Origin of the sequence: Microbulbifer taiwanensis (genome assembly GCF_014904815.1) — a bacterium.
GTDB classification, from domain to species: domain Bacteria; phylum Pseudomonadota; class Gammaproteobacteria; order Pseudomonadales; family Cellvibrionaceae; genus Microbulbifer; species Microbulbifer taiwanensis.
Map to the genome: position 1 here is coordinate 1 of NZ_JACZFR010000044.1, position 57671 is coordinate 57671.

Consider the following 57671-nt stretch of genomic DNA (forward strand, 5'->3'; position numbering starts at 1 on the left):
AACGAATCTCCCCCGGACAAAGCGCCCCCACCCAGACCTAGCGCGGCCTTGGCCCGCTCCTACGGGCGCTTTGTAGGAGCGGCCCATGGCCGCGATCGCTGTGGGGTACCCGCAATAACGACCAAAACATAAACACTGTCCCTATTTAACCGACACCGGGCCGGCGAATACTGGGTCATACCTTCGACTCCCATTAGACTGCACCGATTAAAAATCCAACAGTAACGGGACTCATCTTGGCCGAATTGGGAGATATTTCCAATCAGACGCTGGCGCTACTGCTGCTTGTGTGTGTTGTCAGTGCTTTCATTTCAGCGGTCACCGGTGGGGCAGGCGGCGTACTGATGTTTGCCGCGCTGAATACCGCGATTCCTCTGCGTATGCTGGTCCCGATTCACGGTGCGGTGCAGCTGATAAACAACCTGGCGCGAATCTACTATGTACGCGAGCATATCCGCTGGGACTTATGCGGCCCATTCTTTATCGGCTGCACCCTCGGAGCTGGGGCAATGACCCTCGGTCTCGCCAGCCTGAGTTGGCAGCAGCTGCCGATGGCGCTGTTGGCCCTGCTGATTTTTTACACCGTATTGAAACCCAAAAAGCTGCCGGAGATTCGCCTGGCACCGCACAACTACTTTTGGGTGGGGCTGGCTACTGGCACCCTGGGTATTCTGGCCGGCGCGGTGGATCCTCTGCTCGCGGCATTCTTCGTACGCAGGGACCTGAGCCCCAAAGAGGTGGTGGCTAACAAGTCGGTAATGCAGGCCTGGTGCCATGCACTGAAGATCCCTGCCTTTATCTTCCTGGGGTTCGCCTTCTCGGATCACCTGGGTCTGATATTGCTGTTAACCATTGCTGCAGTAATCGGCACCCGGATCGGGGTGGCGTTGTTGAACAGGCTGAACAGCGAACTGTTCTTTAATTTGATGCGAGTGGCATTACTGGTAGCCGGTCTCAGGATCGCCTATCAGCTGGTCGCTCTGTAGAAGGTGAGTAAGATGGCTGACTATCAAATCCTGAATCCCTACAGCGGAGCGTTGATCGAGGAGTTCGACTATAGCACCCGGGAGGATGTAGAAAGGGCCATAGCTTTACTGGTCGAAGGGAGGCGGCGACAAGAGGCTACCCCGGCTTTCGAGCGCTCCAATACTCTGCTGCGCCTGGCGCAACTACTGCTCGAACGCAAAGAACAATTGGCGGCACTGATCACCGAAGAGACCGGTAAGACCATCAGTGACAGCCGCGTGGAGATAGACCGCGCCTACAATACAGCGATTGCCAGCGCCATGGAGGCCAGGGCGATCAATGGCGAGGCACTGGATTCCGACGCCTATCCACCGCAGCGGGACAACATCGGCGTGGTATTGTGGAAGCCGCTCGGTACTATCCTCTGCATTACGCCATTCAATTTTCCGATCAATATTGCGTTGCACAAGATAGGCCCTGCTTATGCCGCGGGCAACACAATACTGTTCAAGCCGGGTCCGCAGAACAAGCGCTCCGCAGAACTGCTGGTGGAACTCTGCTATATCGCCGGCATGGACAACTCGGTACTGCAGTTGTTGATTCCGGATATTGAGGCAACCAGTCATGCAGTAGCGCATCCACAGGTGCAGGCCATAAACTTCACCGGTGGCACCGCCGCGGCCAACGCCATAGCGGCACGGGCGGGTTACAAGAAGCTTTTGTTTGAGCTGGGCGGTAATGACCCGCTGATCGTCATGCCGGACGGTGATCTCAATGCGGCGGTCAACGCAGCGATCAACCAGCGCTTTGCCACGGCGGGTCAGCGTTGCACCGCGGCCAAACGCCTGTTTGTACACTGCGATGTCTTTGCGGCATTTTCAGAAAGATTAGTTTCCGCGACGGAGAGGTTGAAGGTCGGCGATCCTTCCGAGGACGACACCTTTGTCGGCCCGCTGATTCACTCCGAAGCGGCAGATGGGGTAGAGCGGCGCATTCACGCGGCGGTATCCGCGGGTGCGCGCGTGCTGTGCGGCAACAAGCGGCAGGGCAATATCCTGTGGCCGACTGTGCTGGCTCATGTCCCCGATAATGTGGAACTGGTGGCGCAGGAGACATTTGGGCCGGTGATACCGCTGCGCGCATTTGAAACCATCGACGAGGTGGTCGCACTGGTCAATAATTCACCCTTCGGTCTGCAGGCGGGGGTGTTCACCCAGAATCTCACGCTGGCGAAGCAGTTGTATAATAGACTCGATGTGGGCCTGCTGGCGGTCAACGATGGTCCCGGTTTCCGTGCCGAACACTTTCCGTTTGGCGGCGTCAAGGAGAGTGGCGTAGGGCGTGAAGGCGTGCGCTATGCGATTCGGGAAATGAGTTATCAGAAAACCCTGGTGTTTTAATCCAGGACTCTCAGCTCCCCTACAGGCCTTGGGCGCCGGGCATCCTGGCGCCAAATTCGGCTCTCCATAAAATTGCTTCTCAATTCTCCACTTTTCTCACCGACAACAGTTGTCGGGCAGTTTTCCTGCTCTTCCCCGACTGCTAGCATGGTCTGCGTTCATTCCACAACAATAATACGCAGCCCATGAACACTCTCAGGATAGTGGTGCGACAAATACTCCGGTGCCTGCTTCTGTTGTGCCTCTGTGCCTGCTCGGATTCCGGCGGTAACAAGGGGGTTCCCCAGCCCGATAGCACGGCGGTCGATTTGGTTGCCCGGATCGGCGACAGGGAGATCACCGCGGCGGAGTTGGATCATAGCCTGCGGCTCCAGTTATACGACCTGGCGCTGGTGGAGTACGAGCTGCGCCTTGACCGGCTCGCCGAGATGATCGGGCAGAGCGGAGGCGCGGAGCAAAGAAAAGCCGAAGTACTGCTGGAAATACCCCGCCCCCCGCGAATCGGTTTGCCGCAAAACACGCGCCGCGCGCGGGGCAACCCGGAAGCGCCCATCACCATTGCTATTTTCTGTTCCTATCAGTCCCCGCACTGCAAATCCATCCAACCGGCGCTGCGCCGCCTGGGAAGAGACTACGCAGGCTGGACCAGGCAGAAGATCTTTGACTTGCCGCTGAAATTTCACCGCGAGGGACAGGCGGCGGCCACGGCGGTTCGGTGTGCCGGCGAACAGGATGCAATGTGGCGCTACCAGGACGGCCTCTACGCGTACAGTCGCAGTCTCGGCGAAAAGATTTATGCCAGACTGGCAGCGCAGCTGGATCTGGATGTCGAAAGTTTTGCGCGGTGCCTGGAGTCGGCACGCTATAGAGAGGCGATAGCGGCCGATATGGCCTTTGCAGCAAACCTGGGCATCGGAAGTGTTCCGGTGGTCTTTATCAATGGGCTCTATATCAAGGGACCGAGAGAGTACGGCCACTATGCGATGTGGGTCGAGAAAGAGCTGCGTCGCATGGGCGTGGTCGAAGGGCAGCGGCATCCATGGGCCCTGAGGCAGTCGCAGGAGCAGCGCAATTTGCCGATGACTCGCCTGCCCCTCGCACTGGTTGGCGTCAGCCTGTCGGAACGGTCAAAAAACTCCAGTGCATTGATCGAAATCGAGTTGCAGCGGGCGCGCAGCTTTGCGGCGGGCAGTGAATTGCTGCCCGGCGTGCACCTGCGAGAAATTTACCAGCAGTTTGTCGTGATCGACAACCATGGTGAATTGCAGAAGTTACCGCTCAGGGGGACGACCGCCGCCAGTGTACCGTTGACAGAATCAACAGAGCGGGAAGCCGAGACGTTACGCCGCATAGAACAGCCGCTGGGGCCTGGCAGCCGCAAGCTGGTGGATCCGTCGGGTGTCCTTCCCCTTGGACGGGATTGGCTGGAGCAGCAATTGGAGAATCGCGCGGCGCTGGAGAAAAAGTTTGCACGGGCGGAAATGGAGGTGGAGGGGCATCACCTGCTACGCCTGGAGGGTATAGTCGACAGCGAGTTCTTCACCGCGCTGGGGTTTGAGGAAAACGACGTGTTGTTGCGGGTCAATGATACCTGGGTACACAGTGGCCAGAACAATCTATGGAGTGCGCTGACCAGTGGTCAAGTGGTGGATGTAGCTTTTATGCGCAAGGGGCTGCCGCAGCGCCTGCAATATATCGTCGAGGAACGAAGCTATTTCGAGGAGGGCGGGACAGAAGCCGAATCCGGAGATGGCGAAGAGGGTGGTGGGGAAAATTGAACTGGGCCCCGATGGTCGAAGCCCAGCGCTCACCGTACCGAAAAGTTTACCGCTATCTATCCGGGTTGCCGCTCCAGAGCAAGTCGGCGACGGCATTCTGCCCCTGGATGCTGGGGTGGAAACAATCTCCTCCGTCGATATCATTCGCCGTGAACTGGAAGGTGCCAGCATTCAGGTTTTCCTCGCCGTTGTATTCGGCTACTACTTCCACACCGTTAATGCCGGTGTAACTATCGGCTTCTTCCGCAAGGATTTCATTGTAGCGCCGTTGGGCTGCGTTGATACCGGCATAGCGGGTGGCGAAATCTTCGCCATTCATGGTTCCTCCATTGGTGGCGATACGGCAGATACTGAAAGAAGACCAGACGTTTTCGCAGTTCACTCCTGAGCTGGATGCCTGCTTGTCCAGCCCTGCGGCGCGCAGGTCCTGCACCCGGGGCACTGAACCCAGCAGTACCGTGGAACCGGCGGGCAGGCCGCCCACCAGCCTCTCCAGTCCCGCCTGGACCGCAGAGCGCCACTCGTTCTCGCTGTAAAGCGGATCGCCACAGTTGGCCGGGTCGACACAGCCGCGGTTGCAGATATCGTTGCCTCCGAGTACCACTTCAATGTGATCCGCCACGGCGGTCTGGGCCAGTATCAGGTCTGCCTGCACGGAAAAATTATTGCTGCCACCGCGCATTTCAGAGCCGGACTCGGCGGCGTCCTTGTTGGCGGCCACGCCGGGGTACGTAGATTTGTATTTATCGTGCACACTGGTTACGGAACCGTCCCAGCCGTCGAACCAGGAGTGCTCAGGCTGGTCTCCGCCCAGCAGGCAGAATAGATCCCAAAAGTAGCGGTTTCGGGTGCAGTCTGCGCCAAAGCCCATGGTGATACTGTCTCCAGCGGCGACGGCTTTGGAGGGCGCTGCCGATACCGGCCCGATTGATATAAGGCACAGGGTCACTGCTGTTACTACACCGTATTTCTTCCACATATTGTTATCTCCCATCCGGCTCTAATTAAGCCGCTTATTGTTGTTGCTGCAATTTGTGCTACTACGGTGAACGCTCGCAGTCTAATGCCGCGCTGCCCTTCGACCTACGTGAACAGATCAGACTGTTTGGTCAGTTGGCTGGATTTTGAATTGGGTTTCAGTTTGGTCGCGCAATACCACCGGCACTGGCGCGAATTTGCTTGTCCCACTGATGGGGTAGTGGCAACTGAGGCTGGGGTTTTGGTCAGAGGTGGGGCGGGCACCTTCCCGCGCGGTGGTATCCCTGTTCAACCTCGGGGGCTTCTACTATACTCCGGCACTGCTTGTCGGAGTGCCTGTGGGCTGAGATCGCTGTTGCGAGATCCGTTGAACCTGATCGGGGTAACCCCCGCGTAGGGAACAAGATCTGAAGTCGCCTGTGGACACCTTTAAAATTGACTGCGTGAGCGCCTGCCGGCGTTTGTTCGTCGCGATTTAAAAGGTACCCACATTTTAAGTAAAATGTGTGGCTTCTCTCTATCTTTCTGCCCCCTGGTACTGCGGCGTTAACCATCCGCAAGCCAAAGGGGTAAGCATGTCCGAGATCACCGATCAGTCCAGTCGCGCCGCCAAGTCCTCCCGCGCAGCCAGCCGCGATTCCGCCAAGACTTTCCTGGATAACCTCACTGCGCAGTCTTTTCCCAATTCCCGCAAGATCTACCTGCAGGGTGAGACCCCGGAAATGCGCGTGGGTGTGAGGGAAATCTGCCTCGGCGACAGCGTCGTTGGTGGCGACGAAAAGAATCCGCAGCTGGAACCGAATGAACCGCTGCGCGTCTACGACACTTCCGGCCCTTACTCCGACCCGGAATACAGACTCAATGTGCGCGAGGGCCTGCCCAAACTGCGCCAGGGCTGGATTGAGGCGCGCGCCGATAGCGAAGTGCTGGATAGTCGCCAGGCCGCATACAGCCAAAAGCGTATGGCGGACCAGGGGTTGGACCACATTCGTTTTGAAAACCTGCCTTCGCCGCGAAAGGCCAGGGCGGGCCAGAATGTTTCGCAGATGCACTATGCACGCCGCGGCATCGTCACCCCGGAAATGGAATTCATTGCCCTGCGAGAAAATATGGGGCGCGCCCAGCTTGCCGATACCCTGAGTGATTCCCACTACCAGAAGGCCCGCGATGGTATCTATATTCCGGAGCAGATTACGCCGGAATTCGTGCGCCGCGAGGTTGCAGAGGGCCGCGCAATTATCCCGGCCAATATCAATCACCCGGAACTGGAGCCGATGATTATCGGCCGCAATTTCCTCTGCAAGGTCAATGCAAATATCGGCAACTCCGCGGTAACCTCTTCCATTGAGGAGGAGGTGGAGAAGCTGGTCTGGTCGACCAAGTGGGGCGCGGACACGGTAATGGACCTGTCCACCGGCCAGAATATTCACGAGACCCGCGAGTGGATACTACGCAATTCGCCGGTTCCCATCGGTACAGTACCCATCTACCAGGCGCTGGAAAAAGTCGACGGCATTGCCGAGGACCTGAACTGGGAGGTGTTTCGCGATACCCTGGTTGAGCAGGCGGAGCAGGGCGTGGACTATTTCACTATCCACGCCGGGGTACTGCTGCGCTATGTACCGCTGACCGCTAAGCGCGTAACCGGTATCGTTTCCCGCGGTGGATCCATCATGGCCAAGTGGTGCCTGGCCCACCACAGGGAGAACTTCCTCTACACCCATTTCGAGGATATCTGCGAGATCATGAAGGCCTACGATGTGAGCTTCAGTCTCGGCGATGGCCTGCGTCCCGGCTCCATCGCCGATGCCAACGACGAGGCCCAGTTCGGCGAACTGCACACCCTCGGCGAGCTGACGGAGATCGCCTGGAAACATGACGTGCAGACCATGATCGAGGGGCCCGGCCACGTGGCGATCCACAAGATCAAGGAGAATATGGACGAGCAGCTGAAGCACTGCCACGGTGCGCCTTTTTATACACTCGGCCCATTGACCACGGATATCGCTCCCGGCTATGACCACATTACCTCCGGTATCGGCGCGGCGCTGATCGGCACCTATGGTTGTGCCATGCTGTGCTATGTGACGCCCAAGGAGCACCTGGGCCTGCCCAACAAGGAGGACGTGAAAGAGGGCCTGATGGCCTACAAGATCGCGGCCCACGCCGCGGACCTGGCCAAGGGGCACCCCCGCGCGCAGCAGCGCGACGATGCGCTGTCCAAGGCACGCTTCGAGTTCCGCTGGGAGGACCAGTTCAACCTGGGCCTGGATCCGGAGCGCGCGCGTACCTATCACGACGAGACACTGCCGAAAGAGTCCGGCAAGGTTGCACACTTCTGCTCCATGTGCGGTCCAAAGTTCTGCTCCATGAAAATCACGCAGGATGTACGGGCCTATTCAGAACAGCTCGAGGCTGCCAAGCAGGAAGCAGAGAAGGGCATGGAGGAGATGGCGATCAAGTTCAAGGATATGGGCAGCGAGCTGTACCACAAGGGCTGATACCTGAATGCGGATTGCATTGAACTTTCTACCGTAGTTCGTAGGGTGCGCCGCGCGCACCGAAAACCCGGAAACCCGCACCAGCTTGGACTGGTGCGAGACCGCCATGGATGGCGGTCATGCAGAAAACGCATGGAGCAGTTACCTGCCACGGCGCACCCTGCGGCACTACACAAAAAAAAGCCGGATAAATGTTGTGACAAATAACAATGTACCCCGAATCGCCATAGCCGGCGGTGGCCTCATGGGCCGCCTGCTGGCCTGGCGGCTGTCCCGGCAGGGGCTGGATATCACCCTGTTCGAGGCGGGCGACCTGTCGACGCCCGGCGGCGCCTGCTGGACTGCCGCCGGTATGATCTCGCCGCTGTCGGAACTGGTGCACAGCGACCGGAAGATCTACCAATTGGGCAGGCGCAGTCTGGCGCTCTGGTTGGACTGGGCGGCAGAGCTCGAGTCGCTGAGCGGGCGCCCGGTGGAATTCCGCAGTGCCGGCAGCCTCCTGGTTGCCCACGGCCAGGATAGAAGCGAACTGTCGCAGTTTCGGCGCGAGTTGGCCGGCAAGTTGAGCGGCGATATTTCCGCGCACCTGCAGACACTCGATGCTGCGGAACTTCAGCAACTGGAACCGGCCCTGGAGAATTTCGAGCATGGCCTGTACTTGCGCGGCGAGGGCGATATCAATAACCGCCGCCTGCTGCCAGTGTTGCTCAGCGTTTTACGACAGCAGGGCGTGTCGCTGAGAGAGCGCACGCCGGTGGCCTGTGACAGTTACCGGGTGGAGCACCAGGAGGGTAAGTCGCAGTTCGACTGCGTGATCGACTGCCGCGGCCTGGGGGCCAGGGATCAGGTCGAGGGTTTGCGCGGTGTGCGCGGCGAAGTGCTGGTGGTGGAGACCCGCGAGGTGGCGCTGCGGCGTCCGGTGCGCCTGTTGCACCCGCGCTATCAGCTGTACGCCGTACCGCGTAGCGACGGCCGCACTGTGATCGGAGCTACCGAAATTGAGAGTGACGATATGTCTCCCATTTCGGTGCGCTCAACGATGGAGCTCTCCACCGCCCTCTATTCCCTGCACCCGGCATTCGCCGAGGCGCGTATCGTCGAGACCCGGGTCAACTGTCGCCCGGCGACCATGGACAATATGCCCTATATCCACAGCGAGCCGGGACTATTGCGAGTTAACGGTCTCTATCGACACGGTTATCTGCTGGCGCCGGCGCTGGCGGAAAAAGTGGAGAAAATAATTACAGAACAGCTGTTACAGGTGGCTTGATGCAGATTTTCGTCAACGGGGAAGGGCACAGTTTCGAGCGGCCCACTGACCTCTCCAACCTGCTGCAACAACTGGGCTACAGCGGTGAGACATTCGCCGTGGCGCTGAATGGCGACTTCGTCCCGCGCGCCAGTTATCTGCAGACTGAAATCAAAGACGGCGACGCACTGGATGTGGTCGCTCCGGTAGTGGGGGGATAAAAGTGACCGAGCAGCTGAATCTCTACGGTAGTGCCTTTGACAGCCGCCTGCTGGTGGGCACCGCACTCTACCCATCGCCGGCGATTATGCGTGAATCGGTAGAGGCTTCCGGATCAGAAATCATCACTCTCTCCCTGCGCCGGCAAAACCCCGAGCAGCAGCAGGGCAAGATGCTGTGGGACTATATTCGCGATTCCGGCTGCCAGTTGCTGCCGAATACTGCCGGCTGCAAAACGCCGCGGGAGGCGATAGCGCTGGCGGAGATGTCACGGGAGATTTTCCAGACCGACTGGCTCAAGCTGGAAGTGATCGGCGACGACTACAACCTGCAGCCGGATCCCTACGGGCTGATAGAGGCCGCGCGGGAGCTGGTCAGGCGCGGATTCAAGGTGTTGCCCTACTGCACCGATGACCTGGTAGTGTGCCGCAAACTGCTCGACGTTGGCTGCGAAGTGCTGATGCCCTGGGGCGCCCCCATAGGTACCGGCCAGGGCTTGCTAAACCGGTACAATCTGCAGACACTGCGCGAACGCTTGCCAAAGGTTCCGTTGATAATCGACGCGGGCATAGGTGCACCCTCCCAGGCAGCCGAGGCTATGGAAATGGGCTTCGATGCCGTGTTACTGAATACGGCCATCGCCAAGGCGCAGAACCCGGTCTTGATGGCCAGGGCATTCAGGCTCGCCGTCGAGGCAGGTCGCAGCGCCTATTCCGCCGGCCTGATGCTGAAGCGCCAGACCGCCAGCCCCAGTACGCCGACGCTGGATATGCCTTTCTGGCAGCAGGCCGACACGGCGTTTCAAGATTAAAGAAGTGTGATGCAAGAGAGCTCAAAACCAATTGTCTGGTCCATCGCCGGCAGCGATTCCGGCGGCGGCGCCGGTATTCAGGCGGACCTGCTGACCTTCGCCGATTTCGGCTGCCACGGCTGTACGGCAATTACCGCCAATACGGCACAGAACACGACGGACGTGGCGGCCATCAATGCGGTGCCGCTGGATGTGCTGATCTCGCAGCTGGCAACGCTACAGCGCGATCTCTTCCCCGCGGCGATCAAGATAGGCCTGCTCGCCAATTCCGGCCAGGTCGCCGCCGTGGCGGAGTTCCTGCGCGCACTGTTGCAGATCAAGAAAATACCCGTCGTCTACGACCCCGTGGCCGTAGCCAGCAGCGGCGCCGCGCTGACCGAGGGCGGTATTGGCGAGACGGTGATCGAAATGCTGTTACCCTTGTGCGACCTGATCACGCCCAACCGGCACGAGCTGGAGTTGCTGGCAGGTGCGCCGGTAGGGAGTGCCGGGCGGATAGTGGCGGCCGCGCAACAGCTGTGTGCTGCGGGCTGCGACGCCCTGTTGGTGACCGGCGGTCACGGTGAGCTGGTCGAGGGCGAAATGGCCGATCTTCTGTGGGATAGCGGCAGGGCCGACTGGTTTATTGGAGAGAAGATCCCCGGCGACAACAATCACGGCACCGGCTGCACCCTGTCTTCCGCAATTGCGGCCTGCCTGGCGCTGGGCTATCCGCTGCGGGATGCCTGCGTAGTAGCCAAGGCCTATGTTCAGCGCGGGCTGCGCCAGGGGAAGGGCGAGAAGATCGGTTCCGGAGCCGGCCCGGTGGGGCACTGCGGATGGCCGTCAGAGCTGCGGGATTTTCCGGATATACTGTTGCCCAGCGAGGACAGGGCCAAAGCCTACGGATTTTCTGACACTGCTGATAAATTCGCCTTTGAACAGGGCTTTGCCCCACCCGACACCTCGCGGCTGGGACTCTACCCGGTGGTGGACTCGGTGGAGTGGCTCGAGAAACTGGCCGAGCGGGGAGTGCGTACCCTGCAGCTGCGGATCAAGAATCCCGGCGGCGATCTGCGCCAGCAGGTGGAAGGCGCGGTGGCCATCGGCAGAGAATACAATCTGCGCCTGTTTATCAACGACTTCTGGCAGCTGGCTATAGAGTGCGGTGCCTATGGCGTGCACCTGGGGCAGGAGGACTTGCAGAGCGCAGACCTGGGTGCGATCCAGCGCGCCGGCCTGAAACTGGGTATCAGTACCCACGGCTTCTACGAACTGCTGCTGGCCTATCGCTATAGACCCAGCTACCTGGCCATAGGGGCAATATTCGTCACCGATACCAAAGATATGAGCGCGCAGCTGCAGGGTACGGAAAAGCTCGCCCGTATGGCCGCACTGCTGCCGGACTACCCGCTGGTCGCCATCGGCGGTATCAGCCTGGCGCGGGCGCCGGCAGTGGCGGCGACCGGTGTGGGCAGTATCGCGGTGGTCAGTGCCGTTACCGGGGCGGAGAATTACCGGCAGGCCGTCGAACAATTTCAAGCGGTTATAGAAAACTGAATCATGCTGAGCCGAAAAGAATTACAGCGTTACAGCCGCCAGATAATGCTGCCCCAGGTGGGCGAGGAGGGGCAGCAGAAACTGTCCGCGGCAAAAGTGATGATTGTCGGCCTGGGTGGCCTCGGCAGCCCGGTGGCTCTCTACCTGGCTGCGGCCGGGGTGGGCGAATTGCACCTTGTCGACGGCGACCGGGTCGATATCTCCAACCTGCAGCGACAGGTTCTCTACAAGACCAATCACCGCGACAAACCCAAGGCGCAGGTGGCGGCCCAGCAGCTGGCCGCGGCCAATCCGGAAATCCGTTTACAGGCCCACCCTCATATGGCGGAGGAATCCTGGCTGCAGGACATGGTGCCGGAAATGGATCTGGTGCTCGACTGCACCGACAACCTGGAGATCCGCCATACGATCAACCGCGTCTGTCGCGACGCGGAGCGGCCGGTGATCATGGCCTCGGTGCGTGGCTTTTCCGGACAGCTGGTCAGTTTCGATTTTTCCTCAGCCCCGTCTCCCTGCTACTCCTGCCTGTTTCCGCCGCGAGACCAACAGGAAGTGCAGAACTGCTCAACCGCCGGCGTTATAGGTCCGGCACTGGGTATTATCGGCAGCATGCAGGCCCTGGAGGCGATCAAGCTTCTACTCGGCCTGCCACTGGCCAGTCTTGGTAAGCTGCAGCTGTTCGAGGCGGAGACCCTGGAGTTGCGGTCATTGCAATTGCAGCGCGATAATGGCTGTCCGGTTTGCGCTTCTTCAGAATAACAATGCAATCAGTGAAATCGAAATTGATGCTGCCGATCGTGCTGGCGGCTATTTGCGCATGTTCCCCCGGGGAATCGAAACACAGTGAATCGGGGGGCGCTTCTACTTCTGTAACGGCCGAGAAACCGGGTCAGGTTGCCGTCCTGGAAATTTATCGGCGCAGCTGCTTCAGTTGTCATGAGAGCGGCGTCAACGGCGCGCCGCGCAGTGGAGATACGGATGCCTGGGCACCGCGGCTGGCCAAGGGCATGGATACCCTGGTCGCCAATGCAATCAATGGTTATCAGGCCATGCCGCCGCGCGGTCTCTGTTTTGACTGCAGCGAGGCTGAATTTGCCGCACTGATCCACTATATGGCCGCTACTCAACCGGGCAGGCAAGCGGAATAAACAGACATCAACGACTGGAGCCAGCCATGCGTGCTTTTTCCCAGCGGTACCGTCTCTCACTCTCTTCCTTTCTCGCCACTATTCCCCTTCTGTTGCTCTGCACAGATTCGCGGGCACAAAATGTCTCCCTGCCGGATAAGCTGGCACTGAGCGAGTGGAAGGTATCCTGGGCCGGGCGCCCGCGGGATCCCTTTGTGGACGCGGAGGGCAGTGTCTGGTTCTGCGGGCAGGCGGGCAACTATATCGGCCGATTTACGCCGGACAGCGGCCAATTCAAGCAGTTTTCCGTACCCGAGGGCAGTCACCCACACAACCTGATCGTCGACGACCAGGATCGCGTCTGGTATGCCGGCAACCGCAATGCACATATCGGCCGCCTGGACCCGGAAAACGGCGAGATCAAGCGTTTCGCCATGCCGGAGGGCGTCGAGGATCCGCATACGCTGGAGTTCAACCGCGACGGCAATATCTGGTTTACCGCCCAGAACAGCAACCGCATCGGCTTGCTGAATGTCACCAGTGGTGATGTAAAGGCGGTGGCGCCCGAAACTCCCAAGTCGCGTCCCTACGGCATCAAGGTGGATGGGAATGACAGGCCCTGGATAGCCCTGTTCGGCACCAACAGGCTGGCCTGGGTGGATCCCCGGACTATGGTTCTGACCGAGATAGAGCTCCCCCGCGCCGACGCCCGCCCGCGCCGACTGGAGATAGATGGCGCTGGCAATATCTGGTATGTGGACTATGCGGAAGGCTATCTGGGGCGCTATGTGCCCGGAACCGGGAAGTTTACCGAGTGGAAGATTCCCGGTGAAACCCCGCGCCCCTATGGCACTGCCCTGGATGACAAAGGGCGTCTCTGGATCGCCGATACCGGTGTGCTCCCTAACCGTCTCCTCGCCTTCGATATCGCGCAGGAAAAATTTATCAGCGAAAGCCGGGTGCCCAGCGGTGGCAATGTGCGGCACATGGTTTTCAACGGCGAGGATGGCAGCTTCTGGTTTGGCGTGGATACCGGATACCTGGTCCAGGGCACGCCGAAAAACTGAGACCGTTGCTTTCGCAACATTCTTTTGTGCTTTGCTATAGTTTCTTTTTATGGTTTCTATTCGATAAATAAATTTTTAATCAATCGTCGGCAGGATATCCTGTAGAGAGTTTTCTGAATCCGAACTTCAAGTGGAGGCGTTTGCATATGAGCAAAATTGATATCGGTATTGGCGAGCAGGATCGCGAAAAGATTGCCGGTGGGTTGAAGCACCTGCTGGCCGACAGCTACACCCTGTACCTGCAGACCCACAACTTTCACTGGAACGTGACAGGTCCCCTGTTTCGCGAACTGCACCTGATGTTCGAGGAGCAATACACGGAGCTGGCCGAGGCAGTGGACGATATTGCCGAGCGCATCCGCACCCTGGGGGTGCCGGCGCCGGGCACCTACCAGGCTTTTGCCAAGCTCAGCTCCATCAAGGAGGTAGCGGAAATACCGCCGGCGGAACAGATGGTGGAAATACTCACCCAGGGCCACGAGCAGGTGGTGAAAACCTGCCGCGAAGTACTCAAGGCGGCGCAGGCGGGCGATGACGAGTCCACCATCGCGCTGGTTTCCGACCGCATGCGGGTGCATGAGAAAACCGCCTGGATGCTGCGCGCCACATCCAGATAGTCCGTCCCCCGGGGCGGACCTGGTGTTCGTCCCAATCATTCAACCAGCAGTTCCAGAAATGTCCTGGCCGGCGCAGAAATCGAGCCGCGGCTCTTCACCAGCGCCCCCACTTCCTGCCCGATCACCGGCGCCGACAGCGGCAGGCAAACCAGACCGTATTCCCGCATCTGCGTCTCGCACAGGCTGGGCACAGCGCTGACCCCCAGGCCGGCCCTGACCAGCTGGCCGATGGTACTCAACTGGTTGGCTTCGCACAGCAGCCGCACCGGCTTGCCGCAGTGGGAAAAGGCGCCGTCGGTCCAGCGACGCACGGCGGAGCCGCGGTTCATGGCGATGAATGGCGCCGCCGCCAGGTCATTCCAGCGCAGGGATTTTTTCTCCACCAGCGGGTGTCCCGGAGGTAGCAGGGCGACAAAGCGGTCGCGCTCGAAGGGGAGGAATTCGAGCCCGCCCAGGTCATCTGGGCGAAAACTGATACCCAGCTCCGCGCGCCCATCCTGCACCGCCTGTATGACCCGCTCCATCACGATATCCTCCAGTGCGATATTGATATCCGGGTGCGCCCTGTGGAACTGCGCCAGCAGTGCCGGCAGCCGGTTCAGGGCGAAGGCGGGGATCACTGCCAGGGACAGCTGGCCGCGCTGCAGGCGGAAGCGCTGCTGTATCGCGTCCAGGGACTGGTCCCAGCTGTGCAGCAACTGCTCCGCGCGGGCCAGGAACTCGCGCCCCTCGGGGGTCAGTGCCAGCTGGCGACTGTCGCGGCTGAACAATGGGCCGCCGGCGGCGCTCTCCAGGTTGCGTATCGCCACCGACAGCGCCGGCTGGGAGATATGCAGCTGTGCGCTGGCCTCGGCCAGGCTGCGGGTGCGGGCCACTGTGGTGAAGGCACGAAGTTGTTTGATGGTGGCGCTCAAGCGACTCTCCAGTGATTAGGGCCCCCTCTTGCTCCCCTCTCCCGCTTGCGGGCGAGGGCTTTGGATGGCCGCGATCGGACTATCAGCGGACTCCAGACATCGATCGCGGCCATGGGCCGCTCCTACAGACGCGGTTACAATGATTAACTAAAATTTAATAAATATAAGAAAGTTTAAAATAGTTTTAACTGTCAGACCAAGGCATGATTGCCCGAATCGCACGTGTGCGAATAATGGTCAACTATTGAGAATAACTACGGAACCAAGGTCAGCCGAGATGACAAACAACGCCCAGCCCCTGTGGCAACCCTCCCCGGAAGCCATATACGCCACCCAGATGGACCAGTTTCGTCGCTGGGTCAATGAGCGCCACGGCCTGGCGCTGGCGGATTACGCCGCACTGCACCAGTGGTCGGTGGACCGGCGCGAGCAGTTCTGGAGCGACCTGTGGGAGTTCACCGAGGTGATCGCCAGCGAGCGCGGCGACAGGGAGTTGGGCAGGGACACCATGCCCGGTGCCGAGTGGTTCCCGGAGGCGCGGCTCAATTTTGCCGAGAACCTGCTGCGCTACCGGGACGACAGGGTGGCGCTGGTGGAGCGTCTGGAAAACGGCAGACGCCGCCAGCTGAGCTATGCCGAACTCTATACAGCGGTGGAGCGCCTGGCGGCGGCGCTGGTGGCGCAGGGCGTGGAGCAGGGGGACCGGGTCGCCGGCTTCATGCCCAATATCATCGACACTGTTGTCGCCATGCTCGCCACCACCAGTATCGGCGCCATCTGGACCTCCTGTTCGCCGGATTTCGGTATCAACGGCGTGCTGGACCGTTTTGGCCAGGTGGAGCCCAAGGTGCTCTTCGCCTGCGAGGGCTACTTCTACAACGGCAAGACCATCGATTCTCTGCCGCGCCTGCGGGAAATCGTCGGGCGCATCGAATCCATCGAAAAGCTGGTGGTGGTACCGGTGGCGCGCTCCGCTGAGGAATGCAAAGCGGAGGTGGAGTCCCTGGACAAGGCGGTGGTTTTGGACGAATTCGTGGACACCGCGCCGGAGCGGGCACTCACCTTCGTACAGACGGCGTTCAACCACCCCCTCTATATCATGTACTCCTCCGGTACCACCGGCGTGCCCAAGTGCATAGTGCACGGCGTCGGCGGCACACTGCTGCAGCACCTGAAGGAACACCGCCTCCACTGTGACCTGAAGCGCGACGATGCGCTCTTTTACTTCACCACCTGCGGCTGGATGATGTGGAACTGGCTGGTGAGCGGTCTCGCCTGTGGCGCCACCCTGGTGCTGTTTGACGGCTCGCCCTTCTACCCGGCGGCGGAGAGCCTGTGGGATATGGCAGACGAGGAAAATATCAGTGTCTTCGGCACCAGCGCCAAATATATTGCCGCGCTGGAGAAGTCCGGGCGCAAGCCGCGCGAAAGCCACAGGCTGGAGAAACTGCGCGCCGTGTTGTCCACCGGCTCGCCCCTGGCGCACGAGGGATTCCGCTACGTCTACCGGGATATCAAGGAGGATGTCTGCCTGTCCTCCATTTCCGGCGGCACCGACATAGTCTCCTGTTTTGCGCTCGGCAATCCGACACTGCCGGTCTACGCGGGCGAGCTGCAGTGTCGCGGCCTGGGTATGGCGGTTGAAGTCTGGAATGACGGTGGCCAGGCGGTGATCGGCGAGAAGGGCGAGCTGGTCTGCGCCAGTTCTTTCCCCTGTATGCCGATCGGATTCTGGAATGACGAGGATGGCTCCAGGTACCGCGGCGCCTACTTCGAGAACTGGCCCGGCGTCTGGGCGCACGGCGACTACGCGGAGATCACCGAACACGGCGGCGTGATCATCTACGGGCGTTCCGACGCGGTGTTGAATCCCGGCGGCGTGCGTATCGGTACCGCCGAGATCTACCGCCAGGTGGAGAAGGTGGAAGAGGTGCTGGACAGCATCTGCATCGGCCAGGAGTGGCGCGACGATGTGCGCGTGGTGTTGTTCGTGGTGCTGCGCGAGAGTGTAGAGCTCAATGAGGATCTGATCCAGAAAATCCGCAGCACCATCCGCGCCAACACCACCCCGCGCCACGTGCCGGCCAAGGTGATCCAGGTGGCGGACATCCCGCGCACCATCAGCGGCAAGATCGTCGAGCTGGCGGTGCGCAATGTGGTGCACGGCAAACCGGTGAAAAACCAGGAGGCGCTGGCCAATCCGGAGGCGCTGGAGCTGTACGAGAACCTGCCGGAGCTGGCGGGGGACTGATTTTGATGGACCCCTTGGGACGGATCTTGTGTTCGCCCAAAAGAGGGAGGTCAGGCACAGAGTCGATGCGAAGGTCCTGATGCCGGTGGCTTCTTGCGGGACCTTATGAGGCAGGGATGCCGATTAGAGCCTACAGGGAAGTATGCGCGGCGTGTCCCGCAAGAAGCCACCGGCAGCAGGGCCGCTACCAAACGGCCTGCGAGGCGCCAATACAGTATCGGGTAGGGGCGAACACAAGATTCGCCCCTACAATTCGTGCAACCGTCTTTCCCGACTCTCCGATCATCCAAACGCCATTCAGTTAACCGCCAAACTGCGCTACCCTTTCCCGTCACAAGCGTTAATAATCTTCACGGAAGAGTATTCATGGTCACTTATCTCTACTGGGCGGCGGTGATCGCCCTGGTCGTTTTATCCCTGTTTGCCGGCAGCCGCCTCGGAAGCCTGAAGATGGGGGCCATAGTCGCCGGCATCATTTTCCTGATCGGCTGGTTTGCCTACTACTTCCACTATGAACAGGTATTCGTGAAGCGATTTGGCGGCGTTATGCGCATCTCCGTACCGGAAGGGCAACGGCATATGGGTGCCACCTGGAAGGAGGACAACCTCTGGATCGAGAATTACGATCCGCAGACCAATCAATGCATCTTCTCCGAGTACTCCAAGGGCAACCTGCTCGAGGGACGGGTGATTATCCGCGACTGCAATCCGCTACAGGACCAGTCCGCTGCGGGGCCCTGAGCTGGATAAAAGCGGAGCGCCGAACCAGTAACCGGAAACTTAAGCCAGAAACTTATTCCAGAAACAGGGATCGGAGTTTCAGTCGCTGACACGGATAAGTCCTTTGCGAATTTTTATCGGTATCCTGCTCGCTGCAATACTGCTGTCACCGTTGCAGCAGGTGCGGGCCATTCCATTTTTTGACCAGCTGCCGAAGTTCAAGCTGCGGGTACAGGACGACCGCGAGCTGCAGGACTCACTGCGCGAAGAGATGGAGAAACTGCGCAAGGGCAGCAGTGCCCTGAAGAGCTACGATGATCCGCGCGATGTGGCCCGCTATGAGCGCGGTACCCTGGAAAAGCTGCTGCGCAGTCGCGGTTATTACGATGCCAGTGTGCGTCTGTCAGTGACCGATGGGGAGATACTCTACCGAGTCAATCCCGGCCCCCAATACCTCATCAAGAGCATCACCATCGATATGCCGGGGCGGCTGCGCCGCGGTTTCAGCGGCCTGCCGTTGCAAGTGGGCGATCCGCTGGTGGCGAGCAAGGTGCTCGAGGGCGTCAAGGTGATCGAGAAGTACCTGAGCGACAACGCCTGCCTGCTGGATATCGATGTCAGCTACGAGGCCAAGGTGATTCACAGTGAAGCCGCGGCGCGGCTGGAATACCGTGTGGCGCCGAGTCCGGAAGTCAGGGTCGGTGAAGTACGCATTGAGGGGCTCACCTCCGTCGAGGAGGATTTCCTGCGTGGAAAACTGCAGATAGCCACAGGCGACTGCTTCAGTCGCAACAAGATAGACGCGGCGCGTCTACGCCTGCTGCGCACCAACCTGATTGCCAGTGCCAATAGCGAGGTGTCCGACCCCTATGGGGACCTGGTCGATATCACCTTCCTGCTGCAGGAGCGCGGCCACCGCACGGTGAAGCTGGGGGTGGGTTATACCTCCGATGAGGGGGCCGGTGTCTCCGCCGGCTGGGAGCACCGCAATGTGTTTCACCGCGGTGAAAAAATCGAGATCGAGAGCAAGGTAAACCCGGTGCAGCAATCCCTGGAGGGCAAACTGCTGATACCGCGCTTCCTGCACGACAAACAGAATTTTTCGGCCAGCGTGGAGCTGTCCAATGAGGATCGCGATACCTACACCGCGGAATCACTGACACTCGGCGCCACGGTTGCGCGCAAGCTGAGCAAACACCGCACCGCCAGCGTCGGCACCGAGCTCAAGTTCAGCCAGGTGGATGAGAAGGTGCAGGAGCAACCGGGCACCAGCAGGAATGAGAATTACCGCCTGCTGTCGTTTCCCCTGGGCCTGAAATGGGACACTACGGACAACCCCCTGGACGCGCGCCGCGGTGCCACTGTGGCAATGGAGGTAAAACCCTATTTCGACCTCTCGAGTTCCGGCTCCTCCTTTACCAAGAATACCCTGGTGCTGACCGGCTACAAAACCGGCACGGAGATGCGCTACGAACCGACACTGGCACTGCGTATCAAGGCCGGCGCCATTTCCGGCGCGTCCAATTTCGACATCCCGGCGGACGAGCGCTTTTACGCGGGCGGCGGCGGCTCGGTGCGCGGCTACGGTTACCAGGAGTTGGGGCCCCGGGTGCTGATTGCCCCGAGAACCCCGGGTGACCCGCCGCGGCTGTCCGATTCCATCGGTGGTCGCGGGCTCAGCGAAATCTCCATCGAGGGGCGCTTTCGCTTCAGCGACACCTGGGGTGGCGTACTGTTTGTGGATGGCGGCAATGCCTATGCCGATCCCCAACCCGACTTCTCGGATCTCTTCTGGGGCGCCGGAATAGGCGTGCGCTATTTCACCTCCTTTGCGCCCCTGCGCCTGGATGTTGCCTTCCCCCTCGACCAGCGCGAGGGGATAGACGACGATTACCAGATCTATGTCAGTCTGGGGCAGGCCTTTTGATGAAAGCGCTCGCCGCTCTCGCCGCAGGTTATGTCCGCGCCCTGGGGGTTGTGGCGAAGAGCCTGTGGCAGTCGCTGAGTGGGCGCGGCTCGCTGTTGTTCAGCCTTTTCTTTGTCGTGCTGCTGGCGCTGCTCTATCTGCTCGGCACCGAGCAGGGGCGGGTGACATTGACGCGGGCAGCCGTTTATTCGGCACAGAAATTTGTGCCGGACCTGGCGATCCAGGTGGAGGAGATCGGCAGCGAGCGCCTGGGTGCCTGGTATTTTTCCCGTCTGAAAATCGACTATGGCGCAGATACCCTGGCACAGGCGCGCGACCTGGCGCTGGATGTGGATCTCGGCGGACTGCTGCGTAAACGGGTCGATATCGATACCGTCAATGCGGCGGAGCTGCTACTCGATATCGATGTCCTCAACCAGTTCCTTGAAAACCGGGGTCCGGCAGAAAAAGAGGAGGCGGAGGCATCCGCCGAGCCTTTGTCGCTGCCGGCCATGCGCCTCGGTTCCCTGCAGCTGGATCGCCTGCAGATTATCGACAGGAGATTTCCCGGGCTGCCGGTTACCGCGATTACCGCGGACGGGCGCTATCTGTGGGAGGGAGAGCCCGCGCAGCTGGCGCTGGATATACGCGAGCTGAATGGTGCCGATCTGCATTTGGCGCTCAGCGGCAGCGAGTTGGAAAACGACCGCTATCAACTCAGGTTTTCGGCCGCCGAAAAGCCGGGCGGTTTTGCCGGCAGCTATCTGCAGCTGCCGGAGGACCAGGCGCTGGATGCTCGCGGGACTATCTCCCTGCGCCGGACAGCGGAAGACCGGTTGTTGGTCCATATCGAACAGTTTTCCCTGCCGCTGGTAAAACACCAGTTCGCGCTGTCCGGGGGCGCGGAGGTGGCACTGTCGCCGTGGAAGGTGACCAGTGAGGGTCTGCAGCTGCAGGTGGATGACAGCCACCACCGTGTTTCCGGCAGCGTCGGCGCCGACGGCGTCGATGCCGAGATAAAATTCAATCGCCTGCCGCTCGCCATCTCCCAGCCCTGGCAGGATTTCCTGGTTGGCGGCTGGCTGAATGCCGACCTGGGTGTCCGCGGCCCTCTTTCCCTGCCGTCGGTGTCCGGCATCCTCGACCTGAATTCCAACTTTCGCTTTAACCGCACAGGGCGCGCGCAGCCGCTGCGGCTGCAGGGGCGTGTGCAGACCGATGAAAAGGTGATCCGGATAGAGTCCGCGAGCCTCGACTACGCGGAAGCGCGCCTGGAGGCCGAGGGGAGTGTGGATATCGGCGCTGAATCTCTGGACCTGCGCGGCGAAATACAGAAGCTGTCTGTCGACGATATCCGCGGCCTGCTCGCGGCACTGCCGGGCACCGAGGCGGTGGAGATACCGCCGGACCTGCAGGGTTCGGTGGAGAAGCTGCGGGTCGCCGCTGAGGGGGACTGGAAGAATCCGGTCCTGAGCGCGACGCTGGAGGCAAATCCCGTCTACCGACAGCTGGACAGTCGCCTCTTCGCCGAAATCGAAGGGGATCTGGAAGAATTGAATATTTCCGAGTTTCGCCTGCAGAGCGACAGCCTGAATATCAGCGGCGGCGGCACTGTGGCTGTCGGGAAGGAATCCCTGCAGCTGCAGCTGGAAGTGGACGCCCGGGACTTTCGCCCGGCGCGGGAACTGGGGCTTGCCGCTGCCGAGGGCGTCGCGGTGGACCTGGAAGCCGCCGTGGGTGTCAGTGGTCCCTGGGCCAATCCGCAGCTGGATCTGCACCTGGAGTCCGACGGCCGCTACCGGGAGTACCGCTACACGCTGCGCGGCGGCGCCGCCGGCAATATGGACAAGATAGTGCTGGACCGGCTGCGCCTGGAGCTGTCCAACGGTAACGGTCTCGGGAAATTCGATCTGCGCCAGCTGCGCGGGCCCCAGTCGCTGATTCCGCAGAAGCGAGCTGTCGACGGCGAGTCACAGCCGCTGCAGAACCACAGCCGCGTGACGGCGCTCGCCAAGGAGGCCCGACGCCTGGGGCGCAAGGGTGTCGCCTGGCTGGAAGTCGACGGCGAGATAGAGCCCAAGGCGGGGCGTGCCCGGGGCGCGGTCGCCGGGCGCAATATCCCCTTGTCGCTGGCTGAGCTCGCGGGTGTGCGGCTGCCGGCGACCCTGGAGGGGGAAATCAGCATCGACGGCGAATTCTCCGGTCCCTTCACCGACCCACAGGCCAGCGCAAACCTGCTGGCCCTGGGCAATTTCCGCAGCGAACCCTGGCAGCTGCAGGGCGATGTGCGCTACGGCAGCGGTCGCGTGGATCTGGACGGGGTGGAACTGGTTTGGGCGGAGCGCAACCGGCTGTCGGCCCATGGCAGCCTCAATCCACAGCAACTCGATCTGGAAATACGCGGCAATGCCATGCTGGCGGACCTGGACGCCGGCCTGCCGGCGGATATCGCCGAGCGCGGTCAGGTCACTCTCAGCATCAGCGCCGCGGGCAGCCCGCAGCGGCCACAGCTGCGCGGCGAGCTGAAGGTCACCAGCGAGGCTCCGGGGCTCTCCCGCGAGCGGGTGCAGATAGAGCCGCTCAGCCTGGTACTCGACTGGCAGACGCGGGACAGGGATCTGCATATTTCCCTGGCGGCCCGCCACGGCGGGCGCCAGGCCATAGATGCCGGTGCCACCCTGGCGGTGGCGCCGATACTGGAGCAGCTGTTTGCCGAGCGCGCCGAGGGCGAGAAGATGCCGCCTCTGCCACTGAAACTGGACAGTCGCGGCAGTGCCGACCTGTCGGTGGTGGCGGAGTTTGTCGATCCGGAAATCCACGCCATGCGCGGCCAGCTGAATTTTTCCATCGATGCGGATGGCACCCTGGAACGCCCGGCACTGAATGGGCGCATCGAATTGACCAATGGTGATTACGAGCACAGGCCGAGCAACACGCGCCTGCGCCGCATCGACTTTCTCGCCCGCCTGACTCCGACGGAGTGGCGCATCGAAAGGGCGCGGGCCGAGGATGGGGAGAAAGGCAGCATCACGCTCGGCGGTGCTGTCCGCTTTGCCGCGTCAGCGCCGCCATCGATGAACTTCGAACTGCGCGCGGACAAGGCGCACCTGCTCAGCACCCCGGCGGTGCGCGGCGCCATCTCCGGCAGTATTGCGCTGACGGGGACCACCGAGGATGCGCAACTGACCGGCCGACTGACCCTGCGTCCGCTGGCGGTGCAGATAGAACAGCTGATCGGCAGCAGCGTGCCGGAAATCGAAGTGGTTGAGGTGGAGGTGGATGGCCCGGAGGTGGAGAGGGCGCCGCCGTTGCTGCAGAAGATGGACCTGGATATCGAGGTGATACTGGACAAGCAGTCCTATGTGCGCGGCCTGGGCCTGGACTCCCAGTTGCGCGGAGAGGTGCATATCGGCGGCACCGCCGCCAGGCCCAATACTTCCGGCGAGCTGCGCATCGTGCGCGGCAGCTTTGACCTGCTGGGCAAGAAGTTTGAGTTGCAGGAGGGGCAGGTTCAGTTCGAGAACAACGAGGCGGCCATCTACGTGAAGGGCCTCTACGAACACAGCGACGGCGAGATTACCGCGGAAATATCCGGCAGCCTCAATGGAACCGACGATGACCTGGATGTCACCTTCAGCTCCAGCCCCGCCGCCGCCCAGGACGAGATTTTCGCCCAGCTGCTGTTCGGCAAATCCCTGTCGGATATATCGCCACTGCAGGCGGTGCGCCTGGTCAGCGTGGTGCGCAGCCTGCAGAGCGGTGGCTCGGTATTCGACCCGGTGGCCAGGACGCGAGAGCTGTTGGGGGTGGATACACTGGATATCGAACAGGAGGAGGGGGACGAAGGCGACCAGTACGCCCTCAGCCTGGGCAAGTACATCACCAACCGCATCTATATCGAGTTGCAGCGCAGTACGGATCCGCTCAATCCCTGGCAGGCGGAAATGCAGATAGAGCTGCGCCGCAACCTGAACCTGGAGATCCAATCCGCCGACGAGGGGGAAAGCGGCGCCGGTAGTGTGGAGTTACAGTGGAAGAGGGACTATTAATTTCAGGGCCGAATCGCGCGTTTACGGTGTATTGTGCCGCGCGCGACTCAGCGGCTGCAAATTCAATAAACCGGAAACACCATGGAAGGATTCCGCCAGGATCGCCGCAACTTCATCAAGCTCTGCACTGTCGCCGGCATTACCCTCTTCGCCGCACCGTCACTGTGGCAGCTTGGCCGCGCCCGACAGGCGGGCTCTTCCACTGGTAAACTCAATTGGCGCGGTGACGGGCCCGACCCAGCCTTTCGCAGCGATGGTATCGCCAAGGTTACCGGCCAGAAAATTTTCGGGCGCGACTACCGCGCCAGGGACATGTCTGACTGGCCGCAACAGCAGCACTATGCGCTGGCATTGCGCTGCAATCGGGTGGAGCGGCGCTTTACCGGCATCGACTGGACCCAGGTGCCCGCGGATTCCCAGCCCTATGCGCGCATCACCGCCCAGAGCCTGGTAGACAGAAAACTGAAGCTGCCGCCCTTCTACGGCGAGGCGATGCTGCTGCCCGAGGGGCAGTCGCCCTACTATTACGGCCACGTGGTGGCCATGCTGCTGTTCGACGATTTCGAGAAGTACGCCATTGCCAAGCAGGCGCTGCAGTTCAACGAGCGCATCATTCGCTACGGTGAGGAGACACCGCCGGTAGAGCGGGATCCCTATGCCAGCTGGCGAATTATCCGCGTCGAAGGCAAGGGCGGGCCGACCGGGGAGGACCTCTATTCGCCGCTGCAGGACGGTCTCTTTTTTCCCCAGTATCGCGATCGCAAAGCCGAGTGGCCGACGGTCGCGAACCAGGCCGGCGATGTCAGCGAGCGGGGTATCTACTACGCGGGACAGATTCGCAATCAGGTGGAGCGGGAGTCTGCGGCCGGCAACTGGCACCTGGTGCGTGGCCAGTACGAAACCCAGATCATCGACCCGATGATGATGGAACCGGAGGCCGCCAATGGCTGGCTCGACAGCGCCCGCAGTACCCTGCACCTGGTACTCACCTCCCAGTCGCCGCAGGATTTCCAGGAAATGGCTGCGCACATGGTCGCCGAGAGCGATTTCGCCGCCGATATAAAAAATATCGTGGTGCACTCCGCTGTTGTTGGCGGCGGCTTCGGCGGCAAGGATCACTCCATCTTTCCCTACTATGGGCTGGTAGCGGCGCTTTTCGGGACGGCCCCGGTGCGCCTCGCCAACAACCGCTTCGAACAGTTCCAGGCCGGCCTCAAGCGCCACCCTTTCCGTATGCAAAACACCCTGGCGGTGGATCGTAAGAGTGGTAAATTCCAGGCGCTGGTAGCGGAAATGCAGGTGGACGGCGGCGGCCGCCAGAACTTCAGTCCCGCCATTGCCATGGTGGGCGCCAGCGCGATACAGGGAGTCTATTACCTGCCGCGCAACGACATCATATCCGTCGCCAACCAGTCGATGAATGTGGATTCGGGTTCCATGCGCGGCTTCGGCACCCTGCAGACGATGACCGCGATGGAGATGATGGTGAACCAGGCCGCCGAGGAACTCGGGATGGATCCCATTGAGCTGCGCCTGCGCAACGCCTTCGAGACCGGCTGGCGCAACACCCAGGGCGCCGTGCCCATGGTCGGTGTGCGCTACCGGGAAATGCTCGAGCGCGCCCGCCAGCACCCCATCTGGCAGGAGCGCGCGGAGCGCAAGAAGATTTTCGAGAGCAAGAATCCCGGCTACCTGTTCGGCACCGGTTACGCTATAGCGACCAAGGATTACGGCACCGGCGCCGCTGCCCCCAGTTCCGCGGTGCAGTTCGATCCCGAAGGCAGGTTGTCGCTCGCGGTGGAATTTATGGAGATGGGCACCGGAATAGGGACTTCCCAGTCCCTGCTGCTGGAAAGCGTTCTGGGTCGCGCAGCGGAGCACTGCGAAGTGGGGGTCGTAGATGCGTGGCGCGGCCTGCAGCAGTTCCAGACCGAAAGCCCCTACACCATGAGCCAGGAACACCAGGACCAGATGTCCACCAATCCCCTGTGGACCCCGGTGATAGGCATGGCCAGCGCCGCTTCCATGTCCGCCTATTTCCAGAGCCACGTCACACTGCAGGCAGCGCAGATACTCTTTCAACAGGGGCTGCTGCCGGCGGCCAGGCGCCTGTGGCAGCGGGACAACATTGATCCGGCGCAGTTGCAGTGGCAGGACGGCGAGCTCCAACTGGAGGGACTGCCGCTGCTGTCGCTGGCACGACTGGCGGCGGAAGCCCACCGCAACGGCGATGTCACCGGCGTGATGGTGCATGGTTTCAATCGCTGGGAGTGGACGGAAGCGGAATTCGATCTGGGAGGCGAGCGCCAGACCTGGGTCATCGATGGCCTGGCGCTGCGTCGCGGCGGCAGCGCCGACAGGGTCCGCGCCGAGGAATACCAGGTGGTGAAGCGCAAGGCCGTGCGCTATCCGAGAACGGCGTTGAACAACGCCATGGTCACCTACTACGCGCCCACCGCGGCGCTGGTGGAAGTGGCAGTGAATCCCGGTACCGGCGAAGTCACCATTCACGGCCTGCAGAACTATATGGATTGCGGCCGCCCCATAGTGCGCCAGCTGGTGGAGGGGCAGATAGAGGGCGGTGTGGCCATGGGGATTGGCCACGCTCTCTACGAATTCCTGCCACCGCTGGGCGAGGGTGCCGGCAACGGCAGCTGGAACCTGAACCGCTATCAGGTGCCGCTGGCGAAACATGTGCCGGTATGGAACCAGCAGCACGAAATGCTGCCGCCGGAAACGGATAAAGATCCCCACAAGGGCATTGCCGAGGTGGTGATGATCCCGATTGTCGCGGCCCTGGCAGAGGCCATCTACCAGGCCACCGGCAAGCGATTCAACGAGACGCCGATCACGCCGGAAAAACTGCGCCGTGCGCTCAATCCCCAGGTTCTGTGAGGAGATGCTGAATGGCCAGGATTCCCGTAACGATGGTAGTCAATGGCGAACAGGTGGGGCCTGTGGAGTTGGACGAGTACACCTCCATGCTCGACTTCCTGCAGGAATACCTGAATCTGACCGGCACCAAGCTGGGTTGCGGAATCGGTGTCTGTCGGGCCTGTAGCGTCATCGTTGAAGGGGCGGACGGTTCGCTGGAATCAGTGCGCAGCTGTATCAACAATGTGGGGCGCTTTGACGGTAAGAAAGTCACCACCGTCGAAGGGTTGGCGGAGCACAATGCCGAGGGCGAAATCGTGGCCCTGTCGCCGATCCAGCAGGCCTTTTTACGCAACTTTTCCTTCCAGTGTGGCTGGTGCACCGCCGGTTTCGTCAACGCCGCCACCGTGTTGCTCGACCGCCTCAGGCGCGAGCCGGTGGCAGCGGACAGGGTGGAGGACACCATCGACGAGGCGCTGGGTGAGCATATCTGCCGCTGCACCGGCTATGTGCGTTATTTCCGCGCGGTCCGGGAGGTGATCGAATCGACGCCCGGGCTGGTAAAGGAGGCGGAGTAGATGCACAGGATCATCGTCGCCCTGGCCGCGCTGCTGCTCGGCCAGACAGTAGCCGCACAGACATCCTATGAAAAAGGCCGTTACCTGGCCGCCGCCGCCGACTGTGTCGCCTGCCACACGGCGGTCAACGGGCGTCCATTTATCGGCGGCCGGCCCTTTCACACACCCTTCGGTACTCTCTACTCTACCAATATCACCCCGGACGAGAAAACCGGCATCGGCAACTACACCCTGGCAGATTTCAGGGCGTCCATGCATCGCGGCAAGGGAGTTCACGGCAATCTCTACCCGGCCATGCCCTACACCTCCTACTACCTGGTCAGTGAGGAGGACATAGAGGCGCTCTACGACTATTTCATGCAGTTGCCGCCGGTGGAGTACACGGCGCCAAGAAACCAATTGATGTTTCCCGCCAACCTGCGCTTCGGCCTGACCTTCTGGAACTGGATCTTCTTTGACCGGGAACCACTGGCGCAGCCGCAGGGCAAGAGCCCCGAGTGGCAGCGCGGCAACTACCTGGTCAACGCACTGGGCCATTGCGGCGAGTGCCACACACCGCGCAATTTCGCCCAGGCGATGCGCAGGGACCGGCATTTCGCCGGCAACCTGCTCGAGGGTTGGGATGCGGTGGACATCAGGCCCCGGGCGCTGCTGCGACAGGGTTGGGACAGGGAGCATCTGCGACAGTTGTTCACCACCGGCGCCAGCGATCGCGGCACCGCCTTCGGGGAAATGTTCCGGGTCGTGGAGCACAGCCTCAGCCATCTTTCCGGCGACGATATCAATGCAATCATCACCTATTTGCTCGACGGCAGTGACGAAACCTCGCGTGTCGAGGGCCAGCCCGAGCTGGCCGCCGAGCGCTACGCCCAGGGACGTGCGGATTTTGTCGCCTACTGTGCCGGCTGTCACGGCCGCGAGGGACGCGGCATAGTGCTCGACTTTGCGCCGCCGATGGACGGCAATGCCGGTATCCGCGGCCAGAGCCCATACAACACCATCGCGGTGATTCTGCGCGGCCTGCCGGCGCAGCGTATGGATCGCAATAATGCCCGCGCCGGCATGCAGGGGTTTCACCGGGAGCTGGACGATGCGCGCGTGGCCGCCCTGGTGAACTTTATGCGCACTGCCTGGGGTGGCTCCAAGGATGAGGTAAAGGTGCAGGAAGTGGCGGAGATCCGCCACCAGTTGCAGGAGCACGGCTACCTGGAAGCCGCGCAATAAGTCGGGCCGCGAAAACAGCCTTGAAATTTTTATGACCGTCAGGGACGAAGGTATGCAATACGCCGCGATACTACTCGCCGCCGGCTATTCGCGCCGTTTTGGCAGCGACAAACGCCTGGCCAGCATCGATGGGGAGCCCATGCTGCTGGCCAGCCTGCGCAGGCTGCAGATGGCAATGGCCGGTATGTCCAAAGTCGACCTGCAACTGGTGGTGCGTGCCAGGGACCCGCTGGTTGCGCCGATGCTGGCCGGTATGGTGTTCGAAAACCCGGACAGCCTGCTGCAGGCACCGGTCTGGCCGGTGGGTATGGGGGTGAGTATTGCCGCGGGTGTGAAGGCGCTGCTGGGCCGCGGTTGCAGGCCCGACTCGGTGGCCATCTGCCTGGCGGATATGCCCTTTGTCGAACCCGACACCCTGCGGCGCCTGATGTTTGCCGCCCGGCCCAACAGTATCTGCGTGCCCGTCTTTGAGGGGCAGCGCGGTCACCCGGTGGTATTCGGGAAAAAATATTTTGCCGAGCTGCAGAAACTGCGCGGTAGCCGCGGTGCAGAGAAAATCCTGCGCGCGCACCGGAGCTCAGTACGCGAGCTGGCCGTGGAGGATTCCGGAGTCATCCTGGATATTGACCGGCCGCAGGATTTCCACTCAGCAGTGCAGCCGGATCCAGCCGGTAGAAATTTTGCAGCTCCCGGTAGAGCCGGGGGTGCGCGGTCCGCATCGCAGTGGGGATAACAAAAAAGCTCTCTGTGGCCACGGCGAAAAACTCTGCCGGTGACTCGGCGCCATAGAGATCCAGTACTGCCGGTGCTTCCTGTTCACCTTCGTGGGCGCGGCGCTGTAAGCGCTCGAATTCCGCCCCCAGCACCTGGGCCCAGTTTTTCCCCTTTTCGGCCGCGTCGAACAGGGGGCGTCCATCGTAATAGCCATCCTCCTCGTCGATCTTGTGCGCAAACTCGTGCAGCGCCACATTGCGGCCCTGTTCCGGGTGCTGTAAATCCTCGGCGAGATCCCCCCAGGACAAAACCACCGGGCCGCGGTAGTGGGCCTCGCCCTCACGCGCGCTGTGGCCGACCGTTTCGATATAGCCATCGCGGTGGGTTTCGGTGGCGACATAGGTTTCCGGGTAGAGAAGCACCGTATAGAGATTCGGGTAGCAGCGGTTCTCGCGGCCGAGCAGCAACAGACAGGCGTGGGCAGCTACCGCCGTGCGCATTCTCTCGGTGACCTGCAGGTCCTCGCAGCCGACGAATTCCTTTTCGTGGAGGAAGAGCGCGATATTGGCCAGCAGCTCTTTTTGCTGTTGCCCGCGCAGGTGGCGGTAGAGGGGCAGGATTTCTGCAATCAGCTGTTGCTGTTCGCCGGTCAGTGGCCTGGAGCGCAGGTAGTGGCGGCGCCAGCTCTGGTAGTAGTGGGGGATCAGCCACAGCAGTATTGCCAGCAGTATGATCGCGAGGAAAGTGGTCATGGTTTTTATGGGGCGTCCGTTCGACTGAATCTATTCGGGATTCTAGGGAATTCCGTACTTGCGCGCGAGCCTGTCAATATCATCTCCGGGGCGTCGCCGCTTGGTGCACTTGACATTGAAATCCTGGGTGAGATTGCTGTCGATATCGTCGGGCAGCAGTTTTTTGACTTCCCAACAGCGGTCTCCCTGTTGAACAAAGGTGCCTGTGCTGGTCATGTGCTCGGTGTCGCGCGAGTCGAACTTCTGCACCCTCTTGCGCTCGCGAGCGAGTTTTTCGGCGAGGCGCGGATCGAATACTGTGGAGCGGGATTTGGCGCCGGGATCCGGCGCTATCGTTTGCAAAGGCTGGTCGATTGTCCCGGAGACTTCCTCTGCAGGGGCCGTGGAAACGGTTTGCTTTTCGAGGGAGAGCGCCGTATCGGCGGGGTTCACTGCCCCGACAGGAGATTCCGATTTTGTAGGTAATGCTGGCTCCCCTGGCGGGCCGACCGCCTCTGTCGGCGCCGGCGCAGACTCGGGTACCGGCGGTTGTACGATGGTGATACGGATAGGCGCGCTGTAGGGTGGCGGGTTGCGATCCGGTGAAAGGGGCAGTGTCAGCAGCATAGCGTGCAGCGCAACGGCGATCAGCAGAGCGAGGATCACGCGCCGGGATTGGAGTGTATCTAACGGTGGTTGCTGAAAAAGCTCAATGGCGTGCGACACGGTGGAGCGCTGCTTTCCGTTGCAAGAGGGGTCTGTTTCTTTGGAGTAGTGACGGGGAGGTTGGTTCCGGATGCTGGTGGGGTGAGGAAGGACTCCAAAACGCTTTGGCGTTTCTGACCCTGCGGGCTCGCTACGCTCGGTCTCATCGCGCCGGCGCGCATTGATCGAACATGAGGAGGTTCGTCCACCGCCCGAGCACGCCAAACAAAAAAGGCCCGATCCTTTCGGATCGGGCCCTTCTCGTATGGCGCGCTCGGGAGGATTCGAACCTCCGACCGCCTGGTTCGTAGCCAGGTACTCTATCCAGCTGAGCTACGAGCGCGTTGTGGTTGCGAACTATAGTGAGTTGGCTTGGCGGAGTCAACTCTTTTTTTCAGTCTTTCTAAGAAAAAAACCTTAAAAATCCGCAAGTTACCGAACTTGCTTGGCACCCGTTGGTCGCCGTTGCAGCTCGATAGGGCGCGCATTCTGCCGCGGTGGGCGGCGCTTTGCAAGCCCTTTTTGGCAGATTTCTTTTCCCCGGCCGCTACCCGCCGGATCGATCGAGCCGGCGGGCATTTGGCGGGGACAGTGGGCCGGGAAACTATACTGGTCCCAGTTGGCCCGCGACTTGGGAGAGGGGCGGGTTTCGCTCGATCCCGGGGCCCAGGGGGCCGGCGCCCGCCAATGACAGTGAACACCTATGGCAGACGAGCAGGACCAAGACCGGAGACCGCAGGAGCCGCCGCAGCGGCGGCCGCCATCCCAGCCGTCGCTGCCCTGGGGCCAGTACCTGATCTGGATCTTCTTTGTGTTCCTGATCGCCCAGTACTGGTCCAATTTCCTGCAGGAGGAGCAGAAGCAGACGCTCTCCTATACCGAATTCAAGGAAAAGGTCCGCACCGGCCAGGTCGCCAGTGTGACCCTGCACGGCGATCGTATCTCCGGTACCTATGAAAGCGAGCAGGGGCAGATACCGTCCGGCGATCCCCGCGCCAACCGCTTTGTCGCCATACTGCCGCCGGTGGAGGACCCGGAGTTGATGCCGCTGTTGGAGGAACAGCAGGTAGAGATCCGGGCCGAGTCGGAGCGGACGGATCTGTTGACACGGGTGCTGATCGGCATATTGCCCTGGATACTGATTATCGGCCTGTTTATCTGGGCCGGGCGCAGGATGCAGGAGCGAATGGGTGGCGGCGTTGGCGGTGGCGGCGCTTTTGGCTTCGGCAGCTCCAGGGCCAAGCGTTTCGAACGCGGCGAGTCGAACGTGACCTTCGAGGATGTGGCCGGGCTGGCCAACGCCAAACGCGACCTGCAGGAAATCGCCGGATACCTGAAAGACCCCGAGCACTACCGCCGGCTGGGCGCGAAGATACCCAAGGGCATACTACTGATGGGACCGCCCGGCACCGGCAAGACGCTGTTGGCCAAGGCCCTGGCCGGTGAGAGCGATGTGCCTTTCTTCAGCATAAGTGGCTCAGAGTTTATCGAGATGTTTGTCGGCGTCGGCGCCTCGCGGGTGCGGGACATGTTTGCCAGTGCCAAGAAGGAGGCGCCGTCGATCATCTTTATCGACGAAATCGACTCGGTGGGGCGCGCCCGCGGCACCGGCCTCGGTGGCGGTCACGACGAACGCGAACAGACGCTGAACCAGATACTCGGTGAGATGGACGGTTTCGATCCCCACGAGGCGGTGGTTGTCGTCGCCGCCACCAACCGCCCCGACGTGCTCGATGCCGCACTGCTGCGCCCCGGCCGTTTCGACCGCAAGATCACCCTGGACCTGCCCGACAAGAAAGCGCGCAAGGCGATACTGCAGATACACTCACGCGAGGTGCCATTGGCCGACGACGTCGATTTCGAGCGGCTGTCGGCACTGACGGTGGGCTTTGCCGGTGCCGACCTGGAAAACCTGATCAACGAGGCGGCACTGCTCGCCGGGCGCGAGGATATGGAGGCGGTGGATATGGCGTGCATGATGCAGGCGCGTGACAAGGTGGTGCTGGGCAGCGAGCGGGAAATGGTGATCGGCGATGAGGACAAGGAGATCATCGCCTACCACGAGGCCGGTCACGCGCTGGCCGCCAGCCTGCTGCCCCACGCCGATCCACTCGACAAGGCGACGATCATCCCTCGCGGGCGCAGTCTCGGTGCCACCGAACAGATTCCGGAAGAGGAGCACCACAGCCTGCGTGCCAGTTACCTGCGCGATCGCATCGGCGTGATGCTCGGCGGGCGTGTCTCCGAGCAGGTGGTGTTCAAGGAGGTCAGCTCCGGTGCTGAGGAGGACCTGAAGCAGGCCACCCGCCTGGCGCGACATATGGTGAGCCAGTGGGGTATGAGCGAAAAGCTGGGCCCGGTGGCCTTCCGTCGCGGCGAGGAACATATCTTTCTCGGCCGCGAGATGGCGCAGCAGAAAGACTTCAGCGAGCACACGGCGGAAATCATCGACGAAGAGATAGTCCAGTTGGTGTGCGGTATCGAAAAGGAAGTCCGCGCGCTGCTGGAGCAGCACCGCGACAAGCTGGATGCGCTGGCCAGGGCACTGCTGGAGAAGGAGACGCTGGAGGCGGACGAGATACAGGCAATTGTCCACGCATAACAACAACGAAGAGGGTAGGCTGGTGAACAGCATCGATTGATCCGTAAACGGGGACCAGTACGATTGTCGGTGCTCAGTTGCGTTTAAAAAGTTTCCGCAGTTTATTCAGTGGCAGGCAGTTGATCACGTCTTTCTTCTCCAGCCAGCCGCGCCGCGCCTGGTCCACGCCGAAACGCATATGTTCCAGGTCGGCGGTGCTGTGGGCGTCGGTGGCGATGGAAATCCCAACGCCCATTTTCTTTGCCAGGATGCAGCCTTCGTCGGTCAGATCCAGTCGCTTCGGCTGTGCATTCAGCTCCACGAAACAGCCGCGCTTCTTCGCCTCTTCGAGAATTTTTTCCAGATCCACCTCATAGGGATCCCGCTCGTTGATCAGGCGGCCGCTGGGGTGGGCGAGGATATTGAAATAGGGGTTATCCATCGCGCGCAGTATGCGCTCCGTCTGCTTCTTGCCCGGCAGGTCAAATTTCTGGTGAATCGCGCAGACGGAAAAATCCAGCTCTTTGAGCAGGTCGTCGGGGTAATCGAGAGAGCCGTCTGCGAGGATGTCCACCTCGCTGGATTTGAGCAGCACGATACCGTCCAGCTGCTCATTCAGTTTATCGATCTTTTTAAACTGCGCCTGCAGCTGCTTTTTATCCAGGCCGCCGGCAACGGCCAGGCTTTTCGAGTGCTCGGTTATGGCTAAATACTCATAGCCCAGGCTGGCGGCCGCCTTGGCCATTTCCCTCAGTGAGTTGTGGCCGTCACTGGCTTTGGTGTGGGCGTGCAGGTTGCCGCGGATATCGTCCAGGGTGATGAGCTTCGGCAGTTCGCCTTCTTTGGCTGCTTCCAGTTCGCCGCGGTTTTCCCGCAGTTCCGGTTCAATATACGGCAGGCCGACTTTGTCGTAGACGGACTTTTCGGTTTTTCCGGCGATGCGCTCGTCGCCCCTGAAAACCCCGTACTCGTTGATCTTGTAGCCCTTTTTGACCCCCATTTTCCGCACCGCGATATTGTGCGCCCTGGAGCCGGTGAAGTAGTGTTGTGCGGCACCGAAGCAGATTTGGGGCACTACGCGCAGGTCCACCTGCATACCCGAGCGCAGGTAGACGGTGGAGCGGGTTTTGCCTTTGGAAACCACTTCCTCTACTTCGTCGTAATCGGTGAAGTGGTCCATGATCGACGCGGTGCCAGCTTTCGCCGCGGTGATCAGAATATCCAGGTCGCCTACCGTCTCCTTGCGCCGCCGGTAGCTGCCGGCAATCACGATTTCCTTCAGGCCCTCAGCTTTTTTCAGGTATTCTAGTAGCGGCCTGGCGATATCCTCGGCCTCGATCAGCAGGGTGCGCTTCTTCTCCCCGATGAACTTTTCCGCGCGCTTCCTGATTTTCTCTTCACTCTTGTCGCCGAAGCCGGCGATCTCGTGGATCTTGCCGCTCTCCGCGGCTTCCTTTAGATCGTCGAGTGTCTTGATATTGAGTTCCAGGTAGAGAGCGCGGACCCGCTTGGGTCCCAGGCCCTCGATCTTCATCAGTTCGCTTAGCGCGGGTGGCGTGCGCTCCTCTACCTCCTCCAGCAGCGGCAGATTGCCCGTCTCCACCATGGCCTGGATTTTTTTAGCCAGGTCATCGCCGATATCCGGCAACTCGGTCAGGTCGGCACCGTCGTCCAGCAGATCGGACATGCTGCGCGGATAGCCGCGCACAGTGCGCGCGGCATTGCGGTAGGCGCGCACGCGGAAGGGGTTGGCGTCCTCGATTTCCAGCAGGTCCGCCAGGCGGTCGAATTTGTCGGCGATTTCGCTGTTGTGGACAGGCATAGAGGTGGATCAGGAGTTGCCGCGGGCAGATTCAGTATAGGGTCAGGATCCGCCGAGCATTTTCTGGAATACCTTTTCGTCGATGCACTGAGCGCCCTGTTCTTCGGCTTTTTCCGTAAGTTCATATGGATGTGCATTTGCCAACGGCAGCTGTCCGCCCCGATGCTTAGAGACTATACCTATAAAAATACACTGCTTTGCCGCAACGAGGGGCTGGTCTGGTGAGGAAAGTCGTCTACGCGATCATCATAGTGCTTTTTATACTCGCTTTCGGCCGGCTGTTTATCAGGCCGGCCAGTGCCCAGCCGCCCGCTGCGGTTGCTGCGTCCTACCAATCCGCGGGGCATACCGCGGCGCGCTGATGATTGCGGAGTCCACTCAGGCTGCTATCACGCAATGAGTTTTGCTGTGGCCGACTCGGCCGCCATCTCGCGGGCAAACTCCGCCTCTATCAGCTCCGCTTCCCGGTAGCGCTTGATGCGTTCGAAGAAAAGCTGTGCCTCGGGAAAAGCGAGTTTCAGGTAGGCCAGCCACTGCTTGATACGGTTACCCAGGTACTTGGCCGGGTAAATCTCACGGGTGGTCTGGTAGTAGTCCCACAGCAGCGTGGCCACCTGCTGCCAGTTCATGGGCTCATAGGCTTGCCCTTCACAGTAGGCCTTGATCTGCAGCCCCAGGTCCGGTCGCGCCAGCAGGCTGCGGCCGAACATAAAGGCGTCACAGCCGGTGACGTCGCGGCAGCGCCGGAATTCGTCCAGGGTCCAGATATCGCCGTTGGCGATCACCGGGATCGACAACCGCTGCCTGATCTCGCCGATATATTCCCAGTAGGCCGGTGGCCGGTAGCCGTCCACCTTGGAGCGGGCATGCACCGCCAGCTCGCTGGCACCGCCAGTCTCGGCGGCACGGGCATTGTCCAGATAACTGGACCTGTCCATATAGCCGAGGCGGATCTTGGCCGTTACCGGGATACTGTCGGGGACTGCACGGCGCACGGCAGCGATAATGGCCTCCACCCGCTGTGGGCTCTGTAACAGGCAGGCGCCGCCATCGCTGTTGTTCACGGTCTTGGCCGGACAGCCGAAGTTCAGGTCTATAGCCCGCGCGCCCACCTCCACCGCCTTGGCCGCGTTGCGGGCCATGGCCTCGGGATTGCCGCCCAGCAGTTGCAGGCGCACCGGGGTGCCGCTGGCGGTGGCGGCGCCGGCTTCCAGTTCCGGGCACAGGCGGGTGAAGACCCGCCGCGGTAGTCGGGTATCGGTGACGCGCACGAATTCGGTGACACAGATATCCAGGCCTCCCAGCGCGGAGAGCAGGGCGCGCACATGGTGGTCTATCACGCCCTCCATCGGTGCCTGGTAGATCCTGGGAATGGAGATATTGGTCTCAGTGGTCATATATCGGTGGTCGGTGCCGGAATCGGGCGCGTATTCTAACAGTTTGCGGCAGGTTTGGTGTAAAAATGATCAGGCTGGAACTGGGAGTCAATACGGTCGTTATTGCCGATACGGAGGGGATATCCGGTCGCTGACCAGCGTCTGTTTTACTGCTTCATCTATGGTCTTTTCGTTGCGGCTGAAACTAATAAGTATTTGATTTTAAAGGGAAGTTGTATTGATAATAGCGCCCGCTTTGCGCGAATACCTGTCATAACAATTTGTTAGGGAATTTAATTGGTTTGGGTATTGCCGCAGTCGGCTGCGGGCCGGTAAGTAACCGCAATACGAAAATATAATCGCGTATCTACGCCACCGTATTGCGGGCGCTGATAAAACCGTTCAGGATGGCCGGTTTTATTGCCTGAATAATTAGGGGAATAAACAGTGCAAGACACGCTACTACAACAGGGGCTGGACATCACGCTGTTCGGCATGGGGATCGTCTTTTCATTCCTGCTGCTGCTGGTGATCGGCACCGCCATCATGTCCCGAATTATTACCCGCAACTTTCCCGACGCGGAGCCGGTGGCTCCAGCACCCAGCAGTGCAGCCGGTGACGACGCGCGCCTGCGCGCGATTATCAAGGCTGCCATAGACCAGCATCGCAAAAGACGCTAACCAAAAAATACTGCTGAACCATCTCCAATAAATTTGCCGAGAGAGACGACCCATGACTGAGCTTAAAAAGCCACTGGGCATAACCGATGTAGTCCTGCGCGACGCGCACCAGTCACTGTTTGCGACCCGCATGCGGCTGGACGATATGCTGCCGATTGCAGAGAAACTCGACAAAGTCGGATTCTGGTCGCTGGAATCCTGGGGCGGTGCCACTTTCGATGCCTGCATCCGCTATCTCGGTGAGGATCCCTGGGAACGCATTCGCGAGCTGAAAAAAGCCATGCCGAATACGCCGCAGCAGATGCTGTTCCGCGGCCAGAATATTCTCGGTTACCGCCACTACGCCGACGACGTAGTGGAAAAATTCGTCGAGCGCGCGGCGGAGAACGGCGTGGATGTATTCCGCGTGTTCGACGCCATGAATGATATGCGCAACCTGCAGACGGCGCTCAAGGCGGTGAAAAAGCAGGGCAAACACGCCCAAGGCACCATCTCCTACACCGTCAGCCCGGTGCATACCATGGACCTGTGGGTGGACCTGGGGCGCCAGATCGAGGATATGGGCGCCGACTCCATCGCCATCAAGGATATGGCCGGCCTGCTGCGCCCCTACGAGGGCTATGAGCTGGTGAAAAAATTGAAGGCCGCGGTGGATATCCCCATCCATATGCAGTGCCACGCCACCACCGGTCTCTCCACCGCCACCGCGCTGAAATGTATCGAGGCGGGTATCGACAATGTGGACACGGCCATCTCGTCCATGTCCATGACCTACGGCCACAGCCCCACCGAGGCGCTGGTGGCGATCCTCGAGGGCACCGACCGCGACACCGGCCTGGATATCAACCTGCTGGAAGAGATAGCGGCCTACTTCCGCGAGGTGCGCAAGAAGTACGCCAGGTTCGAGGGCTCGCTACGCGGTGTCGACTCGCGCATCCTGGTGGCCCAGGTACCCGGCGGCATGTTGACCAATATGGAAAACCAGCTGCGCGAACAGGGCGCCGGCGACAAACTGGACCAGGTTCTGGAGGAGATCCCGCGGGTGCGCGAGGATCTGGGCTTTATTCCGCTGGTAACCCCGACTTCGCAGATCGTCGGCACCCAGGCGGTGCTGAATGTGCTCACCGGTGAGCGCTACAAGTCAATCTCCAAGGAGACGGCCGCGGTATTGAAAGGCGAGTACGGCGCAACGCCGGCAGATGTGAATATGGAGCTGCAGGCGCGGGTGCTGGAGGGCGCCGAGCCGGTTACCTGTCGCCCGGCGGACCTGCTGCAGCCGGAACTGGACAAGCTGACTGCGGAGCTGAAACAGAAAGCCGCAGAAGAAAACGTGGCGCTGGTCGAAGGCGATGGTGAGATAGACGATGTGCTTACCTACGCACTCTTCCCGCAGATTGGCCTCAAGTTCCTGAAGAACCGCGACAACCCGGATGCCTTCGAGCCTGTGCCCACCGGCAACGAGGGCAGTGCGGTGAAGAACGAGCAGGGCGAGGAAGTCTACACGGTGACCGTCGAGGGGCAGAAGTACACGGTGAGCGTTGCCGACGGCGGCGACCTGAGCGCTGTTGCGCCTGTTGCTGGCGGTGCCGCGGTCTCTTCACCGGCCGCAGGCGCTGCACCGGCGGCCGGCGGCGGCGAGCCGGTCAAGGCACCGCTGGCCGGCAATATCTTCAAGGTAATGGTCAAGCCGGGCGACCAGGTGGCCGAGGGTCAGACCATCGTCGTGCTGGAAGCCATGAAAATGGAAACTGCCGTCAGCGCCCCCCGCGCCGGCAGCGTCACCAGCGTGGCGATCAAAGAGGGCGATTCCGTGGCGGTGGGCGATGCCCTGCTGTCCATCGCGTAACGCAGGCTAGGAGTCGCACGTGGATAATCTTGTAAATCTTTGGCAGTCGTCCGGCGCCTACCAGATGGCGTCGGGCCAGTTTGTGATGATTCTCGTCGGGCTGGGGCTGCTGTTCCTCGCCATCCGCAAGAACTTCGAGCCGCTGCTGCTGGTACCCATCGGTTTCGGCGGCCTGCTGGCCAATATTCCCGGCGCTGACCTGGCGCTGTCGGCGGCGGAGACGGCGCTGGCTTCCGGCGATGCGGCGGTACTGGCACAGCTGGCCCAGCTCCTCGGTGTCGAGTATACCGGTGACCTCTACGCGCTGAAGGAGGCATTGTCCAATGCGCCGGCGGCGGTGCAGACGCAGGTGACCCAATTCGCGCTGGATGCCGGCTTCAACAACGGCATGCTGTACAACTTCTATAACGTCGCCATCGCCTCCGGCGTTGCGCCGCTGGTGATCTTTATGGGCGTCGGCGCCATGACCGACTTCGGTCCGCTGCTGGCCAACCCGCGCACCCTGTTCCTCGGCGCGGCGGCGCAGTTCGGCATCTTTGCCACCGTATTGGGCGCTGTCGGGCTGTCGGTGGCCGGCATCATGGATTTCTCCATCGCCGACGCCGCCGCCATCGGTATTATCGGCGGTGCCGACGGCCCCACGGCCATCTACGTTTCCAGTCTGCTGGCTCCGGACCTGCTCGGCGCCATCGCGGTCGCGGCCTATTCCTATATGGCCCTGGTGCCCCTGATTCAGCCGCCGATCATGCGCGCCCTGACCACGCCGGAGGAGCGCAGGATCGAGATGGTGCAGCTGCGCCATGTGAGCAAGCGCGAGAAAATCACCTTCCCGCTGCTGCTGTTGATCCTGGTCGCGCTATTCCTGCCGGACGCGGCGCCGCTGCTGGGTATGTTCTGCTTCGGCAACCTGATGCGCGAGTGCGGCGTGGTGTCGCGGCTTTCCGACACAGCGCAGAATGCGCTGATCAATATCACCACCATCTTCCTCGGTCTGTCTGTGGGCTCGAAACTGGCCGCGGACAAGTTCCTGGATCCCAAGACCCTCGGCATCCTGGCACTGGGTATCGTCGCCTTTGCCATCGGCACTGCCGCCGGTGTACTGATGGCGAAGCTGCTGAACCTGGTGAGCAAGAACAAGATCAACCCGCTGATCGGCTCCGCCGGCGTCTCCGCGGTGCCCATGGCCGCGCGGGTGTCGAACAAGGTCGGCCTGGAGGCCAACCCGCACAACTTCCTGCTGATGCACGCCATGGGGCCCAATGTGGCCGGTGTTATCGGCTCGGCGGTGGCGGCGGGTGTGATGATCACCATGGTGCGGGCCATGACCGGTTGATGGAATTGTTCGGGTACTGAACCTGTGGGGCGGACCTTGTGTTCGCCCATTTTATTTAGGGTAAGCGAAGAATTTGGAACCTGGCCGGCCCGTGCGGGCGAACACTAGGTGCGTTCCAGCCGCTCCAGGTACTTGCGACGCCTTCGGCCCCTACAGATCGGCTTTCTCGTCATACCGGCCTGCACCGGTATGACAGGACAGTGATGGCTTGACTTGAAACAGGGAATCTACAGGTCCGGGTGGTGTGCTTTGCGGAATGCTCGCGGCGGACCTATCAGCGGCGTCTTAACCGGTTTGGCTGCGCCGGGAACTATGACGAATGAGTTGCCGCCCGGATTGGTGTCGTAAAACAGCGGCCCGTCCTTCCTCCAGTTATTCAACAGCCAGATATTACCCGACGGATCCACGGCACCGGCAGTGATGCGTTCCAGGGCATCGCTGGTATAGCCGGTATGCGGCGATATGGGGTCACCCGGTTTCAGGCCCGGCGGGCAATTGCCGACGCCGCAGAAGCGCGCGATACCGGTGTCGGGCCATTCGTAGTCTTCGTCTGCATCCTCCATCGGCGTGTGGCCAAAATTAAATACCCACACGGTATCGTCACCGTCGACGGCGTTGCCCCAGGGCACACTCAAGCCGCCCACTTTGGTGTACTGCTTCGGCGTGCCGCCGTCGGCCGGGTAAAAAATTAGCGACGGCATACCGCCCGCCTGGGAGTCCAGGGGCGTAGTGCAGACGATATTGACGGTATCGGAACTCGATACCCACATATTGCCCTGGCTGTCGCCGGCAATACCCATCGGCCAGGACACGGATACCGCGGAGGAGTCCACTGTCTCGACGCTGCCGTCGGCGGAAACGATATAGACTTCCTGCGCCTCGTTGCCGGTTACCCAGGCGCGCCCTTTGGGGTCTATGGCGATGGCAAAGGGTTTCAGCAATGGGGTTTCCGCACCGGTATTGGTGATGCCGCCGGGCAGGGGGATATTGCGCGCCCGCAGTGGATTTCCCCTGGGAATGAAGGTGACACTGTCATTGCCGCAGTTGGCGCTCCAGATATTCCCCTTCCTGTCTGACACAACTCCCTGTGGCCAGGAAATGTTGCCGCGGGTGAAGCCGCTCGGAGGCGACAGGGGGGTGCCGCTGGGGTGAAACAGGGACACGCTGTTGTGGGTTGCTGGAATTTCCTTGGCCGGATCCGGGGGTACTGTGCCGTCTGCGCAGTCGGGTGCCTCAAAGCCGAAGTTGCCCACCCAGAGATTGCCGTGCGGGTCGAAAGTTATCCCGAAACCGGCGCCGCTGAGACCGCCACCGAAATAGGGCGACCCGGGGAAAGACTCTCCCCAGGGGTAAAACTTCATCAGCCGCAATCCCGCGCAGGCGACTTCGCTCGGCGCCGCGGGTTCATAGTTGGCGTTGATCCAGCCGAAGCCGCGCTCGTCGATGGCGACATTGCCCGGGCCATCCATCAGGTTGAACCTGTCCTGCTGAGAGTAAAAACCGCCGGTGAACTTTAGAAACAGCAGCCAGTTGGTGGGCCTGTCCGTCAGCGCCGGCTGGTAAATAGGCGAGAGCAGGGAGAGCAGGAACAGCGGGTCGCCTGCATTCAGTGGGTAGTTGGGGTAGGCGGGAAATTTGGCGATATTGGCTATGGCCTGCAGCACATTGTGCGGCGCCGACCCGCCGCCCGAAGTGGCCGCGAAAAGGTCGTGGCAGTTGGCGGCGCTGGCAATACAGGCGGCGACGACATTGGTCAGGGAATTGAACGTGGTCAGGGTCGAAGTCTCGGAGCCGTTTGGTGTCCGGGCCAGTACTTCGCCGATATGGCCGTTTGCCGGGTTGGCCATATTCTCGGCCATCTTTACCGCATTCCGCATGCCGTTAGTGTTGCCGCGAATCTTGCGGCCCTCGATAAACTGGGCGAAGGAAGTACCAGTAGCGACAGTAGTGCGCTCGTTGATAACCACTTTTTCCAGTACTTTTGAACCGGCGCCCACGGCGCCAGCGAGCATCGCCGGGCGTTTCTCCGCAATGACAAAATAAACCGGCTTGAGCCATGGGGACAGTTTGCCCGGCAGCCGATAGCGGATTTCAAATTCACCGGCAGCGTCAGTGGTGGAAATCCCGAGGACATGATCGACGGGGAAGTTGCCCGCGTAGCTGACACGGAGGGAGACCCTGTAACCGGGCAGGGGGCCGCCATTGCCCTCCACCCGGCCGCGGATTTTTTTTACCCGCGGCAGCCAGGGATCATTCGGAGCAAACTGCTGCAACGCACTGTCGGTTGGCGAGCCGGCTTCCGGGTTCCTGTCGATGTCGCCCTGCGCCCTTGCCAATAGTCCGCCCAGCGAAAGCAGGGCCGCGACGGCGATCAGGGTTGGGAGTCTGGGGTGAAAGGAGAGGTATCCGGCCGGGCCTGCAATCTTCATGAACTTCTACTTCCTTACTGCCAGTTCACGACTTGGAGAAAATCCATTTCGAAGAAGTATGGCACAAGCCGTCGCCGGCGAAGTGAATACGCCTGAGCTCTAATGAACCGATAGGAAGGAATTGGTGAGAGAGCTTGGGGCCTTCACCGGGGCAGGCTGGACCGCCCCGGTAGCTTTGCGTATCAACCCTGCAACCGCTGGGCGAATCCGAGCAGTGAAATTGGCGGCCGCTGTTTTATATGGGCACTGGTGAGTGTATCAAAGTGGTTGTCGAGAATCTGGAACAGAGCGCGACGGCTCGCCTCGTGGAAGATTTCCGGCGAGCCGTACCGCGCGTAATACTCGGGAAACAGTTGCGCAATATCCTCCGCTGACCACTCGAGGTGGAATTGCAGGCCGAGAATATGCGCGCCGGCGGAAAAGGCCTGGTGCGGGCACAGCTTGGATTCGGCCAGGCATCTGGCGCCTTCGGGAATAGCGAAGCGGTATTTGTGCGCGTGGAACACCAGCCCTGTGCCAAATTGCCAGTCCCGCTTCGGAGTCACCGGCAGCCAGCCCAGTTCTTCCTGCGGCATTTCGATCACTTCTGCGCCCAGCGCGTGGGCCAGCAGTTGGGAGCCGAGACAGATGCCGAGTATCGGCACGGATGTGCGCGTCGCGCGGCTGATCCAGTCAATCTCCCAGGCGAGCCACGGCAGTTCCCTGTGGTCGCGCACGTCCATCAGACCGCCCAGTACCACCAGGCCGTCGAAACCGCAGTCCGGCAGTAGCTGCTGGCGTGGGTCGATGATTTCGAGTTCCACGCCGCGCGCCGCAGCCCAGTCGGCGATATAGCCGGGGCCCTCGTGTTTTTCATGCTGAATTACCAGCAGCCGGTTACTCATGGTTGCTGAAAGTCCCTCGTCTCCAGGTAGAGCACTCGTTTGAATCGAATACCCGCATCACTTATCGCCGCGGGCCAGTTGTCCTTCGACAGCGGCTGTTTGCTGCCGCTGTGTATGCGCGAGGGCGCTTCGGCGTCGGACTCCACCTCGAGAATCTGGTCAAAACTGGGCGGGGTGCCGATTTCGTGCACCAGCAGGGCGGTGTTGCCAAAATGCAGGAGGCGGTAGTGGCCGTTCTTCTGCTCGACCAGTGGCCTGTCGAGGAGCTTCTGCACAATCTGTAACTGCACTCCATCGGCATGGGGCGCACCGCCGCGCTCGAAGTGCCCGCGATAAATACGCGCGCTGAATGCGCCAATTTCACCCTTCTGCAGTGCCTTCAGGGAAAAGCGCTCCGGCTCGGCGGATACCAGTACACCGTCTTGTATCAGGGAGCGCAGGCCGGTACCCGCTGCGGACGACACTTCGAGCAGTATCTGGTGCCCGTGGCGCCCGCCGTGCAGTGGCATATGGGACGCGATCAGCCGCTCGCCGACGGGCAGCAGCGCCATACCGTGCACGCCGACGGATTCGTCTTCCGCCATCGCAACCGGTGCGAGTAGCAGCCAGCTGGCAAACAGCCTGAGCCAGCCGCTGTGGGCAAAGCTTCTGCTGCCTCGGCGCCGGCCGTGGTGCCGACGTGGATTTTGTAGTGCACTCATAGAGGTATCGCAATTGGCTGACGCGCTTGTCACGGCGAAATTCTAGCCATACATTAGTGCCCAATCGATTCTGATATGGAGACTATTGATTCCAGAATGGAAATAGATGATCTGGAGAAGTTCCTGGTGATCGCCGCCACCGAGAACCTGCAGCGCGCCGCGGATCGACTGGATACCAGCGCCGGGGGCCTGAGCAAGTCCCTGCGCCGGCTGGAGACGGCACTGGATACACGCCTGTTCGACCGTGTCGGCAAGCAGATTCGCGTCAACGACGCAGGGCGCCGCTTACAGAGGCGCGCGGCGGAGATAGTGGCCATGGCACAGCAGACCCGCGCCGAGTTCGGCGGCCTGGCCCGCGGCCTCGAGTGCCGGGTGGCGGCGCCGGCGATGTTGCAGCTGGAGTGGTCGCGGCGTATCCAGCAGTGCCTGGCGCTGCAGCAGCCCGACGCGCGCCTGTCCATGACTTCCGCCTACGAGGCGCTGGCGCTGCGGATGCTGGTGCGCGGCGAAGTGGATTTCGCCCTGGTGACCGATGCGGTGGCCGCGCAGATACCCGATGACATGTCAGTGCGCTCGGTCGGCTCGACCACCATGCGCGTCGCCGCGGCACCATCGCACCCGCTGGTGCAGGGGCGGCGGGAGAGGCCGGTGGAGGTGACGACGGAGACGATACTGCGGTATCCCTTCGCCGCACCCAGGATCTCCCCCTTCTGTGGCGAGGAGCGCGGTATCGGCAGCGACGGCTGGCGCGAGGACGCGCTGCCGCGCAAGATCAGTGTGGTGGTGAACGACTACGGCGTGCTCTGCAGCCTGGTGCAGGGTGGCCAGTTGCTGGCCTACCTGCCAGAACAGCTGCTCAATGAAATAGGCGCTGTGCGGGTGAAGGTGGTGGATTGTCCCTACCAGTGTACCGAGGAATTGATCGTGGTCTGGCGGGGTGGGGGCGAGAGCTGGCTCGACAGCTTGCTGCAGGCACTTTGACCTGGGGGAATCCCCCCCTGTAGGAGCGGCGGGGCGGCCATCCGCCCGTGGCCGCGATCGATTGCGCTACGTAGTGAGACCGATCGCGGCCATGGGCGGATGGCCGCCCCGCCGCTCCTACAAGAGGGGCTCCCTCAGGCCTTGAGGCTGAACGGCATGGCGTACATCCGCTTGCCGGTGGCCGCGGCTATCGCATTGCCCACTGCCGGCGCCAGCGGCGGCACGCCGGGTTCGCCGATACCGCTGGGGGGCTCCGCCGACTGCACTATATGCACCTCCACCGCCGGCATTTCCCGTATACGCGTCGGTTCGTAGTTGTGGAAATTGCTCTGCTGCACCCTGCCGTCTTTCAGGGTGATGCGGTTGCGCAACAGGGTGGACAGGGCAAAACCGATGGCGCCCTCTATCTGTGCGGTCACCACGTCGGGGTTGATCGCCACACCGCAATCCACGGCGGCGGTGATCTTGTCCACCGTGAAATCGCCCTCGTCTATGGACACATCCGCCACCATTGCCACCCGGGTGCCGAAGGACTTGTGGAAGGCGATGCCGCGCCCCCGGTTCTCCCCGGTGGAACCGCCCCAACCGGACTTGCCTGCAACCAGTTGCAGCACCTCTCTGTCGCGAGCCTCGGGCAGCAACTCGAGGCGGTATTGCAGCGGATCCCGGCCGGCCATACGCGCCAGTTCGTCGATCACGGTTTCCATCACATGGGCGGTGTGGGTGTGGCCCACCGAGCGCCACCAGAGCACCGGCACCGGCGACTCGGCGTTGTATACGCGCACGTTGAAGTTGTCGATCTGGTAGGGCGTGTCTGCCAGGCCTTCGACGCTGCTGTGGTCCACGCCATCTTTGACCATCAGTGCGGCGAAGGGGGTGCCGGTGAACAGGGACTGTGTGACCACCTTGTGCTGCCAGCCGGCAATATTGCCGCTGTCGTCCAGGCCGGCTTCCAGTTGATGCAAAACGATTGGTCGGTAATAGCCGCCGCGAATATCGTCCTCCCGACTCCACAGCAGGTGTACCGGTGCGCGACTTTTCATCGCCTTACCGATCTGCGCCAGCTCTGCGACCCAGTCGCCGAGCGGATTGCCGCGGCGACCGAAGCTGCCACCGCCGAGCAGGGTGTGGATTCTGATTCGTTTGGATTCAATACCCAGTACTTCCGAGAGTACATGCTCGTCGATACTCTGCAGCTGGCAGCCGGACCACATCTCCGCCTTGTCGCCGTCGAAATCCAATATGCAGTTGAGGGGTTCCATCGGTGTATGTGCCAGGAAGGGGAAGGTAAATTCCGCCGTCAATTTCTGCGCCGCGGAAGGCAGCGCTTTGCCCGCGTCGCCGCGCTTTGTTGCGACCAGTCCCTCGCCCTGTGCCTGCTGGCGGTATTCCGCAAAGATCTGCTCGTCAGAGCGGGTTTCGGCGCCGCTGGTGTCCCACTCGACTTTCAAAGCATCACGCCCGCGCAGCGCGCTCCAGCTGTCTTTTGCCAATACGGCCACACCGGCGGGAATCTGCACCACCTCCTCGACCCCGGGGATGGCCTCGCTGGCCGTGGCGTCGAAACTTTTCACTTTGGCGCCGAAAAGTGGCGGGTGGGCGATAGCAGCGGTGAGCATGCCGGGCCGCTTGACGTCCATGGCAAACAGGGCCTTGCCGTCGGTTTTCTCCGCGGAGTCGAGCCGTGGGACATTTTTGCCGATCAGCTTCCAGTCCGCGGGGTCTTTCAGCGGTGCGTCCTGCGGCACCGGCAACTGCATGGCATCTGCGGCCAGCTCGGCGTAGGTGGCACTCTTTCCGGAAGTGTGCACCACTGTGCTGTTTTCCGCGCGCAGTTCGGCTTCGGGGACTTTCCACTTTTTCGCCGCCGCCTCGATCATCATGGTACGCGCGGCCGCACCGACTTTGCGCATCTGCATCCAGGAGCCGGCCATGGAGGCGGAGCCACCGGTAACCATTACCGGGCCGAAAACCAGGTTGTTGTAGGTAGCCACGTCGTTGGGGGCGAACTCGAAGCGCAGTTTCGACCAGTCCGCTTCCAGCTCTTCCGCCAACAGCGTCGCCACGCCGGTGACCACGCCCTGGCCCATTTCGAAATACTTGCTGATGACGGTGATGATGTTGTCGCTATCGATTTTCAGGAAAAGGTTCGGTGCCGGTGTCTCCGAAGGTGGTGTTTGTGCACTGGCGGTTCGGCGACCCAGTGGCACATAGAAGCCGAGTATAAAGACCGTCGAGGCGGCGGCCTTGAGAAAGCGGCGCCGGGACAGGGATTCGGGTGCGTCCGTGTGCCTGGTCACTGGTCACCTCCGATTTTCTTCGCGCTCTCGAGAATGGCCGCGCGGATCCGTTGGTAGGTGCCACAGCGGCAGATATTGCCCTCCATACTGGCATCGATATCTTCGTCGCTGGGCTTGCGATTTTTCGACAGCAGGGTGATAGCGGACATGATCTGGCCGGACTGGCAGTAGCCGCACTGCACCACATCCAGTTCCCGCCAGGCGCCGACCACCGCATCCGCCACCGGGCCGGAAACGCCCTCGATGGTGGTGATCTCCCGGCCCTGGGCCTCCCCCAGCATTATCGAACAGGAGCGCGCTGCCTCGCCGTCGATATGTACCGTGCAGGCCCCGCAGAGGGCGCGGCCGCAGCCGTACTTGGTACCGGTCATATCCAGCAGGTCGCGCAGGGCCCAGAGCAGTGGCATCTGCGGGTCCGCGTCCAGTTGCCGGTCTTGCCCGTTGATCTTCAACTCGATTCTGGCCATTAGATCACTCCTTGGGGCAGGGCATGCCTGCCGCCACCCAGGTGGTCAGCAGTTGCAAAAAGGATGCATGGTCGACAGGGACAGGTTCGCGTCCGGCACCAGGCTCCCAGCCCCAGAGCACCAGCTTGTCCTCTCCCATATGCTTTTTCAGGTCTTCCGCCGACCTGCCGCCATTGCGCTTCGGGTCTTTCAGCGATTCGCAGAGTGCGGCGGAAGAGAGGTCGGCCCAGGACATGGACAGCGGCGCCAGTGACCAGTGGGGCGCGCCGGGCACGCCGGAACTGGGATTGTTGCCTTTCTGGTTGTGGCAATTGGTGCAGCGCATGGCGGCGACCCCCAGGTTGTCCGGCCCCCTGGTTACCCGGGGGTTGTGCGGGTGGCCGTCGTCACCCTGCAGCGGGGTATCGACCTGGTGGCAGTTGAGGCAGCGGGGGTGCTGCAGCACCGTGGCGATCTGTTCCCAGGCCCGCAGCGCCCCGGGGTCCGCCTCGGGCCGGGCCATGGACTTTTTCTCCCTGCCATCGCAAGCGGCCAGGGCCGACAGCAGTGCGATAGAGGTCACCGTTGAGCGCAATAGCGCAACCGTTCGCCGCATTCCCATTTTGCGTTTCTCTTCGTGAAAGGAAGAATGCAGCAACCATAATCGCGGTGTGGCACCGGCGACAGGCGGCGAGGGCGTAAGGGGTGTGTTGCAGCGACAAAAGATGCGCTGTGGCGTCCAAAGTGTTTACACTTTTCTGACTGGTTAGTCAGGCGGGTGCCGTAGCGCGGCGGGGCGCGTGCTATGATAGGCGCGTTTTTTTGTATGCAGGGGCGCAGCTGGGCGCCCGGAGGAGAGTCTATGTCCTGGTTGGGCGCGGGAATTGGAGCCGGTATCGGCTTGATGTTTGGTGGCCCCATCGGCGCGGCGCTGGGTGCCTGGATCGGCAGTTCTTTCGGCTCCGGTCTGCAGCGCGTCGGCGGTGCCGCCGCCGGCCTCAACCGCGACGGCGCCCAGACGGTGTTTATCGTCACGCTGTTTTCCATGCTGGCGAAGATGGCCAAGGCAGATGGGCAGGTCTCCAAGGCGGAAGTCCAGTTTATCGAGGACTTTATGCGGACCAACCTGCGCCTCGGTGCCGAGGACCGCGCTCAGGCGATCAAGATTTTCCAGAACGCCAAGAGCGATAACTACAGCATCTACGACTATGCGCAACAGTACCGGCAACTGGTGCGCAACCAGGCCATGCGCGAAATGGTCTACCGACTGCTGTTTGCCGTGGCATTTGCAGATGGCGAACTGCACGCGGCGGAAGAGGCAATACTGCGCCGCATTCCCGCCGAGCTGGGACTGCACGAGTCTATTTTCTCCGCCATGTGGGGCGAGTTCGACCAGCGAGCACCGGCGTCCGGCGCCAGCCTGCAGCAGCACTACGATGTGCTGGAGTGCACACCGGAGACCAGCGACCGCGACCTGAAACTCGCCTACCGCCGCAAGGCGGCCGAATTCCACCCGGACAAGATTGCCTCCAAGGGGTTGCCGGAAGAGTTTATGCGCCATGCGGAAGACCAGATGAAAAGCATCACCGTGGCCTACGACACTATTGTCGAGTCGCGCAAACGCGAGGCGAGTGCAACGGCATAGGGTGTTCTTCACCCAGAGTTGAATTTTCTGAATCACCGAGGTATTTGATGAGCCTTGCCAATAAAATTGAAGAAAAACTGAGTGCGGCCTTTGCGCCAGAGCATATCGACGTGCAGTGCGAAAGCCATATGCACAATGTACCGGCGGGCTCGGAAATGCATTTTCGCGTAGTACTGGTGAGCGACACCTTCACTTCGCTGCGCAAGGTACAGCGACACCAGAAAGTGTATGCAGTACTGGCCGAGGAGATGGCCGGTCCGATACATGCGCTGGCTCTGCATACCTACAGCCCGCAGGAGTGGCAGGGTGCGGCGCCGCAGAGCCCGGAATGTCTCGGTGGCGGAAAAAAGTAACCTGTTTTCCCCGCGATTCTTTGAACGTCTCCAGTTATTTCTTACCACCGCGCAGCAGTTCTTTTCGAACTGCTGCGGCGCGTAAAAACTTTTACTGACCTCAATTCCATTCCCTCTCCTGCGCCAAAAGCTCTGCGCGACAGGCGCAAAGTGGGAATGATTTTCCGTCAAAAAAAATACTTCTCCGCCTAATTCGCAGGAATTTTCTTTTTTGGCGCCAGAATTTGGTCAATTTTTCTACGGCCGTGTTTTCACGCGACTAGACTGACCATTGATTGGGCTGATTGCTGTTTTAATCTGCTGAATATCAATGGAGTTACCTCAAATGAAGATGACGCGTATTTTGATCCCCTCTCTGGCGCCTCTGGCACTGGCAGTTTCTGGTGTGGCCTCTGCAGGGCCTTCCGGATATGCACCGCCCCCGCCGCCGCCGGATAAACAGGAGTTTATCGTTCGTGTGGGTGCGTCCTACGTCACTCCGAATTCCGACCGGATGACCTTTGTCGATTCATCCCTGGTGTTCTTCGACGCATTTCGCGCGACCATGGACCCGGAAGATGAGTGGGGCTGGAATATCAGTGGTGCCTGGAAGGCGACGGATCACTTCAGTTTCGAGCTGATGTATATCGATGGCGATGAACATGTCGGTGGCAACACCCATGGCTTTATCGAGCTTTCCGGGTTCGACGTCGACCGGATTCGCAATCTTGCGAAATTCGAGCCGGAAATGAGCACCGCGATGGCCAACTGGTATCCGCTGGATCCGTCCTGCATGTTCCAGCCCTATGTCGGCTTCGGTATCAACTACACCGACTTCGGTAGCGAAAGCTTCAGGGGTATTGTGCGTGAAGACCTGCAGGACTTCGGGCTCAGGGGCAGAATGTCAATGGGCAATTCCTGGGGATACACCTGGCAGATAGGTGCCGATTTCAATTTCGGTCACGACAGCGCCTGGCTGGTGAACGTTGCGGCGCTCTACCTGGATTCCGAGACCGACGTCCGGTTCGATATCATCGAGGACAGCACCTCGCCCAATCCCGGTCGCGTGGTGGAGTCCTACTCCGGTGACTATCTCTACAACCCCTGGGTATTCAATCTGTCTGTGGGCTACAAGTTCGCATTCTGATTGCCCCGGCAGATAAAGACTTGTGAGGGCGCTTCGGCGCCCTTTTTTATTTTGGGCGGCGCCAGTTTTTCTGCGGCCAGCGGCGTAAGAATATTCTTGTGAAAATCTGGTCAGATTTAAGTGGAAAAACAGGCGCCAATTGATACTGGATCCCCGCTCACAAGCTGTCGTTGATCTCCTCTTCGGCACGCATTCGCACGCAGTTAAATTTCACGCCATAAAAGTATTTTTCACGCCAAGTTTGATCAAAAGTTCCAATAGTCAATCGGATATCGGGGCGTTTTTTCTAGCGGTGTTTATTTTCGTGTCTAGACTGAAAATTGATTGGGTGGATTGCTGTTGAATTTGCCGAATATCAACGGAGTTTTTACTGATGAAAATGACGCGCATTCTGACACCTCTGGCTCTCGCAGTTTCGGCCGCGGTAGGAGCGCAAAATGCATTGGCCGGCCCCTCCGGTTACGCCCCGCCGCCTCCCGGGCCACAACCGCTGTACCACGCCGGAACCACAGTGGTTCGTGTCGGCGGCGGCTACTTCGACCCGGATAGTACGTCTGGAAAACTGGTCAATCCGCAGTTTTTCCCGGAGTTTGAGCGGTTCGATTACGATCTGTCGGATGAGTGGACCTGGCAGTTCAGCGCCATGTTCATGCCGGTCGACCATTTCGGTATCGAGTACAACTACCAGGGCGAGTCCGATCACGACCACAAGGTGCGGGTCAACGGGACCTTTATGGGTGAGTCCTTCTCGGACAAGTTCAAGGTCAGCAGCCTGGACAGGAACACCAGCGTGCTGACGTTCAACTGGTTCCCGGTCTGCCCGGAATCCTGGATACAGCCCTACGTTGGTGTCGGCACCAGCTATACGGAATTCGATAGCGCCAATGTGAAAGAGGGATTTAACGAATTCCTGGCGGACTTCGGCGATGCCATAGGTCCAGCCCGTTTCTCCGTCAAGGATTCCTGGGGCTGGGTCGGCCAGATTGGCATCGACATGCTCTTCGGGCGCGACAGCAACTGGCTGGTGAATGCCGCTGTCCAGTACCACGATGTCGACTTCAGCTCGGCTCTTTACTATCCGGTCGAGGGCCTGACCAACCTGGGGTCCACCCGCACCTTCGAAAATGCGGTCAGGGCCAGTTTCGAACCGGATCCATGGATCTGGAATGTGGGTGTCGGCTACAAGTTCTGATACCTCTATTCCTTGGGAAAAAGGCGCTTCGGCGCCTTTTTTTCATCGGTTCTGTGGGCGGCGATAGAAGTTGAGTCAATGTTCCAATTGACGAATCCAGGTTGGATGTTTTTTCTACAGCGGTGTCTTCTCGTGTCTAGACTAAAAAGGTGATCGGGCAGCTTGCAATGGATTCTGCCGCAATCAATGGAGTGATCAGTTATGGAATTGACGCGAATCTTGGCGCCAGTGGCGCTGGCCGTTAGCACCGCGACAGTGTCCGTCGCAGCCTCGGCAGGACCTGCCGATTACACGCCACCGCCCCCCGCTGCGCCGCCGGCCATCTACGAGGCCGGAACAGTAATGGTTCGCGTCGGCGCCTCCTATGTGGATCCCGACGATGACAATGGCAAGTGGCGTTTCAACCGGGATCTGTATCCCTACCTGGATGGACTCAGGTACGAACTCGACAGCGAAACCACCTGGAATTTCAGTATCGGCTTTATGCCCGTGGACCACTTTTCGGTGGAGTTCATCTACGTCGGCGAGTCGGAACTCGACCTGGACCTGAGGGGCCTGTTGCGTCCATTTGAGAATGAAAAAATCCGGGCCGGCAGTGTCGATCGCCGCACCGGTGAACTGATGGTCAACTGGTTCCCGGTCTGTAAGGAATCCTGGGTACAACCCTACGTTGGGCTCGGCGGCCACTACACGGACTTTGACAATTCGAGTTTCCGCGTCGATGCCAATGATTACCTGGCGTCGGTAGCCAATGCCGTAGGCCCGGCCACACTTTTCCTGGAAGACGACTGGGGTTGGGCGGCACAGGTCGGTGTCGACATCATGTTCGGTCGCGACAGCAACTGGCTGGTGAACGTCGCGGTGCAATACCTGGATATGGAAGTGGCGGCCGACTTGCACTACGCGGTCCCCGCGATTTTCGATCCCGGTGTCTCTGTCAATGCGGCGAGAACCGATATCGAGGTGGATCCCTGGATTTACAACCTGGGGATCGGCTACCGTTTCTGAGTCGGCAGCTACAGCTGAAAAGGCGCTTCGGCGCCTTTTCAACTATTTCCGCATTTTCCCTCACCGATTCCTCTCACCAGTCAATGATTCAGGTGTCGCCCTTGCAGGCTGGTTCTCAATCTCGCTGCAAACCCCGGTGGATTTCTGGCAGATACGGGGGGCAAACCTAGACTTCTAGCGGGTATCAGCCCCGGATAATAAGCCTCTCCCGATTCAATAATTCCTGCAGATAAATACCCGGAGAACACAATGAGACTTCCAGTGAAACTGCTTTCGATCATTTTAATCGCCGTAGCGCCCGGTCTGTCCCTCGCCTATGAGACCGGCAGCAAGATACTGCGATTCGGCAACGCCACCGTCAGCCCCGATGTCAGTTCCAGTCCGCTGTCGCTCACCACTGACAGCACCGCTGAAATCGAGGGCACCAGTGTGAGGGTAGGGGATAACGGCACCCTCGGCCTCACCGGTGTCTATATGTTCAGCGATCACTGGGGCGTGGAAGTGGTGGCCGCGCTACCCTTCCAGCACGACCTGGAGGTCTCCGGATTGACCGCGCAGAAGCTCGACCTCGGCCAGACCAAACACCTGCCGCCGACGGTGCTGCTGCAGTGGTACCCGATGCAGAACGCCTCCTCGGTACAGCCCTACGTCGGCCTCGGGCTGAACTACACGGTTTTCTTCGACGAGGAGCTCTCAAACGGCGCCGACGACCTGTTTGCGACACTGGGGGCGACAGATGACGCGAAGATGTCCATAGATTCCTCGATCGGCATAGCTGCCGAGGCCGGCATCGATATGGCGTTCGGATCCAAAAACCAGTGGATGTTCAATCTCGCCGTCTGGTGGGTGGATCTGGATACCACCGCCGAGATAGACGTGCCCGGTGTCGGCAGTGTCTCGGCCGATGTGGAACTGGATCCGCTGGTCTACATGGCGGGTCTCGGCTATCGTTTTTAGAAGGCGCTTCCACAGCGATTTCGCGGGGGGGGGCCCCTGGGCCCGCCGCCGTTGTTTCCACCCATAACCACAATGGCTGGCCCCCTCGTCGCCAACCACCCCCCCCAGCGCGTTCACCTGGAAGCGGGTGAGACCTACTTCTTCTGCGTCTGCGGCCGCTCTGCCACACAGCCCTTCTGCGACGGCAGCCACAAGGTCACTGACCTGAAACCGCTGAAATTCACCGTGCAGGAGAGTGGAGACTTCTGGCTCTGCTGCTGCAAGCACACCCACAATCGCCCCTTCTGCGACGGTCACCACAAACAGTTCACACCCGCAGATGTGGGGCGGGAGCGGGAACTGTAAATCCGGACGATCCGGCGCACCCGTTGGCCGCGTTGCATGCAACGGGTATCCTGCCTTTTATAGCCATGTGTAAAAGGAAGGAAGATATGGAAATCATCCCGCCTGAATCCCGCGTCTGCTGCTTCAGATCCCGACTCGGACATTACCTGTCGAATGTCGTGGCCGCGGGCCTCCTGTTGTTTTGCTGCAGCTTTGCTGTGGCGCAGTCTGCGGACTGCCCGGCATGGTCCGGTGCGCAGGCCCGGGCGGAAATAGCCCAGTTGCAGCAAAAAATCATCCAGTGGGACAGGGCCTACTATCTTCAGCACCGCTCCCTGGTAGAGGACTCGGTATACGACAGCGCGCGGGAGAAACTGGCGCGCTGGAATCACTGTTTTCCCCGCCATGCGCGCGAAGTTGCGCGGTCGCATCCATCGGCCGGGCACACCCTGGCGCACCCGGTGCCGCAGACGGGACTGCACAAACTGAAGGGCGACGGGGCCGTCGCCGAGTGGCTGGCGGGGCGCAGGGATATCTGGATACAGCCGAAGGTGGATGGCGTGGCGGTGACGCTGGTCTATCGCGACGGCGGGCTAGCGCAGATGATCAGTCGCGGCGACGGCGTGCGCGGACAGGACTGGACTCACCACGCGCGCAATATCCCGGCCATACTTGCGGAAATTCCCGACAGGCGGCCGCAGCTGGTTTTACAGGGCGAAATCTACTGGCGTTTCGACGGCCATGTGCAGCGCAACGGCAGCAGCAATGGCCGCGGGCTTGCCAGCGGCGCCATGGCATCGCGGCAACTGTCGGCCGAGCAGGCGCGGTCGTTGGCGGTCTTTATCTGGGACTGGCCGCAGGGACCCGAGACCATGGAGGAGCGGCTGCGGGCCTTGACGGCGATGGGCTACAACACCGCGATTTTTACCCGCCGGATAGAGACTGTGCAAGAGGTGCGCCGCTGGCGCGAGCACTGGTACGGGGAACCGCAACCCTTTGCTACCGATGGCATTGTCCTGCGGCAGGGTGAAAGGCCGGTCGTGGAGCGCCGGCCCCCGCAGCCGCCCGGCTGGGCGGCGGCCTGGAAGCACCCGGCGGAGACGGCACTGGCGGAGGTGGTGGGCGTGGATTTTCCGGTCGGCCGCACCGGCAAAATCGTGCCGGTGGTGGAGATAAGGCCGCTAAGCCTCGACGGCCGGCGCATCCGACGGCTCAGCAGCGGTTCCTTTGCCCAGTGGGAGGCCTGGGATATCCGCCCCGGCGATCAACTGCAGGTAACCCTGGCGGGCCAGACAATCCCGAAAATCCTTGATGTCACCCTGCCGGCCACTGCGCGGGCGGCGCTGGATATACCCGACCCCGATGCCTATCACCACTTGAGCTGCTGGAGACCGACGGAAAACTGCGAGGCGCAGTTCCTGGCGCGGGCGCAGTGGCTGGGGGAGAAACTGGGCTTTCGCGCCATGGGGGAAGCGCGCTGGCGCTCGCTGCTGGAGGCCGGCCAGCTTCCCGACCTGGTGGCCTGGGCAGCACTGTCGCAGCGGGATCTTACCGATATTCCCGGAATCGGCGAACTGCGGGCGGAAAAGCTACTGGGGAATTTCCGGCAGGCCCGGGGGCGCAGCTTCCGCGCGTGGATGCTCGCACTCGGCATGCCCGCGGCGACCCGCCTGCCGGGGGACTTCTGGCGCGACGAATCCTTCGCCAGCCTGTCGGAGCGCAGCGTCGCTGACTGGCGACAGCTGCCGAATATAGGCCCGCAGCGCGCGGCGGATATCGCCCGTTTTATGCGGCACCCGGAGGTCCTGGCGCTGGGGGAAAAGCTGGCCGCGCTGGATATCCAAGGGTTTTAGCAGTCGGGTAAATGCCGATCGAAGCGGACTCTCCGGCAGAAACCCGTAATGACGACGATGGAGGGGCGCCACACCCGTGGGCGATGGGCGATGGGCCTGTGTTAAACTCCGCGTTCAATAGCCGCCAGGGGGACTGCGGCCGGCGCATTCTAAAAATGACAGGTCGCTAATAGAAATAATGGCCATCAAGTGGGCCCCTTTACTCTGGATTCTTCTCGCGATCTGCCTCTCCGGCGGTGCCCATGCGGGCGCCCTGACAGTGGCACCGGATCTGCAACCCACATCGCTGACTTCCCACCTGCGCCTGCTGGAAGATACCTCCGGCCAACTGGCATTCGAGCAGCTGCAGACACCCGAGTACCGGGCGCAGCTGCAGCCCTGGACCAGATCCTCCGCCAACTTTGGCTTCAGCCGCTCCGCCTACTGGGCGGCCTTCTCCCTGCGCAACCCCGGCGACCGGCCGCTGCCGCTGGTGATTCGCCAGGACTACCTGCTGATCGACCACCTGGATTTCTGGGCGCAGGACGACGGCGGCCGCTGGCAAAAGCTGTCCACCGGAGATCGATTGCCGTTTGACAGCCGCGGCCTGGCGCTGCGGGATTTCGTCTTCCCGGTGACCCTGCCGGCACAGAGCGAACGCACCTACTACTTGCGCTATGCCACCCAGGGTTCGCTCAATATCGGCCTGTCCGTCAGCAGTGAGACCGCCTTCCTGCCACGGCTGAGCCTGGAGCAGCTGTTGCTGGGCATCTACTACGGCGGCTTCCTGGTACTGGTGATCTACAACCTGTTCCTGTTTTTGGCGGTGCGCGACAAGGCCTATGTCTACTACATGGGTTATGCGCTCAGTTACGGCTTCTATTTCAGTATCCACAACGGTATCTCCTTCCAGTTTCTCTGGCCCGGCAATCCCTG

At 61.0% G+C, this 57671-nt stretch carries 45 protein-coding genes, 1 tRNA gene, 1 pseudogene and 1 riboswitch (1 of these 48 running past the window's edge); of the genes and pseudogenes, 34 read left to right on the plus strand and 13 right to left on the minus strand.

The genetic code is table 11. The annotated features are described in order from the left end of the window. Positions 1-236: 236 nt before the first annotated feature. From IG627_RS15490 to IG627_RS15500, 3 genes are all read left to right on the plus strand, one after another. Positions 237-986: a sulfite exporter TauE/SafE family protein gene (locus tag IG627_RS15490; RefSeq protein WP_193193299.1), complete on the plus strand. Its 750-nt coding sequence runs from the start codon at positions 237-239 to the stop codon at positions 984-986. A gap of 12 nt (positions 987-998) precedes the next feature. Continuing rightward, positions 999-2366, plus strand: a complete 1368-nt coding sequence (gene safD, locus IG627_RS15495) for a sulfoacetaldehyde dehydrogenase SafD (protein ID WP_193193300.1) — start codon at positions 999-1001, stop codon at positions 2364-2366. 185 nt (positions 2367-2551) lie between these two features. Then, the gene (locus tag IG627_RS15500) at positions 2552-4144 is read left to right on the plus strand and encodes a thioredoxin domain-containing protein (protein ID WP_226865243.1); all 1593 of its coding nucleotides are present in this window, start codon (positions 2552-2554) and stop codon (positions 4142-4144) included. A 52-nt stretch (positions 4145-4196) separates the two neighbouring features. On the opposite strand, the gene IG627_RS15505 is transcribed toward IG627_RS15500, so the two are convergent. Beyond that, positions 4197-5123, minus strand: a complete 927-nt coding sequence (locus IG627_RS15505) for an SGNH/GDSL hydrolase family protein (protein ID WP_193193302.1) — start codon at positions 5121-5123, stop codon at positions 4197-4199. 317 nt (positions 5124-5440) lie between these two features. Further along, positions 5441-5539: riboswitch (TPP riboswitch) on the plus strand. A 158-nt stretch (positions 5540-5697) separates the two neighbouring features. Between IG627_RS15505 and thiC the strand changes: the two genes are divergently transcribed. The 9 genes from thiC (at position 5698) to IG627_RS15550 (ending at position 14252) form a co-directional block, all read left to right on the plus strand. Next, a complete protein-coding gene (gene thiC / locus IG627_RS15510; RefSeq protein WP_226865245.1) occupies positions 5698-7623 on the plus strand; it encodes a phosphomethylpyrimidine synthase ThiC in 1926 nt (641 codons plus the stop codon). A 196-nt stretch (positions 7624-7819) separates the two neighbouring features. Further along, positions 7820-8893: a glycine oxidase ThiO gene (gene thiO / locus IG627_RS15515; protein ID WP_319024582.1), complete on the plus strand. Its 1074-nt coding sequence runs from the start codon at positions 7820-7822 to the stop codon at positions 8891-8893. Beyond that, complete coding sequence (gene thiS, locus IG627_RS15520) at positions 8893-9093, plus strand: sulfur carrier protein ThiS (RefSeq protein WP_193193304.1); 201 nt, start codon at positions 8893-8895, stop codon at positions 9091-9093. The genes thiO and thiS overlap by 1 nt, the downstream gene beginning before the upstream one ends. Positions 9094-9095: 2 nt before the next feature. Next, positions 9096-9902, plus strand: a complete 807-nt coding sequence (locus tag IG627_RS15525; protein WP_193193305.1) for a thiazole synthase — start codon at positions 9096-9098, stop codon at positions 9900-9902. A gap of 9 nt (positions 9903-9911) precedes the next feature. Then, positions 9912-11441: a thiamine phosphate synthase gene (thiE, locus tag IG627_RS15530; protein WP_193193306.1), complete on the plus strand. Its 1530-nt coding sequence runs from the start codon at positions 9912-9914 to the stop codon at positions 11439-11441. A gap of 3 nt (positions 11442-11444) precedes the next feature. Then, positions 11445-12200, plus strand: coding sequence for a HesA/MoeB/ThiF family protein (locus tag IG627_RS15535; protein ID WP_193193307.1), 756 nt, complete (start codon positions 11445-11447; stop codon positions 12198-12200). Between the two features lie 2 nt (positions 12201-12202). Next, positions 12203-12589 carry a c-type cytochrome gene (locus tag IG627_RS15540; protein WP_226865247.1) on the plus strand — a complete coding sequence of 129 codons (387 nt, stop codon included), beginning with the start codon at positions 12203-12205 and terminating at the stop codon, positions 12587-12589. A gap of 26 nt (positions 12590-12615) precedes the next feature. Further along, positions 12616-13635: a Vgb family protein gene (locus tag IG627_RS15545; RefSeq protein WP_193193308.1), complete on the plus strand. Its 1020-nt coding sequence runs from the start codon at positions 12616-12618 to the stop codon at positions 13633-13635. 146 nt (positions 13636-13781) lie between these two features. Continuing rightward, positions 13782-14252, plus strand: coding sequence for a Dps family protein (locus IG627_RS15550; protein ID WP_193193309.1), 471 nt, complete (start codon positions 13782-13784; stop codon positions 14250-14252). Between the two features lie 35 nt (positions 14253-14287). Here the strand turns inward: IG627_RS15550 and IG627_RS15555 are convergent, their stop codons facing one another. After that, positions 14288-15166, minus strand: coding sequence for a LysR family transcriptional regulator (locus IG627_RS15555; RefSeq protein WP_193193310.1), 879 nt, complete (start codon positions 15164-15166; stop codon positions 14288-14290). 277 nt (positions 15167-15443) lie between these two features. Between IG627_RS15555 and IG627_RS15560 the strand changes: the two genes are divergently transcribed. The 8 genes and pseudogenes from IG627_RS15560 to IG627_RS20910 all read left to right on the plus strand — a co-directional run. Beyond that, a complete protein-coding gene (locus tag IG627_RS15560) occupies positions 15444-17417 on the plus strand; it encodes an acetoacetate--CoA ligase (RefSeq protein ID WP_193193311.1) in 1974 nt (657 codons plus the stop codon). A gap of 366 nt (positions 17418-17783) precedes the next feature. Then, positions 17784-18158 carry a hypothetical protein gene (locus IG627_RS15565; protein ID WP_193193312.1) on the plus strand — a complete coding sequence of 125 codons (375 nt, stop codon included), beginning with the start codon at positions 17784-17786 and terminating at the stop codon, positions 18156-18158. A 103-nt stretch (positions 18159-18261) separates the two neighbouring features. Next, entirely contained in the window at positions 18262-20064 is a 1803-nt protein-coding gene (locus IG627_RS15570) for an autotransporter assembly complex protein TamA (RefSeq protein WP_193193313.1), read from the plus strand. Beyond that, entirely contained in the window at positions 20064-24092 is a 4029-nt protein-coding gene (locus IG627_RS15575; RefSeq protein ID WP_193193314.1) for a translocation/assembly module TamB domain-containing protein, read from the plus strand. The genes IG627_RS15570 and IG627_RS15575 overlap by 1 nt, the downstream gene beginning before the upstream one ends. A gap of 81 nt (positions 24093-24173) precedes the next feature. Then, on the plus strand, positions 24174-26987 hold the full coding sequence (locus IG627_RS15580; protein ID WP_193193315.1) for a xanthine dehydrogenase family protein molybdopterin-binding subunit: 2814 nt from the start codon (positions 24174-24176) through the stop codon (positions 26985-26987). 11 nt (positions 26988-26998) lie between these two features. After that, the gene (locus IG627_RS15585) at positions 26999-27544 is read left to right on the plus strand and encodes a (2Fe-2S)-binding protein (RefSeq protein WP_193193316.1); all 546 of its coding nucleotides are present in this window, start codon (positions 26999-27001) and stop codon (positions 27542-27544) included. After that, entirely contained in the window at positions 27545-28768 is a 1224-nt protein-coding gene (locus IG627_RS15590) for a c-type cytochrome (RefSeq protein ID WP_193193317.1), read from the plus strand. 52 nt (positions 28769-28820) lie between these two features. After that, a pseudogene (locus tag IG627_RS20910) lies at positions 28821-29330 on the plus strand (nucleotidyltransferase family protein); the annotation flags it as partial. Between the two features lie 49 nt (positions 29331-29379). Here the strand turns inward: IG627_RS20910 and IG627_RS15595 are convergent. The 3 genes from IG627_RS15595 to IG627_RS15605 form a co-directional block, all read right to left on the minus strand. Further along, positions 29380-30234, minus strand: coding sequence for a M90 family metallopeptidase (locus IG627_RS15595; RefSeq protein WP_193193318.1), 855 nt, complete (start codon positions 30232-30234; stop codon positions 29380-29382). A gap of 42 nt (positions 30235-30276) precedes the next feature. Further along, complete coding sequence (locus IG627_RS15600) at positions 30277-30879, minus strand: hypothetical protein (protein ID WP_193193319.1); 603 nt, start codon at positions 30877-30879, stop codon at positions 30277-30279. Positions 30880-31184: 305 nt separating this feature from the next. Beyond that, positions 31185-31261, minus strand: a tRNA-Arg gene (locus tag IG627_RS15605). Between the two features lie 360 nt (positions 31262-31621). Here IG627_RS15605 and ftsH point away from each other — a divergent pair. Continuing rightward, entirely contained in the window at positions 31622-33520 is a 1899-nt protein-coding gene (ftsH, locus tag IG627_RS15610; protein WP_193193320.1) for an ATP-dependent zinc metalloprotease FtsH, read from the plus strand. A gap of 73 nt (positions 33521-33593) precedes the next feature. Here the strand turns inward: ftsH and polX are convergent, their stop codons facing one another. Then, positions 33594-35321 carry a DNA polymerase/3'-5' exonuclease PolX gene (polX, locus tag IG627_RS15615; protein ID WP_193193321.1) on the minus strand — a complete coding sequence of 576 codons (1728 nt, stop codon included), beginning with the start codon at positions 35319-35321 and terminating at the stop codon, positions 33594-33596. A 389-nt stretch (positions 35322-35710) separates the two neighbouring features. Continuing rightward, complete coding sequence (locus tag IG627_RS15620; protein ID WP_193193322.1) at positions 35711-36718, minus strand: tRNA dihydrouridine synthase; 1008 nt, start codon at positions 36716-36718, stop codon at positions 35711-35713. A gap of 426 nt (positions 36719-37144) precedes the next feature. On the opposite strand from IG627_RS15620, the gene IG627_RS15625 reads away from it, so the two are divergent. From IG627_RS15625 to IG627_RS15635, 3 genes are read left to right on the plus strand one after another with little or no spacing between them, the layout of a single operon-like run. Further along, positions 37145-37378, plus strand: a complete 234-nt coding sequence (locus IG627_RS15625) for an OadG family protein (RefSeq protein ID WP_193193323.1) — start codon at positions 37145-37147, stop codon at positions 37376-37378. Positions 37379-37430: 52 nt separating this feature from the next. Further along, positions 37431-39224, plus strand: coding sequence for a sodium-extruding oxaloacetate decarboxylase subunit alpha (gene oadA, locus IG627_RS15630; RefSeq protein WP_193193324.1), 1794 nt, complete (start codon positions 37431-37433; stop codon positions 39222-39224). Positions 39225-39243: 19 nt separating this feature from the next. Beyond that, on the plus strand, positions 39244-40557 hold the full coding sequence (locus IG627_RS15635; protein ID WP_193193325.1) for a sodium ion-translocating decarboxylase subunit beta: 1314 nt from the start codon (positions 39244-39246) through the stop codon (positions 40555-40557). A 227-nt stretch (positions 40558-40784) separates the two neighbouring features. Here the strand turns inward: IG627_RS15635 and IG627_RS15640 are convergent, their stop codons facing one another. The 3 genes from IG627_RS15640 to IG627_RS15650 form a co-directional block, all read right to left on the minus strand. Further along, positions 40785-42986, minus strand: coding sequence for a Vgb family protein (locus IG627_RS15640; protein ID WP_193193326.1), 2202 nt, complete (start codon positions 42984-42986; stop codon positions 40785-40787). 182 nt (positions 42987-43168) lie between these two features. Continuing rightward, on the minus strand, positions 43169-43870 hold the full coding sequence (locus tag IG627_RS15645) for a type 1 glutamine amidotransferase (RefSeq protein ID WP_193193327.1): 702 nt from the start codon (positions 43868-43870) through the stop codon (positions 43169-43171). Next, positions 43867-44571: a hypothetical protein gene (locus IG627_RS15650; protein WP_193193328.1), complete on the minus strand. Its 705-nt coding sequence runs from the start codon at positions 44569-44571 to the stop codon at positions 43867-43869. The genes IG627_RS15645 and IG627_RS15650 overlap by 4 nt, the downstream gene beginning before the upstream one ends. 96 nt (positions 44572-44667) lie before the next feature. Between IG627_RS15650 and IG627_RS15655 the strand changes: the two genes are divergently transcribed. Then, positions 44668-45552, plus strand: a complete 885-nt coding sequence (locus IG627_RS15655) for a LysR family transcriptional regulator (RefSeq protein WP_193193329.1) — start codon at positions 44668-44670, stop codon at positions 45550-45552. A 134-nt stretch (positions 45553-45686) separates the two neighbouring features. On the opposite strand, the gene IG627_RS15660 is transcribed toward IG627_RS15655, so the two are convergent. The 3 genes from IG627_RS15660 to IG627_RS15670 are packed head-to-tail and all read right to left on the minus strand — an operon-like array spanning position 45687 to position 48920. Then, on the minus strand, positions 45687-47852 hold the full coding sequence (locus IG627_RS15660; RefSeq protein WP_193193330.1) for a xanthine dehydrogenase family protein molybdopterin-binding subunit: 2166 nt from the start codon (positions 47850-47852) through the stop codon (positions 45687-45689). Next, the gene (locus IG627_RS15665) at positions 47849-48319 is read right to left on the minus strand and encodes a (2Fe-2S)-binding protein (RefSeq protein WP_193193331.1); all 471 of its coding nucleotides are present in this window, start codon (positions 48317-48319) and stop codon (positions 47849-47851) included. The genes IG627_RS15660 and IG627_RS15665 overlap by 4 nt, the downstream gene beginning before the upstream one ends. 4 nt (positions 48320-48323) lie before the next feature. Then, positions 48324-48920 (minus strand): hypothetical protein, encoded by a 597-nt coding sequence (locus IG627_RS15670; RefSeq protein WP_193193332.1) that lies wholly within the window; start codon positions 48918-48920, stop codon positions 48324-48326. A 240-nt stretch (positions 48921-49160) separates the two neighbouring features. Between IG627_RS15670 and djlA the strand changes: the two genes are divergently transcribed. From djlA to IG627_RS15715, 9 genes are all read left to right on the plus strand, one after another. Continuing rightward, positions 49161-49943, plus strand: coding sequence for a co-chaperone DjlA (gene djlA, locus IG627_RS15675; RefSeq protein ID WP_193193333.1), 783 nt, complete (start codon positions 49161-49163; stop codon positions 49941-49943). Between the two features lie 47 nt (positions 49944-49990). Continuing rightward, positions 49991-50296 (plus strand): BolA family protein, encoded by a 306-nt coding sequence (locus tag IG627_RS15680; RefSeq protein WP_193193334.1) that lies wholly within the window; start codon positions 49991-49993, stop codon positions 50294-50296. 331 nt (positions 50297-50627) lie between these two features. Further along, on the plus strand, positions 50628-51422 hold the full coding sequence (locus tag IG627_RS15685; protein ID WP_226865265.1) for an OmpW/AlkL family protein: 795 nt from the start codon (positions 50628-50630) through the stop codon (positions 51420-51422). Between the two features lie 511 nt (positions 51423-51933). After that, positions 51934-52614 carry an OmpW/AlkL family protein gene (locus IG627_RS15690; protein ID WP_319024583.1) on the plus strand — a complete coding sequence of 227 codons (681 nt, stop codon included), beginning with the start codon at positions 51934-51936 and terminating at the stop codon, positions 52612-52614. A gap of 201 nt (positions 52615-52815) precedes the next feature. Continuing rightward, a complete protein-coding gene (locus tag IG627_RS15695) occupies positions 52816-53622 on the plus strand; it encodes an OmpW/AlkL family protein (protein WP_193193337.1) in 807 nt (268 codons plus the stop codon). Between the two features lie 249 nt (positions 53623-53871). Further along, positions 53872-54579: an OmpW/AlkL family protein gene (locus IG627_RS15700; RefSeq protein WP_193193338.1), complete on the plus strand. Its 708-nt coding sequence runs from the start codon at positions 53872-53874 to the stop codon at positions 54577-54579. Positions 54580-54651: 72 nt separating this feature from the next. Then, positions 54652-54924, plus strand: a complete 273-nt coding sequence (locus IG627_RS15705) for a CDGSH iron-sulfur domain-containing protein (protein ID WP_226865249.1) — start codon at positions 54652-54654, stop codon at positions 54922-54924. 86 nt (positions 54925-55010) lie between these two features. Then, positions 55011-56756, plus strand: coding sequence for an NAD-dependent DNA ligase LigB (gene ligB / locus IG627_RS15710; RefSeq protein ID WP_193193340.1), 1746 nt, complete (start codon positions 55011-55013; stop codon positions 56754-56756). A gap of 178 nt (positions 56757-56934) precedes the next feature. Then, positions 56935-57671, plus strand: the 5' end (the start) of a protein-coding gene (locus IG627_RS15715) for a diguanylate cyclase (RefSeq protein ID WP_193193341.1). The gene runs 994 nt beyond the window's last position; the window shows 737 of its 1731 coding nt (coding positions 1-737); its start codon is at positions 56935-56937; its stop codon lies beyond the right edge, outside the window.

What these genes read in the sequence shown, in the direction of transcription:
- IG627_RS15535 (WP_193193307.1), top strand. Translation starts at nt 11,445, where the DNA reads ATGCTGAGCCGAAAAGAATTACAGCGTTACAGCCGCCAGATAATGCTG.
- safD (WP_193193300.1), top strand. Translation starts at nt 999, where the DNA reads ATGGCTGACTATCAAATCCTGAATCCCTACAGCGGAGCGTTGATCGAG.
- IG627_RS15540 (WP_226865247.1), top strand. Translation starts at nt 12,203, where the DNA reads ATGCAATCAGTGAAATCGAAATTGATGCTGCCGATCGTGCTGGCGGCT.
- IG627_RS15685 (WP_226865265.1), top strand. Translation starts at nt 50,628, where the DNA reads ATGACGCGTATTTTGATCCCCTCTCTGGCGCCTCTGGCACTGGCAGTT.
- IG627_RS15505 (WP_193193302.1), bottom strand. Translation starts at nt 5,123, where the DNA reads ATGTGGAAGAAATACGGTGTAGTAACAGCAGTGACCCTGTGCCTTATA.
- IG627_RS15640 (WP_193193326.1), bottom strand. Translation starts at nt 42,986, where the DNA reads ATGAAGATTGCAGGCCCGGCCGGATACCTCTCCTTTCACCCCAGACTC.
- thiE (WP_193193306.1), top strand. Translation starts at nt 9,912, where the DNA reads ATGCAAGAGAGCTCAAAACCAATTGTCTGGTCCATCGCCGGCAGCGAT.
- ftsH (WP_193193320.1), top strand. Translation starts at nt 31,622, where the DNA reads ATGGCAGACGAGCAGGACCAAGACCGGAGACCGCAGGAGCCGCCGCAG.
- thiC (WP_226865245.1), top strand. Translation starts at nt 5,698, where the DNA reads ATGTCCGAGATCACCGATCAGTCCAGTCGCGCCGCCAAGTCCTCCCGC.
- IG627_RS15500 (WP_226865243.1), top strand. Translation starts at nt 2,552, where the DNA reads ATGAACACTCTCAGGATAGTGGTGCGACAAATACTCCGGTGCCTGCTT.
- oadA (WP_193193324.1), top strand. Translation starts at nt 37,431, where the DNA reads ATGACTGAGCTTAAAAAGCCACTGGGCATAACCGATGTAGTCCTGCGC.
- IG627_RS15590 (WP_193193317.1), top strand. Translation starts at nt 27,545, where the DNA reads ATGCACAGGATCATCGTCGCCCTGGCCGCGCTGCTGCTCGGCCAGACA.
- IG627_RS15700 (WP_193193338.1), top strand. Translation starts at nt 53,872, where the DNA reads ATGAGACTTCCAGTGAAACTGCTTTCGATCATTTTAATCGCCGTAGCG.
- IG627_RS15665 (WP_193193331.1), bottom strand. Translation starts at nt 48,319, where the DNA reads ATGGCCAGAATCGAGTTGAAGATCAACGGGCAAGACCGGCAACTGGAC.
- IG627_RS15575 (WP_193193314.1), top strand. Translation starts at nt 20,064, where the DNA reads ATGAAAGCGCTCGCCGCTCTCGCCGCAGGTTATGTCCGCGCCCTGGGG.
- IG627_RS15565 (WP_193193312.1), top strand. Translation starts at nt 17,784, where the DNA reads ATGGTCACTTATCTCTACTGGGCGGCGGTGATCGCCCTGGTCGTTTTA.
- IG627_RS15650 (WP_193193328.1), bottom strand. Translation starts at nt 44,571, where the DNA reads ATGAGTGCACTACAAAATCCACGTCGGCACCACGGCCGGCGCCGAGGC.
- IG627_RS15585 (WP_193193316.1), top strand. Translation starts at nt 26,999, where the DNA reads ATGGCCAGGATTCCCGTAACGATGGTAGTCAATGGCGAACAGGTGGGG.
- IG627_RS15550 (WP_193193309.1), top strand. Translation starts at nt 13,782, where the DNA reads ATGAGCAAAATTGATATCGGTATTGGCGAGCAGGATCGCGAAAAGATT.
- IG627_RS15705 (WP_226865249.1), top strand. Translation starts at nt 54,652, where the DNA reads ATGGCTGGCCCCCTCGTCGCCAACCACCCCCCCCAGCGCGTTCACCTG.
- djlA (WP_193193333.1), top strand. Translation starts at nt 49,161, where the DNA reads ATGTCCTGGTTGGGCGCGGGAATTGGAGCCGGTATCGGCTTGATGTTT.
- polX (WP_193193321.1), bottom strand. Translation starts at nt 35,321, where the DNA reads ATGCCTGTCCACAACAGCGAAATCGCCGACAAATTCGACCGCCTGGCG.
- ligB (WP_193193340.1), top strand. Translation starts at nt 55,011, where the DNA reads ATGGAAATCATCCCGCCTGAATCCCGCGTCTGCTGCTTCAGATCCCGA.
- thiS (WP_193193304.1), top strand. Translation starts at nt 8,893, where the DNA reads ATGCAGATTTTCGTCAACGGGGAAGGGCACAGTTTCGAGCGGCCCACT.
- IG627_RS15595 (WP_193193318.1), bottom strand. Translation starts at nt 30,234, where the DNA reads ATGACCACTTTCCTCGCGATCATACTGCTGGCAATACTGCTGTGGCTG.
- IG627_RS15645 (WP_193193327.1), bottom strand. Translation starts at nt 43,870, where the DNA reads ATGAGTAACCGGCTGCTGGTAATTCAGCATGAAAAACACGAGGGCCCC.
- IG627_RS15695 (WP_193193337.1), top strand. Translation starts at nt 52,816, where the DNA reads ATGGAATTGACGCGAATCTTGGCGCCAGTGGCGCTGGCCGTTAGCACC.
- IG627_RS15680 (WP_193193334.1), top strand. Translation starts at nt 49,991, where the DNA reads ATGAGCCTTGCCAATAAAATTGAAGAAAAACTGAGTGCGGCCTTTGCG.
- IG627_RS15580 (WP_193193315.1), top strand. Translation starts at nt 24,174, where the DNA reads ATGGAAGGATTCCGCCAGGATCGCCGCAACTTCATCAAGCTCTGCACT.
- IG627_RS15655 (WP_193193329.1), top strand. Translation starts at nt 44,668, where the DNA reads ATGGAAATAGATGATCTGGAGAAGTTCCTGGTGATCGCCGCCACCGAG.
- IG627_RS15545 (WP_193193308.1), top strand. Translation starts at nt 12,616, where the DNA reads ATGCGTGCTTTTTCCCAGCGGTACCGTCTCTCACTCTCTTCCTTTCTC.
- IG627_RS15560 (WP_193193311.1), top strand. Translation starts at nt 15,444, where the DNA reads ATGACAAACAACGCCCAGCCCCTGTGGCAACCCTCCCCGGAAGCCATA.
- IG627_RS15620 (WP_193193322.1), bottom strand. Translation starts at nt 36,718, where the DNA reads ATGACCACTGAGACCAATATCTCCATTCCCAGGATCTACCAGGCACCG.
- IG627_RS15670 (WP_193193332.1), bottom strand. Translation starts at nt 48,920, where the DNA reads ATGGGAATGCGGCGAACGGTTGCGCTATTGCGCTCAACGGTGACCTCT.